We start from the raw sequence: 55,830 nt of genomic DNA, 5'->3' as shown, positions 1-55,830 counted from the left end.
CGCCTTGACGATGGATGACCTTGCCGAGCGCGCACACGTGGGCAAGGGGACGGTGTTCCGGCGCTTCGGCTCCCGTGCCGGCTTGATGCAGGCGCTTCTGGACCATGCCGAGCAGGGGTTCCGGACCGCCTACCTGTTCGGTCCGCCCCCGTTGGGGCCAGGGGTGCCGCCCAGGGACCGGCTGCTTGCCTTCGGCCGGGCACGGTTGGCATCGCTGGCCGTAACCGGCGAGCTGGCCCGGGCCGCCGACGTCGATCCCCGGACCCGCTACCAGCATCCGTCCCGGAGCCTTGCACGCCGGCACCTCGCCGGGCTGCTCCGGCTGACCGGCACGGTTCCGGACCCGGAACTCGCCGCCTACCAGTTGATGGCCTTCCTGGATGCAGGCCTGCTTCTCCACCTGCGCGGCGAGGAAGGCATGAGCCTGTCCCGCCTGGAGACGGGGTGGGAGGAGCTGGTGGGCGCGCTTGCCCGCCCCGCGGGTTCCTGAGCTCAGGGTTCCTTCTGCGTGCCGCCTTCGGGCTGCTCGAGCCGAAGCGAGGAGATGAGGGTGCGCAGCGCCTGCCGCAGTTCCTGGCTGTCCTCTGCGTCCAGGGTCGCTTCCGCCTGGGCCAGATTGGCGCACTCCATGACGTTGAGGCCTGCCTCCGTAACCGACCAGATCCCGGATCTGTCCCGGGCGGAGTATCCGGAGGACTGGAGCTGCAGGAGGTGGACTCTTATGGCCGTTGAGGACTGGCCGGCGGCCTTGGCCAGCTCAGCTTCCGTAGCCGGCGCTGAGGCAAGGCAGCCAAGCAGGTGAAAGCTGTCCCGGTTCAGGCCGAACCGGTCCAGTGCACTGTCTGAGGCGATGTGTTTTACATGGGCAGCTGCCGAGAGGAGCCGGGGGAAATAGCCCGGTGCCGCGGCGGGCTCGGAACCGGAGACGGTGTTCAGGCCGGGGGTGGGGCCCGAAGCTGGTTCTTCGCCGCGGGCCGGCGTCACGCTGCCGCCCACGATGTGCGGGAGCTGACGGACAAGCGCGTAACCGTGGTCTTAGGGGCGCTCAGGAAAAAGGTGTCGCGGGGGCAGACGTGGCGAAACGGCACTGGTTCCTCGGAGGTGATAAAGGTCGGGTGCGGCTGGCAAGCAGCCTGTGGCCACGTCTTGACCAATGGTCATCCTATTGTGAAGTATCCACGCCGGACAAGCGGGAACAGGCTGCGCCGCGGCCTGCTGAGCCGGTGCCGGGTCCGTAACGATTCCGATGTCGGGCGACACGGAATCTTTTTGTGACGTAGTTCTCAGTTAGCTTTGTTTGGTGCAAATTAAGGAACGGATCGAAGATTCGCGGATGAGCCCCCGGCAGGTGGCTATTATCGCCATCTGCACCACCCTTTATATGATCGACGGCTTCGATGTCCTGGTCATGGCCTTCAGCGCCAGCCATGTAGCCGAAGAGTGGGGATTGAACGGTGCACAGCTGGGCTACCTGCTCAGCGCCGCACTCGTGGGCATGGCCGTCGGATCCATCTTCGTCTCGACGGTCTCAGACATTATCGGGCGCCAGAAAACGCTGCTGATCGGTGTCTGCATTGTCGCCGCCGGCATGCTGGCCTCCTACTTCGCCCCGAACTATGGGGTGCTGCTGATTCTGCGCCTCCTGACGGGCGTGGCCATTGGAACGCTCCAGTCCACCATCAGCGTCTTTGCCTCTGAGTTCTCCAACGCCAAGCGCCGATCCACCGCCCTGTCCCTCGTCAGCATCGGACAGCCGATCGGCGGCGTCCTCGGCGGCCTGATCAGCGGCGTCTTGATCAGCCAATACGGCTGGCGTTCCGCGTTCCTGTTCGGCGCCGTCGTCACCCTCCTGATGATCCCGCTGGTGATGAAGGTATTCCCGGAATCCGTCGACTACCTGTTGACCCGCCGGCCGGCCGGCGCACTGGAACGGGTCAACCGCAGCCTGCGGGCCATCCGGCAGCCGGCCGTGGATGAGCTGCCGGAATCCGTCGCCGTCGAGCAGAACAAATCCCGTTTTGCGGACGTCCTAACCGGCTACAACGCCCGCCGGACCATCCTGCTGGCCATGGCCTACTTTGTCCTCATGGCGAGCTTCTACTTCGCGAACTCCTGGACCCCTCGACTGATTGCGGAAAGCGGGTTCACCGCCCAGGACGGCATCAACGCAGGAGTGCTTTTCAGCGTCGGCGCGATTGTCGGCGGCGTCCTGCTGGGCCTGCTGGGGGCGCGCTTCCCCATGCGCAGGGTCCTTGCCGTGTTCTTCGTGATTGGGGCAGCCACCTTCGTCGTGTTCGCCAACTCGACCAACGGTTCCCTTGGCTGGGCCCTGTTCGCGGCGGCGCTGGTAGGGTTCGGCTCCAATGCGCCCATCGCAGGCATGCTGGCGATCAGCCCCACCTACTACACGAGCGAGGTCCGCGGGACCGCCCTGGGACTGGTGATCGGCATGGGCCGCATCGGCGCCATCATCTCGCCGATCCTGGCCGGCACCCTGATGGACGGCGGCTGGACGCCCGGTGACCTGTACTTCCTGTTCGTTATCCCGATGGCACTGGGCGCCGTCATCATTTCCATGCTCGGCCAGCCGGTGCTTCGCGGCCCCAGCCCCAAGGCTGCCGCACCGGTTCACTGACTCCCGCCGTCCGATCCGCCGCCGTCCGATCCAAACGGCCGCGGACCGGACGCTCGCCGGTGGAACTGCTAGGAAGTCACCAGATCAGGCCACTCCGAGGCCAGCTCCAGCCCGTGGGCTGCAGAGACCGATGAGTGGGTGACGCGGCCGCCGGCGATGTTGAGCCCGTGCGCGAGGTCCGGGTGCTTCTCAAAGGCGCCGGCCACACCGAGGCTGGCCAGCGATACCGCGTACGGCAGCGTCACGTTGGTCAACGCGTAGGTGGACGTATTCGGAACCGCACCGGGCATGTTGGCCACGCAGTAGAACAGGGAGCCGTGCACCCGGAAAGTCGGATCTTCGTGCGTGGTGGGGTGGCTGTCTTCGAAGCAGCCGCCCTGGTCCACCGCGATGTCCACCAGTACGCTTCCCGGCTTCATCCGCGAAACCATCTCATTGGTGACCAGCTTCGGAGCCCGTGCCCCGGGGACCAGTACCGAGCCGATCACGAGGTCCGCATCCACTACGGCCCGCTCGATCTCGAAGGCGTTGGATGCCACCGTCTTGATCCGGCCGGCATACAGCTCATCGAGCTCCCGCAGCCGGTCGATATTGATGTCCAGGACCGTGACGTCCGCATGGGCGCCTACGGCCGCCGCCGCCGCGTTGGTTCCGGCCACGCCGGCCCCCAGCACCACGACCTTGGCCGACCGGACACCCGGAACGCCGCCCAGCAGCAGGCCGGGCCCGCCCGCCGGGGCCATCATGGACTGCGCACCTACCTGGACCGAAAGCCGCCCGGCTACTTCGGACATGGGTGCCAGCAGGGGGAGGGCCCGGCCGCGCTGCACGGTCTCATAGGCGATCGCGGTGACTCCGCGGTCCAGCAGGGCAGCCGTCAGTTCCGGCTCCGCGGCCAGATGCAGGTAAGTGAAGAGGATCAGGCCCGGCCGGAAATGCCGGTATTCGGAGGCAATGGGCTCCTTGACCTTGAGGATCATGGCTGCCTGGGCCCAGACGTCGTCGGCTGAGTCCAGGATCTGCGCCCCGGCGGCGGTGTATTCCGCGTCCGTAATGTTCGAGCCGGTGCCGGCACCGCTTTGTACCAGCACCTGGTGGCCATGGGAGCGCAGTTCGTGCACGCCCGAGGCGGTTATTGCTACACGGAATTCATTGTTCTTGATTTCCTTGGGGATACCGATGATCACAGTATTGCTCCGTCAGTAGGGTCAGCCGGCGGGGTGTCCGCCGACACATCCCCAGCATAGGTCCCCGCCACACGGCCGTGCAGTGGCACCGGGAGCCGGTTTTCCGCCGGCGGACTTCCGGTATCAGGTGCCGGCGGTGTCCACGCTGTTCCCGGTTGCTTCCCCGGCTGCTTTGGCTGCCCTCGCGGCCTGCTGCGAGTCGAGCCAGGCCTGGACGTCTTCCATCCGGATACGGCGGTGCGAGCCGCGGTATTGGACCGGGATAATCCCGGCATCCGTCAGGTTGCGCAGGTAGGTATGGGAGATGCCGGCAGCAGCGGCCGCCTGGGAAGTGGTCAGCAGCGGCACGGATCCGGCCGGAAGCGGTGGATCCACCGGCACCGCCGGCTCCGAGGACACGGTCACGGGGGCGCCCGCCGCGAGACGCGACAGCAGGTCCAGCACAGCGTCCCGGGCGGCGTCGGGCAGCCGCAGCGCCGTACCGTCCACGAAGACGGTGACATCGCCGGCAGCCAACGCGCGCTTCAGCGCAAGGGTGTCTTTGTCCGGCAGCGCCGGTACGGTCCTGGAACTCTCATTCATGGCCCTAATCTTGCCAGTGGAACGGCGGGCGGGCGGGCACCGGTGCCGTGTTGAGGCGGTTCGGGCAGCGGAAACAGCGGGACGGCCCGGGTTCTTCGTGGTGGAATAGTGCTGGCGTATCGCGAAAGGGACCGGAAGCCGGTTCGAAATCTACTCGAGGGAGAGTTCATGGGCACCGAGAGCACCCGGTCCATCCGCGGCGCGGTCCTGCAGACCATCGGCGCCCCGCGCCCCTACGCTCAGTCCCGGCCGGTGGTGGTCCAGGACCTCCAGCTGCAGCCGCCCGGGCCCGGGGAAATCATGGTGCGCATCGAGGCTGCGAGCCTGTGCCACTCGGACCTGTCGGTGGTAAACGGCAGCCGGGTGAGGCCGCTGCCCATGCTGCTCGGGCACGAGGCCGCGGGCAAGGTGGAGGAGCTGGGCGAGGGCGTGGACGACCTCGCCGTCGGACAGCGCGTGGTGATGGCCTTCCTGCCCCGCTGCGGTGAATGTGCGGGCTGCCGGACCGAGGGCAAGATGCCCTGCATCCCGGGATCCGCAGCGAATAATGCCGGCACGCTGCTCGACGGCGGGATGCGCCTGAGCGCCGCGGACGGCGGCGAAGTACGCCATCACCTCGGCGTCTCCGGCTTCGCCACGCATGCCGTGGTCAACCGGAAGTCAGTGGTACCCGTCGATGACGACATTCCGCCGCACGTGGCGGCCCTGCTGGGGTGCGCCGTCCTCACCGGTGGCGGCGCGGTGCTGAACCCGGCCCGTCCGGGCAAGGACGACGACGTCGCGATCGTCGGGCTCGGCGGCGTCGGCATGGCTGCGCTCCTGACGGCACTGTCCCTGGACGTGCACAGTGTGATCGGCATTGACTCATTGCCGGAGAAACTGGCACGCGCCCGGGAGCTCGGAGCCGACGCCGTGTATACGCCGCAGGAGGCGCTCGACGCCGGCATCCGGCCCGCGCTGGTGATCGAGGCTGCCGGCCATCCCCGCGCCTTCGAAACGGCCGTACGGATCACGGCCCCCGGGGGTACCACCGTCACGGTAGGGCTGCCGGCCCCGGACCAAACCTCCGAAATCACGCCGCTGACGCTGACCGCCGAAGCCCGGACCATCATCGGCAGCTACCTCGGTTCCGCCGTTCCTGCCCGGGACATCCCGGTTTACGCGCAGCTGTGGCGGGAGGGGAAACTACCCGTGGAGGAACTGGTCTCCTCCACCATTGCGCTGGAGGACATCAACTCGGCCATGGATACCCTGGCGGACGGCCTCGCCATCCGCCAGGTCATCCGCTTCGAGCCCGACGGCGCTTCTGCATGAGCAAACCGCGCCGGTGGGAACCGGACATCCTGGGCGAGGAATTCGACCAGCTGACCCTGGACCTGCCCGGCGGCAAGGTTGCCACCCTGGTCCGCTACACGCCGTCGGACCCGCCGTCCGACCCGCCCGCGTCCGGGCCGACGGCGGATGTCCTCTACGTGCACGGCTGGTCGGACTATTTCTTCCAGACCGAGCTGGCGCGCTACTGGGCCGGGCAGGGTGCGCGGTTCTTCGCCGTTGACCTGCACAACTACGGGCGCAGCCTGCGCCCGGGGGAGGAACCCGGCTATGTCCAGGACCTCCGCGACTATGACGCGGATGTGGGTGCAGCGCTGGAAGCCATGGGGCAGGACGCGGCCGACGCCCGACCGCTGATCCTGCTTGGGCACTCCACGGGCGGCCTGACGCTGGCGCTCTGGGCGCAGCGCCACCCCGGCCGGGCCGCAGCCCTGATCCTGAACAGTCCGTGGCTGGAATTCCAGGCCACGGAACTGGCCCGCCGGGTTATTTCACCGCTGGTCAGCCTGGAGGCGCAGCATCACCCGCGCCGCCCGTTGCCGCCGGTTGACCCCGGAATCTACACCCGGACGGTGTCTGCGGCGTTCGGCGGGGAATGGCAGTACGACACCGAGTGGCGTCCCGTGCGGGGGTTCCCGGTCGCGGTAGCTTTCCTGCATGCAGTGTTCTCCGCCCAGGCAACGGTCGCCGCGGGACTGCAGCTGCAGCTGCCTGTGCTGGTGCTGCTGTCAGACAACAGCTACCTGCATCCGCGCTGGTCGGAAGATGCGGCGCGCTCCGACGTCGTGCTGGACGTCAACGTGGTGGCTCACCGCTCGCTCTCCCTGGGCTCCACCGTGAACGTGGACCGGATCCCCAATGCGATGCACGACGTGTTCCTGTCCGCACCGGCGGTCCGGGCCCAGGCATACAACGCCATCACCCGCTGGGGGAGCGGCTACCTGCGGGCCCTGCCGCACTTCGGCAAGGCCCGCCCGCCCGAGGGCTAGTCGATCAGCTCGTACGCCGGCAGGGTCAGGAAGTCCGTGTAGTCCTTGGACAGACTGATCTCCCCGATGATCCGGCTGGCCGGCTCGAAGTACCCCGTGAACATTTCCTCCGACACCTCCCCGCGCAGCCGTTCCGTCTCTTCGGCCAGGATCCGGCTGACGAGCTCCTCGGTGACGGTCTCGCCGGTATCCTCAAGCACCACGTTGTTGCGGACCTGCTGCCAGACCTGGGAGCGGGAAATCTCCGCAGTGGCAGCGTCCTCCATCAGGTTCCGGATGGCGACGGCACCGTTGCCGGAGAGCCAGACGGCCACGTAGTTGACGGCCACATAGAGGTTGGACCGCAGCCCTGCTTCCGTGATGGAGCCTTCGGCGGTGCTGACATCGAGCAGGTCGGTGGCAGTGACGGACACGTCCTCGCGCTGGCGGTCCACCTGGTTCGGCTTGTCGCCCAGGACGTCATCGAAGACCTCCCGGCAGACGGGCACCAGATCAGGGTGGGCCACCCAGGAACCGTCAAAGCCGTCGCCGGCCTCACGGGTTTTGTCGGCCTTCACTTTAGCCAGGGCGGCGGCCGTCACCTCAGGCTCACGCCGGTTGGGGATGAAGGCCGCCATGCCGCCCATGGCAAAGGCGCCGCGCCGGTGGCAGGTCTTCACGAGCAGTTCGGTGTAGGCGCGCATGAAGGGTGCGGTCATGGAGACGTCGGCCCGGTCCGGCAGCAGGTAGTCCTTCCCGGCGTCGCGGAAGACCTTGATCATGCTGAAGAGGTAATCCCAGCGCCCGGCGTTCAGGCCGGAGGCGTGATCGCGCAGTTCGTAGAGGATCTCCTCCATTTCGAAGGCGGCAGGAATGGTCTCGATCAGGACGGTGGCCCGGACGGAGCCCTGCGGCACGCCCACGTACTCCTCGGCGAAGTTGAAGACGTCGTTCCAGAGCCGTGCCTCCAGATGGCTTTCCATCTTGGGCAGGTAGTAGTACGGTCCCTGTCCGTTGTCCAGCAGCTGCCGGGCATTGGAGAAAAAGTGGAGTCCGAAATCCACCAGGGCGCCAACGGCAGGTTCGCCGTCGATCAGCACATGTTTTTCGGGCAGGTGCCATCCGCGCGGGCGCATTACGACGACGGCGAGCGGGGCATCGGTGCGCAGTGCATACTCCTTGCCCTCGGGTGAGGTGAAGGAGAGGTCATTGCGTGCGGCACGGTAGAGGTTCACCTGCGAATCCACCACGTTGTGCCAGGTGGGGGTGCAGGCATCTTCAAGGTCGGCCAGCCAGACCTTGGCGCCGGAGTTCAGGGCGTTGATGGCCATTTTGGCGGGGGAAGCCGGGCCGGTCATTTCCACCCGGCGGTCCTGCAGCGCTGCGGGTGCCTCGGCCACCTTCCAGTCTCCGCTGCGGATGTCGGCGGTCTCGGGCAGGAAATCCAGCCGGCCGGTGGAGGCGGCTTCCTGGCGGCGGACGGCGCGGGCGGCAAGCCGCTCGTCGCGGGTGCTGCGGAAGCGGCGGTGGAGTTCCTCGATGAATTCCAGCGCTTCGCGGGTCAGGATGTTTTCCGATCCTTCGGCGGGCGAGGAGTCGGTTACTTCAATGGCCATAATGATTCTCCCTGTGGCAATGCCGGTGGACAGCAATAAAAGTGATGCCGGTTACTTCTTCCGTATCGTGGATATTATTGTCTGACAAGTGGAATTACAAGGGATTACCGCCACGGCGTCATGGCTGCTGACAGGTGTTCGCGGGCCCGCGACAACCGTCCGCGCACGGCCTGCGGGCTGATCCGCAGCGCAGCGCCGATCTCCGCATAGCTCTGTCCATGGACTTCACGCAGCAGCCAGCAGGCCCGCTGATCCGCAGGAAGCAGGGAGAGGGCCCGCCGCAGGGCATCCAATTCTGCCGCCACCTCCGCCGTGCGGTGCGGATCCGCTTCCCGGTCCGAGTCGCGGGCGGTGACGACCGCGGCGGCGTCGGCCAGCGGATCGGCGCCCGGCAGGTCCTGCGGGTGGGAGCTGCGGTGCCGCAGGACGTCCAGGCAGCGGTTGGTGGCCGTCCGGTAGACCCAGCCGCCGAAGGCTTCCTCCCGGTTCAAGGTCGGGAGCATCCGCCAGCCGGCCGTCAGCGTGTCCTGCACGACGTCCTCGGCATCACCGCGGTCCCGAAGCATGCGGTAGGCGAGGCGGAACAACCTGCGCTGGTAAATGGCCACAAGATACTCGAAGGCGGGCAGGTCTCCTCCGCGGGCCAGCGCGACCAGGGCCGCCTCGTCCGGGTACCGGTGCCCTGGCCCGGTGCGCGGGGATCTCCCGCCGTTATGCGCCGCCTGCGGCAGCTCGGATCCCGCCATGGTGTCCCTGTCCCGTCCGGCAGCGGCCGGACGTGGCTCGATTGTCCCAGAACGGCGGCCATCAAGGAATAACCGCAGGACGGACCGGGCGAAAGACGGTCGAAGTCCCGGTTCTGCCGTGACGATTCGGTCGTTCGCACGTCATTAACTCTGTAAGGGACGCGCGCGGTGCATCCGCAATGAACGCAGGAGATGATTCCCATGGCAGATCCATCAAAGACAGCGGGGGCAACGTCCGCTACGGCCAATCCGCAGGGTGCCCAGAGTATGCAGACCGGTTCACCTCAGGGGCAGGGCGGCTCCTCCGCGTCGCCGTCGGCTGACGCCGAGCGCCGGACCGGACCGCTGCACACACCCCGGGGCGACACCACCATCGAGGAAACCGTGGTGCAGAAGCTGGCCGGCATGGCCACCCGCGAGGTGCCGGGCGTGCATGCCATGGGCAATGCCGCCCGGCGTGCTTTCAGTTCCATGACCGAAAGGATCCCGGGCTCGCAGACCAACGTCAGCAACGGCGTCACGGTGGAAAAGGGCGAACGCCAGGCCGCGATCGACGTCAGCATCGTGGTGGAGTATGGCTTCTCCGTGGTGGAGGTGAGCCAGGGCATCCGGCGCAACGTCATCCGGTCCGTGGAAAACGCCACCGGCCTGGAAGTGCTGGAGGTGAACGTGAATGTCACCGATGTCCACCTGCCGGATGAGAACGAGGACCAGGACGACCAGCAGCCCTCCAGCCAGTCCAAGAGCCTGGAGTAAGGGCCGTACAACAACCAAAAGGAGGACTCCATGTCCGCAACGCGGTGGTGTCTGTTAATCGGGCTGGTGCTGGGAATCGTGCTGGCCTTCGGCGGTTGGCTGGCGTTCCTCATTACGCTGCTGTTCGGCCTGATCGGGCTGCTGGTGGGGTTGGTGGCGGATGGGAAGGTGGACGTGGCGGGAATGCTCGGTAAAGCGTCAAGCCGATGAGCATTCCCTCGGCTCCGCCGTCGCTGGTTTCGGGGCGGGATGCCGATGACCGCGGCGAAACCGTCCTGGCCCGGCGGGTGCTGGAAAAAACGGCCAGCCAGGTAGCCCGGGACGAAACGTTTGCAGGCGGAAGCTCCGGAGGATTCCTCGGTATCGGCAGCCGGGCGGATCTTTCCGCACGGCCGGATGCCAGCGTGGAGTTGGCCGGAAACGTCGCCAGCCTCAAGGTCACTGTGGGGTTGCCCTATCCGATGCCGCTGCGCCAGGCCACCGAGCAGCTCCGCCGCCGGATCACGGAGCGGGTCACCGAGCTGACCGGAGTCCAGGTGCGGCAGGTGGACATTACGGTTGCCTGGCTGAAGCCGCCGCAGCGGGATACGCGTGGTCGAAGGAAGCTGCAATGAACGCGAAGATCCCGCCGCCGGTGTCCATGCGGCGCAGGCCCAGCCGCTCCGTGCCCGCAGCAATTTCCGCCATCGTGATGCTGGCGCTCGGTGTAAGCCTGGTCTGGGCCGCCGTCGCCCGCCTCATTCAGGGGAGCTGGCCGGCCTTCGTGACGGAACCGCTGGGTTGGCTCTCCGAGACCGGGTGGGACAGCACCCGGGGCTGGACCGGTGCCGTAGTGCTGCTCCTGATCGGGCTGATCCTGCTGCTGTGCGGAATGGTCCCCGGGGACTTCTCCGCACTGCCGCTGCGGGCAAAGCCGGTGAATATGCCGGGGCTGCCCGGAGCGGGGGAAGCGGGCGGCGTTCCGTCGGTCCGGGGAGGGGAAACCGTGGTGATGAGCCGGCGTGCAGTTGCGCGGTTGGCGGCATCCACCTGCGACCACATTGACGGTGTGGCCTCCGCCTCCGCGACGGCGTCCTCGCGCAAGGTCCATCTGGATGTGCGGACGGCGCTGCACGGCACCACTGATCTGCAGCACTGGGTGGTGGACGGGGTGCGCTCCCGCCTGGCCGCCACCGGACTGGATCCGGTGCCGGAAGTCACGGCAACCATTCGGACGCGGGACTGACAGGCGGGACCAGGAGAGGAAGGCAGGGGCAATGCGGCACCATTCAGGTAGGGCCAACCGGACGTGGCTGATTATCCTCGGGGTCCTGTTCCTTGCGGCAGGAGTGCTGGCAGCACTTATTGCCAGCGGAACCCTGGACCGCCTCATCGGCGGCAGCCCGGGCCGTTCGGACCGGGTGCTGCCCGAATCCGACGGCCAGGGGTTCCTGGCCGGGGAGTACGTGCCCTGGGGCATGCTGCTGGCCGGGGTGATCCTGGGCATCCTGGGGCTGTGGTGGCTTCAAGCCCAGATTCCCCGGTCCCGGCCGGCGGGGACATTCCGGTTGCAGGAAGACCCGGCACACGGCGTCACCGTGTGTGATCCGCAGGTGCTCGCCTCCGCCGTCAGCAATGAGACGGAACAGCTGCCCGGCGTGGTGGGCTCAACCGTCCGCCTGCGCGGCACTGCGGACGAGCCGGACCTGGCCATGAAGGTGACGGTGAATTCCGACGCCGACGTGCAGGGCGTGATCGCCCGGATCCAGCAGGAAGTGGTGCCGCACCTGGTCTCGGCCCTGGAGGTGCCGCTGAATACCTTCGGACTGGAGATAGACGCCAGCAGCAAAGCCGGTGCCCCGGGAGGCGGCGCAACGGTCAGCTCCCGGGGAACGGTGGTGTACTAGGCGCCGCTTATGGCTTCGCAGCGGGGAGCGCAGCGCGCTCGCGGGCGACGTCGTCGTGGTGTGCAGCCACCCGCGCCTGATGCACGGGGGTCCGCCGCAGGACGGCATAGACAATGCCCAGCAGGACGAACCACGCGGGGGTCACGAGGAGCGCCTGCAGGGTGTCTGCCTGGGTGGTGAGCGTCCACAGGATAAACACGAAGAACGCCAGCACGAGGTAGGCCATCACGACGCCGCCGGGCATCGGAAACTTCGACGCCTCATGCAGCTGCGGCCGGCGCCTGCGGTACACCAGGTAGCTGATCAGGATGATGGACCAGACGAACATAAAGCACAGGGCCGAAATGGTGCTCACCAAGGTGAATGCCGCGCTGACGGATTCGCCCGCGTACAGCAGGGCGACGCCCGCCAGCAGGAAGGTGCAGGAGAAGAACAGCGCGTTCTGGGGGACCTTCCGCCGGGAGAGGCGGCCGAACTGACGGGGAGCATCACCCTCCTGCGCCAGGCCGAAAACCATACGCGAAGTGGAATATATCCCGGAATTCGCTGAAGATGCCGCGGATGTCAGCACTACGAAGTTCACGATGGCTGCGGCGGTGCCAAGCCCCGCCAAGGTGAACATACCCACGAACGGGCTTTCGTCGGCGCTGAATTCGTCCCACGGGATCACAGCCATCAGGACGGTCAGGGCGCCTACGTAGAAGAGCAGGATACGGATCGGAATGGAGTTCACGGCCCGGGGCAGGTTCTTTTCCGGATCCTTGGTTTCCGCCGCGGTGGTGCCCACCAGTTCAATGCCGACAAACGCGAACACCGCGATCTGGAAGCCGGCGACAAAGCCCATGGGGCCGGTGGGGAAGAAACCGCCGTGTTCCCAGAGGTTGCCGAAGCCGGCGGTAACCCCGTCGCCGTGCGTGAAGCCGGTCAGGATCATGACCAGTCCAACTACGATGAGCGTCAGGATGGCGACGATCTTGACCAGCGCAAACCAGAATTCGGTTTCGCCGAACGCCTTGACCGTCGGCAGGTTCAGGGCCAGCAGGACCAGGATGCAGGCCAGGGCCGGGATCCACAGGGGAGCGTTGCCCCACCAGAAGGTGACGTAGTGGGCAATCGCCACCACGTCGGCAATGCCGGTGACCACCCAGCAGAACCAGTAGGTCCAGCCCGTGAAGAAGCCTGCCCAGGGACCCAGCAGGTCCGCGGAGAAGTCGGTGAAGGACTTGTAACGAAGGTTGGAGAGCAGCAGCTCGCCCATGGCCCGCATAACGAAGAAGAGCATGAAGCCGATGATCGCGTAGACGAAGATCACTGACGGGCCGGCCGCGGAGATGGTCTTGCCTGACCCCATGAACAATCCCGTGCCGATGGCCCCGCCGATGGCCAGCAGCTGGATGTGCCGGCTGGACAGGGAACGGGCGAGGTGGGGTTCTTCCGCACTGTTTTGCGGCGCGGAAACAGTGCTGTCGCTTGGTGGGCGGGTTATGTGCTCAGACATTGAAATCTCTCTTTTAGGCACCCGCCGGCAGCTCATCCGCCGTAATCGCCTATGCCGCCCGATAAGGCAAACCTGGATGTTGGCGCTGCCGCCGACATTTCAGTTTGGAAGCCGTTAACAGGCCCCGTCAAATTCAGGCAGCTGTGACGTTGCAGGTCACACGGGGGTTCGGAAGGCTCCCCGGGCGGAAGCCGGCACCCGCGCCCGGGCGTGTCTGAGGGTTGAGGCGGTGCCGGGGGCAGGCTAAAGTTGGCCGTGTCACATCAGCAGTTCCAACTGAATATGCCTTTATCAGCCGTGGCGGGAGAGTCCCGCCGGATGCGCATCAGCATCGGCGGGCGCCGTAGGAGCAAACCCTCCCCGGGAATCTCTCAGGCCCCCGTACCGCCACAGCGAGGCAACTCTGGAAAGCAGTTCCCGGCCGTGCCGGAAACTCACCGACGGTGCAAGCGGAAGTACACCCGCGGAATCTCTCAGGTCCAATACAGATCGGGGAGGAGCCGTCGCCGTCGACGTACCCCCGTCTGCCTTTCCTGGAGCCTCACATGCCTGTAGAACCGTCCTCCTCTACTCTTGCCGCCGCGTTTGTGGACCGGCACATCGGTGCCCGCGCCGACGCCGTGGAAACCATGCTCAAAGCCGTCGGCTACGACTCCCTTGACGGTCTGGTGGACATGGCCGTCCCCGCCGCGATCCGGCAGAATTTCCCGTTGGTCCTGGATCCGGCGAAGAGCGAAGAGGAAACCCTCGCGGCCCTGCGGAGGATTGCCGGGAAGAACAAGACGGCCGTCCAGATGATCGGCCAGGGCTACTACGGCACCCACACCCCTCCGGTGATCCTGCGCAACGTGGTCGAGGACCCGGCCTGGTACACGGCCTACACCCCCTACCAGCCCGAAATCTCCCAGGGCCGGCTCGAAGCGCTCCTGAACTTCCAGACCATGGTCCAGGACCTCACCGCCCTGCCCATCGCCAACGCGTCCCTGCTGGACGAAGCCACTGCGGTGGCCGAGGCCGTGCTGCTGATGCGCCGGTCCAACAAGTCCCACAGCAACGGCGCCATCGTGCTGGACTCGGAGCTCTTCCCGCAGACCATCGCCGTGGTGAAGGGCCGGGCCAAGGCGCTCGGCTTCGACGTCATTGTTGCCGACCTTGCCGACGGCCTGCCCGAAGGCGAGCTGGCCGGCGTTGTGCTCCAGCAGCCCGGCGCCTCCGGCGTGGTGCGCGACTCCTCATCCCTGATCGCCGAGGCGAAGGACCGCGGGGCGCTCGTCACCGTGGCCGCGGATCTGCTGGCCCTGACCCTCATCACGCCTCCCGGTGAGCAGGGCGCGGACATTGCCGTCGGCTCCGTACAACGCTTCGGCGTTCCCCTGTTCTACGGCGGACCGCACGCCGCCTACATGGCCGTCCGCAAGGGCCTGGAGCGTTCCCTGCCCGGCCGCCTGGTGGGCGTCTCCAAGGATTCCGCCGGCACCCCCGCCTACCGCCTGGCGCTGCAGACCCGGGAGCAGCACATCCGCCGCGAAAAGGCGACCTCGAACATCTGCACCGCGCAGGCGCTGCTGGCCATCGTGGCCTCCATGTACGCCGTCTACCACGGCCCCGAAGGCCTCACCGCGATTGCCCGCCGCGCCCACGATTCCGCCCGGACGCTGGCTACCGCACTGAAGGCCGCCGGCGTCGAACTGCTGCACGAGTCCTTCTTCGATACCGTTACTGCCCGCGTTCCCGGCCGCGCTGCGGAGGTCATTGCCGCCGCGGAGGCGAAGGGCATCAACCTGCGCCGGATCGATGCGGACACCGTGGGCATCTCCGCCGACGAAACGACGACGCCGGCCGTGATCGCCGACGTCGCCGCAGCCTTCGGTGCCGCCTCCGTGGAAGCGGCGGACGGCTTCGACCTGCCGGCTGGGATCCTGCGTACCTCGGAGTTCATGACGCACCCGGTGTTCTCCTCCTACCGCTCCGAAACCCAGATGCTGCGCTACCTGCGCCGCCTCTCGGACCGCGACCTGGCCCTGGACCGCACCATGATCCCGCTGGGCTCCTGCACCATGAAGCTCAACGCCACCGCCGAAATGCAGGCCATGACCTGGCCGGAGTTCGCCTCCATCCACCCGTTCGCTCCGGATTCCCAGACCGAGGGCTGGCGCGAACTGATCGCGGACCTGGAAGAGAAGCTCGCGGTCATCACCGGGTATGACACGGTTTCCATCCAGCCCAACGCCGGTTCGCAGGGTGAACTGGCCGGGCTGCTTGCCATCCGCGGCTACCACCATTCGCGCGGCGACGAACAGCGCACTGTCTGCCTCATCCCCGCCTCGGCGCACGGCACCAACGCCGCCTCCGCTGTGCTGGCCGGCATGAAGGTGGTGGTGGTGGCCACCGCCGACGACGGCGCCATCGACCACGCGGACCTGCGCGCCAAGATCGATGCGAACCGCGAAAACCTCGCCGCCATCATGATCACCTACCCCTCCACCCACGGCGTGTTCGACGACGACGTCCGCGACGTCTGCGAAGCGGTCCACGAGGCCGGCGGCCAGGTCTACATTGACGGCGCCAACCTCAACGCGCTGGTCGGCCTGGCGCAGCCGGGTGAGTTCGGCGGCGACGTGTCCCACCTGAACCTGCACAAGACCTTCTGCATCCCGCACGGCGGCGGCGGTCCCGGCGTCGGCCCCGTGGCAGCCAAGGCGCACCTCGCGCCCTTCATGCCCGGCGATGCCGCCACCTGGACCGGCGGCGAGGACATTCCCGTGTCCGCGTCCCGCTTCGGCTCCGCCGGCGTGCTTCCCATCTCCTGGGCGTACGTCAGCCTGATGGGCGGTGAAGGCCTGACCAGCGCCACCAAGCACGCCCTGCTCGCGGCGAACTACGTGGCTGCCCGGCTGAACGAGTACTACCCCGTGCTCTACACGGGCAAGGGCGGGCTGGTGGCGCACGAGTGCATCCTGGACCTGCGGGAACTGACCGCCAAAACCGGCGTTACCGCCGAGGACGTGGCCAAGCGGCTGGTGGACTACGGGTTCCATGCCCCCACGCTGTCCTTCCCGGTGGCCGGCACCCTGATGGTGGAACCCACCGAGTCCGAGGACCTGGGCGAAATGGACCGCTTCATCGACGCGATGATCGCCATCCGTGCCGAAATCGACCAGGTGGCGGCCGGGGACTTCACCCTCGAAGGCAGCCCGCTGCGCAATGCCCCGCACACCGCCGTCGTCGTAGCAGCCAATGAATGGGACCGCGCCTACCCGCGCGAACAGGCCGCTTTCCCGCTGCGCAGCCTGCGCATGGACAAGTACTTCCCGCCGGTAGGCCGCATTGACGGCGCCGCAGGGGACCGGAACCTGATCTGCTCCTGCCCGCCCATCGAAGACTTCGAAAACTAGAAGGAACATTCCATGACTGAGAAGTACACGGCGCTCTACGAGGCGCACAAACAGCTGGGCGCTTCCTTCACCGACTTCGGCGGCTGGCAGATGCCCCTGAAATACAGCTCCGAGTTGGCCGAACATAAGGCCGTGCGCAGCGCAGCCGGGCTGTTCGACCTCTCCCACATGGGTGAAGTGGAGGTCTCCGGGCCCGACGCCGGGGCGTTCCTGGACTACGCCCTGGTCGGAAAACTTTCCGCAGTGAAGGTGGGACGCGCCAAGTATTCGCTGATCACCAATAACGACGGCGGGATCATCGATGACCTGATCAGCTACCGGCTCGCCGACGATGCCTATCTGGTGGTGCCCAACGCGGGCAACGCGGACACCGTGGCCGCCGAACTGGCGTCCCGCGCCGAGGGCTTCGACGTCGCCGTGAACAATGTCTCGGCGGAAACCTCGCTGGTTGCCGTCCAGGGGCCGGTGGCCGAAGCGATCCTGCTGGACCTGGTCCCCGCCGATCAGGCCGAGACCGTCACCGGGATGAAGTACTACGCCGCGGCCACGGTGGGCATCCGGGCGGGGGAGCGGACCTTGGACCTGCTCGTGGCCCGCACCGGGTACACCGGCGAAGACGGGTTCGAGATCTACGTCCCCAACGACGACGCCGCGGCCCTCTGGTCTGCGCTGCTGGCTGCGGGTGAGGACCGGGGGCTGATTCCGGCGGGTCTGGCCTGCCGCGATTCGCTCCGTCTCGAAGCCGGGATGCCGCTCTACGGCAACGAGCTCACGCTGGACACGGACCCGTACGCCGCCGGCCTGGGACCCGTCGTCGCCCTCTCCAAGGAGGGGAACTTCGTGGGGCGTGCCGCCCTCGAAGCCCGGAAGGCCGCCGGACCTGCCCGCCGCCTCGTGGGCCTCAAGGGCTCCGGCCGCCGTTCGGCGCGCAGCCACTATCCGGTCCACAGCAGCGACGGCGAAACGGTCATCGGCGAAGTCACCTCCGGTGCTCCCAGCCCGACCCTCGGCTTCCCTATCGCCCTCGCCTATGTGGATACGCCATTCACGGAGCCCGGCACGGCCCTCTCAGTGGACCTCCGTGGCAAGCCCGAACCCTTCACGGTTGTGGAACTTCCGTTCTATAAGCGCAGCAAGCAGTAACGCCAAAGACCAAAAAAGATTCTTGTGACGGCGGCGCGGGGTGACGCTGTGGGCAAGGCACAGACAGCGGCTCACGTGTGTAGGTGAGCACGTTTCTGACACCTTTGAACGGTGCGCGCGGCGCGGCGTTCGTGTAGCCCCGCATCGCCGAGCGAGGAACGAGCGAGGCAGTGAAAGATCCAGGGTCCCCTCTCCGAGCTTGCGAGGAGGAGGGCAGGATCTGGAACGCTAAGGGCGGCAGAATGCCGCGCTTCCGACGCCCCGGCCTAGACTTTGAACCAGACCCGAACGCACCCGACACAGCTTCGAAAGGCAAACAGATGAGCAAAGTAAACGCAGGACTCCGCTATTCCGCCGAACACGAGTGGGTAGACTCCTCGAGCCCCGTCCGCGTCGGCATTTCAGCTGTCGCCGCAGACGCCCTCGGCGATGTCGTCTATGTTGACCTTCCTGCCGTCGGCGACACCGTGACCGCCGGCGAAACCTGCGGCGAGGTTGAGTCCACCAAGTCCGTCTCGGATCTCTACGCGCCGGTGTCCGGCGAGATCGTGGAGATCAACCAGGAGGCCATCGACAATCCGGCCCTCCTGAACGAGGACCCGTACGGTGCCGGCTGGCTGTTCACCGTGAATGCCACGAGTGAAGGCGCACTGCTCAGCGCCGAGGAATACGCGGAAAAGAACGGCGGCGACCTGTGAGCGATTACCTCAACGACTCCCTCGCGGTAGTTGACCCCGAGGTCGCAGCGCAGATCGACAACGAGCTCCGCCGGCAGCAGCAGGGCCTGGAGATGATCGCCTCCGAGAACCACACCGCCGTTTCCGTCATGGAAGCCCAGGGATCGGTGCTGACCAACAAGTACGCCGAAGGCTACCCGGGACGGCGCTACTACGGCGGCTGCGAATTCGTGGACGTCATTGAGCAGCTGGCCATCGACCGCGCCAAGTCCCTGTTCGGTGCGGGCTTCGCCAACGTCCAGCCGCACTCCGGCGCGCAGGCCAACGCCTCCGTTATGCACGCCCTGATCCGGCCCGGAGACACCATCCTGGGCCTGTCCCTGGCGCACGGCGGGCACCTGACGCACGGCATGAAGATCAACTTCTCCGGCCGGCTCTACAACGTGGTCCCCTACAACGTGTCCGAAGAGGACCACCGCGTGGACATGGCTGAAGTAGAGGCCCTTGCCAAGGAACACCGGCCCAAGCTGATCGTGGCGGGCTGGTCCGCCTACGCCCGCCAGCTGGACTTCGCTGAATTCCGCCGCATCGCGGACGAGGTGGGTGCTTTCCTGATGGTGGATATGGCCCACTTCGCCGGTCTGGTGGCCGCGGGACTGCACCCCAGCCCCGTCCCCCACGCCCACGTGGTCACCACCACCACGCACAAGACCCTTGCCGGTCCCCGCGGCGGCATCATCCTGTCCAACGACGCCGACATTGCCAAGAAGATCAACTCTGCAGTGTTCCCGGGCCAGCAGGGCGGACCGCTGGAACACGTGATTGCCGGCAAGGCGACAGCCTTCAAGATTGCAGCCACTCCCGAGTTCAAAGAGCGGCAGGAGCGCACGCTCGCCGGCGCCCGGATCCTTGCCGAACGCCTGCTGGCCGACGACGTCGCTGCCGCCGGCATCTCGGTGGTCTCCGGCGGCACGGATGTGCACCTGGTGCTCGTGGACCTGCGCAATGCGGCCCTCAACGGCCAGGAAGCCGAAGACCGTCTCGCGCAGATCGACATCACCGTGAACCGCAACGCCGTGCCGTTCGATCCGCGGCCGCCCATGGTGACCTCGGGCCTGCGGATCGGCACCCCCGCCCTGGCCACCCGCGGCTTCGGTGAAGACGCATTCCGGGAAGTCGCGGACATCATTGCCCAGGCTCTCATCGCCGGTGAGGACACCGATCTGGCACCGCTGCGCGAACGAGTTACCGCTCTCGCGCAGGCCCATCCGCTGTACCCGGAGGTGGCGGATCTCGCTGCTGCCCCCGCTGCGGCAAACCGTTAGGAAGCACTACCTTGGCTGTCGGCGTTTTTGACCTGTTTACCGTGGGCATCGGCCCATCGAGCTCCCACACGGTGGGGCCGATGCGTGCCGCTGCCGTGTTCGCGGCGGAGCTGGTCGACGCCGGCAGCCTGGCCGACGTCGCCGGCCTGAGGGTGGACCTGTACGGTTCCCTCGCGGCGACCGGCCGGGGCCACGGCACCATGACTGCAGTGCTGCTGGGTCTGGAGGGCTTCGCCCCCGAACTCATCCTGCCCGAACAGGTGGAGCAGCGGCTGGCCGACATTGAGGCGACCCGGAAACTGCAGCTGTGCGCGCAGGTTCCCGGGGCAGTGGCCTGCCCGCTGGAGTACGGCGAGGCGGACATCGTGCTGCACCCGCTGACGGTGCTGCCGCGGCACACCAACGGCATGAAGTTCGCCGCCCTGGCCGCCGACGGCTCCGTGCTGCGGGACGCCACCTTCTTCTCCGTGGGCGGCGGCTTCATTGTCCGCGAGGGTGAAGAACGGGCGGATGCCCTGGAACTCGAGGCCAGCAAATCCGACCTGCCGTACCCCTTCCGCACCGCCGTCGAGCTGCTGCAGCACTGCACCGGCAGCGGACTGAGCATCAGCGAAGTGATGCTGGCCAACGAGCTGGCCTCCCGCACCGAAGCGGAGATCCGCTCCGGCCTGCTGCACATCCGCGACGTGATGGAGGAGTGCAAGAACTCCGCCATCCGCCGCACCGGCCTCCTGCCCGGCGGACTGAAGGTCCGCCGTCGTGCGCCGGCCTGGCACACCCGGCTGCGCGCCGAGGATCCGAACCGGGACCCGAAGTTCTGGCAGGAATGGGTGAACCTCGTGGCACTGGCCGTGAACGAGGAAAACGCCTCCGGCGGGCGCGTGGTCACCGCCCCCACCAACGGCGCGGCGGGCATCATCCCCGCAGTGATGTTCTACGCCACCCACTACGGCCCGGGCATGGAGAACGCCACACCCGAGCAGCGTGACGACGTCGTGGTCCGCTTCCTGCTTGCCGCCGCCGCCGTGGGGGTGCTCTACAAGGAGCAGGCCTCCATTTCCGGCGCCGAGGTGGGCTGCCAGGGCGAGGTGGGATCGGCGTCGTCCATGGCCGCCGCCGGTCTGGCCGAAATCCTGGGCGGCACCCCGGAACAGGTGGAAAACGCCGCCGAGATCGCCATGGAGCACAACCTCGGCCTGACCTGCGATCCGATCGGCGGACTGGTGCAGGTGCCCTGCATCGAACGGAACGCCATCGGCGCCGCGAAGGCTGTCAACGCCGCCAAAATGGCACTTTGGGGCGACGGCGAACACCGGGTCTCGCTGGATGAAGTCATTGTGACGATGCGGGAAACCGGCCGCGATATGAGCTCCAAGTACAAGGAAACCGCGCTCGGCGGGCTGGCCGTGAATGTGGTGGAGTGCTGACCGGCTGTCTCACGTACAGCATGTGATTTGTGCGATACCCCTGTGTTAAGCGAGGCTATGTTGTCGCATTCGACAGCACACTTACTTGAAACAGGGGTTCGAACCAAATGAACGCAGCTCGGGCAGTCTCCATGGCACCGGCATCTGAGGACGGTGGGTTGCTCGGCACCATCGACTCCGCGGTCAACTCCTTTTTCGAACCGATTACCACCGTGTTCTCCGGGATCGTGTTCTTCCCGGTCACCATCGGCGACTTCAGTTTCCCCGTAGTCGTCGCCTGGCTGATCCTCGCCGGCATCGTCTTCACTTTCTACTTCGGCTTCATCCAGTTCCGGGGACTGAAGGTGGCCACCCAGGTGGTCCGCGGCAAATTCTCCTCCAAGGATGATCCGGGGGAGGTGCCGCATTTCCAGGCCCTTACCTCCGCCCTGTCCGGCACAGTCGGCCTCGGCAACATCGCCGGCGTCGGTGCGGCCATGGCCCTGGGCGGTCCCGGCGCAACCTTCTGGATGATCCTGGCCGGCCTGCTGGGCATGGCCTCGAAGTTCGCGGAATGCACGCTCGGCGTGAAGTACCGCGAAGTCCATGAAGACGGCTCGATCAGCGGCGGTCCGTTCAAGTACCTGCCGGTGGCCTTCCGGCGCCTGGGCCGCTGGCCCGCGAAGATCCTCACTGGAATCTTTGCGGTAGCGATCCTGATCTTCGGCATTGCCGGCGGCAACATGTTCCAGGCCAACCAGACCTTCGCGCAGATCCAGAACGTCACCGGCGGCGAGGACGGTCTCCTCGGCAGCGCGGGCGCGGCCCTGATCTTCGGCCTGGTCCTGGCGGCCCTGGTGGCCGTGGTGATCCTCGGCGGCATCAAGTCCATCGGTGCCACCACCTCCAAGCTGGTGCCGGCCATGGGCGGCATCTACATTCTGGCCTGCCTGTTCGTCATCATCGTCAACTTCGAGAACGTGCCGGCAGCCTTCGGCGCCATCATCGAGGGGGCGTTCCGTCCCGAGGGCTTCGCTGGCGGCATCATCGGCGTTATGATCGTGGGCTTCCAGCGGGCGTCCTTCTCGAACGAGGCGGGCGTCGGCTCCGCAGCCATCGCTCACTCCGCGGTCAAGACCCGCCGGCCGGTCAGCGAAGGCTTCGTGGCGCTCTTCGAACCGCTGGTGGACACCGTGCTCATCTGCACCATGACCGCCCTGGCCATCATCATGGCCTCCACCCCCAGCCTGCAGGCAGGAATTGACCAGGTCCAGGCCGGAGGCGACGCGCCCGACGGCGTCATCCTCACCTCCGATGCGTTCGCCACCGTCCTGCCGTGGTTCCCGATCGTGCTCTCCATCGCCGTGGCGCTCTTCGCCTACTCCACCCTGATCACCTGGTCCTACTACGGCTTGAAGTCCTGGGAGTACCTCTTCGGCCGCGGCAAGCGCCGCGAGATCGCCTACAAGGTCATCTTCCTGCTCTTCACCGTGGCCGGCTGCGTCCTGTCCTTCAGCCAGGTCATCAGCTTCGCCGACGCCGCGCTCTTTGTCTGCGCGTTCGTGAACCTGCTCGGCGTGTACCTGCTGCTGCCCGTGATCAAGAAGGAAATGAAGCAGTACCTGGCAGACCGCAAGAGCGGAAAGCTGGAGATGCTGGGCATTGACAACGACGACATCGAGGCCGCCGCCGCCACCGCGTAACCCGTGCGTCGGGCACGCGCCCCTGCCGCCAAACTCCTCCGCCGCTTCCGGGTATCGCCCGGAAGCGGCGGAGGAGTTTTTGGTTGAGCCCGTGCCGCGCAGGGTGGTAGACCGTAAGGGAGATCTACGGACAGGGATGACAATGCCTAAGACCGGCAGGAACGACCGCGCAGTGAAGAGCGAATTGCCTTCGACCCTGCAGCGCTCGGATTCCAAGGCACAGGACACGTTCGCCAAAACCTACGATTCCGCAGTGGAGGAATACGGCGACGGCGAGCGGGCAGCCCGGACGGCGTACGCCTCCCTCAAGCACACCCACGAAAAAGTGGGCGACCACTGGGAGGAAAAGGAGCAGAAAGGACCCTCCGATGCCCGTGCTGCCGAAGGGCGCACTTCGTCCAAGGACACGGCCGGAGGAGTGGACGCCAACGCCTCCAAGGCGCACTTGAACGAGCTCGCGTCCCGGCTGGACATTCCCGGCCGCTCGAAGATGACCAAGGACGAGCTGGTGGAGGCGCTGCAGAAGGCCAGCGAAAAGCAGACCCGGAAGGCCCGGGAAAGCTAGCGGCGGGGCCCTAGCCGCGGCCGCCGAAAGGCATCCCGGCCGCGGTAACCAGCAGTGAGCGGACATTGGCCGACGCCGGGGCGGAGGCCATAAACAGCACGGCGGCAGCGGCCTCCTCCGCGGGGAACGAGGGTTCCTCGGCCCGGGTGCCGTTGGCCTGCAGCGCCCCCTGCCCGCCGCCGATCCCCGCAAGCAGGTCCGTGGCGGCGTTGCCGATGTCGATCTGCCCGCAGGTGATGCCGAAGGGGCGCCCGTCCAGGTCTATGGCCTTGGTCAAGCCTGTGACCGCGTGCTTCGTCGCGGTATACGCCGCCGACAGCGGACGGGGCGTGTGCGCAGAGACCGAGCCGTTGTTGATGATCCGGCCGCCCTGCGGGGACTGGGCCTTCATGTGCCGCACCGCCGCAGCGGCACACAGCATGGTGCCGGTGACGTTGACCGCCAGGGTCCGGTTCCAGTCCTCGATGCTCAGCTCGTCGATGCTGCCCGTGGGGCCGAACGTCCCGGCATTGTTGAACAACACGTCTATCCGCCCGAATGCGCCGACGGCCGCGGCGAAAAGCCGCTCGACGTCGTCGGGCACCGTTATGTCCGCGGGCACCACGAGTGCCGCTTCGGAGCCGGCGGCGGTTTCCTGCAGTTCCGCCTCCCGGCGGCCGGCCAAGACCACCCGGAAACCGGCGGACAGGAAAGCCCGGGCCGTGGCACGGCCGATCCCCGAACCCGCCCCGGTAATAACGGCGGTCAGGGGCGGAGGTGTTTCGGTCGAACGGGTCTGGTTGTCCATCATTGCATTGTGCCTTGCCCTTCCTCCGGGCGGCACCGGTTCCGGAACGGGCCTGCCGCATCGCGTGCCGCTGCCTGCGGATTCCCGCAGGGGTCTGGCGGGCCGTCCGCCGCCGCCATACGATACCAAGCACAGTCTCGGATGTTCCTGGCAGGGCAGTACCCTTCGGCGGATCGGGATAGTTCCATGTCGACAGTGAAATACACCGCGGAACCGGACGGAACGTTTGTAGCGCCCCGGGTGGTGCCGGTGTCCAGGGGACGGATCGTCGTCAACTGGATCACCTCCACGGACCACAAGACCATCGGCTATATGTACCTGATCACGTCCTTCGTCTTTTTCTCGCTGGCCGGTGTGATGGCACTGATTATCCGTGCCGAGCTGTTTGAACCGGGGATGCAGATCCTGCAGACGCGGGAGCAGTACAACCAGCTCTTCACGATGCACGGCACCGCCATGCTGCTGATGTTTGCCACTCCGCTTTTCGCCGGCTTCGCGAACGTGATCATGCCGCTGCAGATCGGGGCGCCCGACGTCGCGTTCCCGCGCCTGAACGCCTTGGCATTCTGGTTCTTCCTGTTTGGCTCGCTGATTGCACTGTCCGGGTTTATCACCCCGCAGGGCACCGCGTCCTTCGGCTGGACAGCCTATACGCCGCTGTCCAACGTCGCGTTCAGCCCCGGCCTCGGAGGTGACCTGTGGGTCTTCGGACTGGCGTTATCCGGCTTCGGCACCATCCTGGGCTCGGTCAACTTTGTCACCACCATCATCTGCCTGCGCGCGCCCGGCATGACCATGTGGCGGATGCCGATCTTCACCTGGAACACCCTCGTGACGGCGATTCTGGTCCTAATGGCGTTCCCGCCCCTGGCCGCAGCACTGTTCGCCCTGGGCGCGGACCGGCGCTTCGGGGCGGACATCTTCAACCCGGAACGCGGCGGCTCCATCCTCTGGCAGCACCTGTTCTGGTTCTTCGGCCATCCCGAGGTCTACATCATCGCGCTGCCGTTCTTCGGCATCGTCTCCGAAATCCTCCCGGTGTTCAGCCGGAAATCCATTTTCGGCTACAAGGGCCTGGTGTTCGCCACGATTGCCATCGCCGCCCTGTCGATGACCGTTTGGGCGCACCACATGTACGTGACCGGCGCCGTTATGCTGCCCTTCTTCTCCTTCATGACCATGCTGATCGCAGTGCCCACGGGGGTGAAGTTCTTCAACTGGATCGGCACCATGTGGCGGGGGTCCATTACCTTCGAAACCCCCATGCTCTGGAGCATCGGCTTCCTGATCACGTTCCTCTTCGGCGGCCTGACCGGCATCATCCTGTCCTCCCCGCCGCTGGACTTCCACGTCTCGGACACGTACTTCGTGGTGGCGCACTTCCACTACGTGGTGTTCGGGACCGTGGTCTTTGCAATGTTCGCGGGATTCTATTTCTGGTGGCCCAAATTCACCGGGAAAATGCTGAACGAACGGCTCGGCAAGATCCACTTCTGGCTGCTTTTCCTGGGTTTCCACACCACGTTCCTGATCCAGCATTGGCTGGGCGTGCTGGGGATGCCCCGGCGGTACGCCGACTACCTGGTGGAGGACAACTTCGCCGGAATGAACCAGCTCTCCACCATCGGATCGGGCATTCTGGCGCTGTCCATGATTCCCTTCTTCTGGAATGTCTACAGCACCTGGCGGCACGGCAAGAAGGTCGAGGTGGATGACCCGTGGGGCTTCGGCGGATCGCTGGAATGGGCCACTTCCTGCCCGCCGCCGCGGCACAACTTCACCTCGCTGCCGAAGATCCGCTCGGAACGGCCCGCGCTGGACCTCCACCATCCCGAACTGATGGCGCGCGCGAACTCCGACACGAATTCGCCGGCGGAAAAACTGTTCGGTGCTGCGGATATGGGCAGCGAGCAGCCGCGCAATCCCGATCCGCGGCAATAGGTAACCACTGCAGCCGCCGCCGCGGTTCCCGGGCCGTCACCGGCAGGGAACCGCGGCGGCGATTGTGTTTACGGCGCTGCGGTTTGGCTGAGCCGATTTTGTTCCGGGTGGTCACCAACCGTTGACCCTGCCAAGGGGCGGGCCTAGGGTCAACGCATCATCACCGTGGATGTGGAAACAAAAACAAAGGAGTTTTTGTGACGACTGCTGCTGCGTTCCAACAGCCCCTCGACCCGATTGCCGGTTCCCTGGCCCTGTCCGCCATCCTGGCCGCGCTGCCGCTGCTGATTCTGTTTGTCCTGCTGGGCGTGTTCCGGATGAAGGCCTACCAGGCGGCACTGATCAGCCTGGCACTGTCCATCATCCTTGCCGTCGTGGGCTGGAAGATGCCGGTGGGGCAGGTCCTTTCAGCCACGGGGCTCGGCGCCTTCTATGCCATCTTCCCCATCCTCTGGATCCTGATCAACGCCCTGTGGATCTACAAGCTGACCGTGGCAACGCCGTGGTTTGAGGTCCTGGGGCGCACCATCCGCTCCATCTCGGACGATCTGCGCATCCTGTCCATCCTGATCGCCTTCTGCTTCGGCGCCCTGCTGGAATCCCTGGCCGGCTTCGGAGCGCCCGTAGCCATCGCGGCTGCCATGCTGATGGCCGCAGGCATGAAGCCGCTGAAATCCGCCATGGTCGCCCTGCTGGCGAACACGGCGCCGGTGGCCTTCGGCGCCATGGCGGCACCGATCATCGCGCTGAACGGGGTCACGGGCATCCCGCTGCAGGAACTGTCCTCCATGACCGGACGGCAGACACCCTTCATTGCGCTGGTGGTCCCGCTGATCCTGGTCTTCCTGGTGGACGGTAAACGCGGTCTGCGGCAGACGTGGCCGGTTGCACTGGTCGCCGGAGCGGCCTTCGGGCTGGCACAGTTCGCGGCCTCGAACTTCTTCATTGTGGAACTGACCGACGTCGTTGCCGCCGTCGTGACAGTGGTGGCAGTACTCCTGATGCTCAGGGTCTGGCAGCCGTCCGAGATCATCGGCATGACCGGTGAAACCCGCGAGGCCGAGAAGGCAGGGGAAACCGCGGCGGTGTCGGAAACGGAATCCGTCGGAACGGACACCCTCACCGGAGCGGGCCGCGGTTCCGCACCAGGGGCCGGAACCAGTGCCGGAACCAGTGCCGCAAGCGGAGGGGCTGCCGGGGGAGCAACCGCCGTGGGCGCGGGAGCCGACGGCGGGGAGGGAGACGGAGCTGCCAGCGGCACCACCTCGTCCACCGGACGGCCCTCCGGACACGATGTCTGGATGGCCATCGCACCTTATCTGGTGATCATCGTGGTGTTCTCCATTGCCCAGGTTCCCGTGGTCAAGACCTGGCTGACCAGCATCGGCAGCACCACGTTCCTGTGGCCGGGACTCGACGTCACCGGAAACAACGGCAAACCGGCGGCTGCCCAGACACTGCGTTTTGACCACATCCGGGCCACCGGCACCCTGCTGCTTTTCTCCGGCATCATCACCATGGTGCTGTACCGGATCGCGGCGGGCCGCGGAGTACGCGTCTACGGAGAAACGCTGAAGCAGCTGCGCTGGACCATCCTGACCGTCTGCTCCGTGCTGGCCCTGTCCTTCGTAATGAACCTTTCCGGCCAGACCACCACCCTCGGGGTCGCCCTGGCCTCCGCGGGAAGCTTCTTCGCACTGCTTTCCCCGCTGCTGGGGTGGATCGGCGTGGCCCTTACGGGTTCCGACACCTCCTCGAACTCCCTGTTCGGCGCCCTGCAGGTAGCCGCGGCCAACGAAACCGGGCTGTCGCCCACGCTCATGGCCGCAGCCAACTCCTCCGCAGGCGTTATGGGCAAGATGCTTTCGCTGCAGAACCTGGCCATCGCCTCCGCCGCTGTGGGCCTGGAAGGGGCGGAAGGAACCCTGCTGCGCAAACTCATCGGCTGGAGCCTTGGCCTGCTGGCGTTCATCACCGTGCTGATCTGGCTGCAGTCCACGTCGATTCTTGGCTGGATGGTCCCCTAATCCCTGCCCGAACCACCTCCCCGAACTACAAGGAGTAAACCCGTGAGCACGCACTCCCTCAACCCGGTTCCCGCTAACACTGCCGGCTCCGGCAGCACCGTCCTAAGCGGCTTCCCTTCCGTTTCCTTCCTGGAAGCGGACCGGCAACGGGTGAGCACCGACAGGTCCGGCTTCGTTCCGGAATCGCTGCCGGACGGCGTGGTGCTCGCCCGCACCGCCGACGACGTCGTCGCCACCCTCAAGTTGGCCACCGAACACCGCATACCCGTGGTTCCGCGGGGAGCCGGCACCGGGCTCGCCGCGGCGTCGTCCTCCCGGGCCGGGGAACTGGTGCTCGATGTTTCGGGCATGAACCGGATCCTGCGCATCGACCCCGTGGAGCAGTTGGCCGTGGTGGAGCCCGGAGTGCTCAACGCCGACCTCAATGCGGCCGCGGCGGAGTATGGGCTCTTCTATGCACCGGATCCGGCAAGCACCGCCATCTGCAGCATCGGCGGCAACATCGCCACGAACGCCGGCGGCATGCGCTGCGCCAAGTACGGCGTCACCCGGGAATCGGTGCTGGCCCTGCGGGTGATCCTGGCGGACGGACGGGAACTGCGGACCGGCCGCGAAACCATCAAGGGTGTCAGCGGCTATGACCTCAACGCCCTGATGATCGGTTCGGAGGGGACACTGGGGGTGGTGGTCGAAGCCACGCTGCGGCTGCGCCCGCTACCGGTGCATACCGCCACAGTGGCTGCCTTCTTCCCGGACGTCACCGCCGCTGCCCAGGCCGCGTCCGCCGTCGTAGCCGCCCGGATCCAGCCGTCCGTGATGGAGCTGATGGACGGACAAACGCTGGAAGCGGTGGATATGGCCATGGGGACGGATTACCGCTCAAAGGGCGGAGCGTTCCTGCTGGTGCAGACGGACGGGTACGGTGCGTTCCTTGAGCAGGACGTGGTGATGGACGTCCTGACGACGCTGGGCAGCTGCGAAAGGGCCGTCGACGACGAGCACGCCGCCGCGCTGATCACTGCGCGCCGGGAAGCCATCCCCTCACTGGAGAAGCTGGGCCGGGTGTCGATCGGCGATATCGGCGTTCCCCGGGGACGGCTGGCGGAAGTGGTGACTGGGCTCGAAGAAATCTCCGCGCGCACCGGGGTCCGCATCTTCACCATCGCGCATGCCTCCGACGGGAACCTGCATCCCATGATCGTGCTGGATCCGGAGGACTCGGTCACCACCGGTCCGGCGAAAGCGGCCCTGGGGGAGATGTTCCACCTTGCCCATGGACTGGGCGGCACCCTCACCGGCGAACACGGCATCGGGCTGCTCAAGCGGGATTGGCTGGCAGAGGAGCTGGGCGAGGTATCCCTCGAGGTCATGCACACCATCCGCACCGCCCTGGACCCGCTGGGCATCCTCAACCCGGGAAAGGCGCTCTAGGCCGGGCCGGCCCCCGGGACCGGCGCAACAGTAGCCGGGGGCGCCGCGGTGCCGGGGTTTCGGTGGCGCACGCCCCAGACGGGGCCTACCCTGTGCAGTCCACCAGCTGTTTATCCCCGTGAGGAGGGGCCATGCGCCGACTGCCCTTGGTTACTGTTGCCGACAAACTGGAAAACGCGGGCTGGCTGGACCCTGCAGCCGGCTGGATGGCGAAGACCGTGAAGTCGGTGCTGCCCTGGCCTGCCGTCCGGGACGTCCTGCACGGCGTCCCCTTGGGACATCCCCTGCACCCGCTGATGATCGTGGTGCCGCTGGGAGCGTGGGTTTCCGCTGCCGTGCTGGACGTGCTGCCCGGTAACGAGCGGGCCGCCCGGACCCTGGTTGGCGTGGGCGTAGCAGCGGCTGGTCCCACGGCGCTCGCGGGCGCCGCGGACTTCTCCCAGCTGGATACCGAACAGCGGCGCACCGGAATTGTGCACCAGGGCGCCAACGCACTCGCCGTCGGCCTCTATTCCGCCTCCTGGCTGGTGCGGGGGCGGGGCCGGACGGGCCTGGGCCGGGTCCTGGCCTTCACCGGCCTTGCGGTCACCGGTGCCGGCGGCTTCCTGGGCGGACACCTGTCCTACCGGCAGGGGGCGGGAGTCAACCGCAATGGGGACTTCGCCGAGAAGGTGCCGGAAGGCTGGCACTCGCTGGGGCCTGCGGCGTCGTTCGCTTCGGGCGTTCCGCAGACGGCCCGGCTCGGAACGGTGAACCTCATGGTGCTTAACCGGACCGACGGCGCCGCGGACGGTGCGGTTTCCGTCCTGGCGGACACGTGCAGCCATCTCGGCGGACCCCTGCACGAAGGTGAGCTCCGCCAAGTGAAAAACGAGCTGTGCATTGTCTGTCCCTGGCACGGCAGCACGTTCTCCGTGCAGTCGGGCGAAGTGGGGCACGGTCCGGCTACCTCCCCGCAGCCGGTTTTTTCCACCCGGATCCGGGACGGTCTGCTGGAAGTGAGCGTTAAGCCTTAAACCTGTCCGCTGCACTACGCAAGGAGCCTGCAATGCGTACAACTTCACTGGGAGCCAATGGTCCAGAGGTCGGCGTCATCGGCCTGGGCTGCATGGGCATGAGCTACGCCTACGACATGAATGCGGAACGTGACGACGAAACCTCCATCTCGGTAATCCGCGGAGCGATCGAACTCGGGACCACCCTGATTGACACCGCCGACGTGTACGGCCCCTACACCAACGAGGAACTCGTGGGCCGGGCGTTGAAGGACGGCTACCGGGAGCGGGTGGTGCTGTCTACCAAGGTAGGGCTGGAGGTCAGCAACGAGGCCCCGGCCGCCGGAACCATGCCCGGGCTGAAGAAGGACGGCCGCCCCGAGCACATCCGCGCATCCATCGATGCGAGCCTGCGCCGGCTCGGCACCGATCACGTGGACTTATACATCCTGCACCGGGTGGATCCGCAGGTGCCGCTGGAGGAATCCTGGGGGGCCATGGCCCAGGTGGTCCGTGACGGCAAGGCCCGGGCCATCGGCCTGTCCGAGGCCAGTGTGGAACAGATCCGGCTGGCGCAGACGGTGCATCCGGTGACCGCCGTGCAGTCCGAACTCTCGCTCTGGACCCGGGACCGGCTGGCCGACGTCGTGCCCTACTGCGAGGAGCAGGGTATGGCGTTCCTGCCCTTCTCGCCGCTGGGCCGCGGTTTCCTCACCGGCCGCTTCACCTCCTTCGACGACCTGCCCGCTGATGACATGCGCCGCAGGCTTCCGCGCTTCCAGCAGGAGAACCTCAAGGCAAACCTCGCCATTGTGCAACGGGTGCACGACGTCGCGGCACGGGTGGGGGCCACGCCCGCCCAGGTGGCGCTGGCGTGGACGGTGGCCCAGGGCCGGCGGGTAATTCCGATTCCCGGCACCAAGACCCCCAAATACCTGCGCGAAAACGTGGGTGCCGGGGACCTGGTGCTCAGTGGCGAGGACCTGGCATTGCTCAATGACGCACCGCAGCCGGAGGGCGCCCGGTACTGATCAGGCGGATCGCGTCAGGCCCCGCCCACTGCCGCCGGATCCGCGCGGACCTGCTCGGGTATCGACGCCTTCCGGAATCGTTTGCACCGAGTGCAATGATGCACGTAGTGTAGAAACGTGCTGACCACCCTCCCGGTTGAAGACCGCCGCAAAGCGCTGAAAAGCCGCCACCGGCAGGACATTGTTGCTGCCGCGGCCGCGCTGATGGACGAGCGCCAGGCCACGGACTTCACCGTGGACGAGTTGGCGCAGCGCGCAGACGTTTCGCGCCGCACGGTGTTCAACCACTTTGCCTCCATCAATGACATTGTTTCGGAGGTCTGCAGCGACGTACTCAGCGCCGCCGTCGCCAGCCTGACCGCCGTTCCGGCGTCCGACGGCCCGGCCGCGCTGGACGAAATTGCCGAGGCCTTCCGCAACGCGGACCTGGTGGCGCCCATGGCCTACCTGAACCGCGTGCTCGGCGACGGCGGGCCGGCAGTGACGGCACATCCCATGGCCCTGCGGGCCTTCACCGAGCTCAGCGAACGGCTGTCAGCCGTGATGCTCAGCCGCCACCCCGAGGCCGACAAGCTCAGCGTGCACCTTCTGGTGGGCGCCCTGACCAGCGGGCTTGGGGTGCTGTACCACCACTGGCATTGCGCCACCGGCGCTGTCGACACCCCGGAGTCCCGGCGCAGCTGGGCGCGGATGCTGGACCAGCTCCTCGAAACCGTCCGTACCGGCCATGCCGCCGGACCGGCCGGCCAGGCCGGCCAACCCTGCCCTAGTTCCGTAGTTTCCTCCAACCATCCCTCTAAAGGACAGACTCTCAATGGCTGAATTCCTCTACCGCCTCGGAGCAGCTGCAGCCCGCCGTGCACGCACTGTGCTGGCGGCGTGGTTCGCAGTGCTCGTGGTGGCCGGCGTGGCCTTCACGCTCTTCAGCGGTACCCTCACCACCGCGTTCTCCATTCCCGACACGCCCACCACCCAGGTCACCGAACGCCTGCAGGAAAAGCTTCCGCAGGCATCGGGCGGCTCCGGCTCCGTGATGGTCCAGACGGAGGACGGCTCCCGCTTCACCGACGCCCAGCAGCAGGAAATCACCGCTCTGGTCAACAAGGCCGCTGAGATCGACGGCGTGGAAAACGTCATCGATCCGTTCGCCACCGAGGCGGACCGCGCCAAGCAGGGGCAGGAGCTCGAGGCAGGCCTGGCACAGGTTGAGGCGGGCCGCGCCCAGATCGAGGACGGCCGCGCCCAGCTGGAGGCCGGGCAGGCCCAGCTCGACACCGCACGGCAGCAGGCCGAAGCAGCCGGCGCCCCCGCCGAAATGATGGCGGCGCTGGACGCGCAGCAGGCCGAACTGGATGCCAAGCGCGCGGAACTGGACGCCGGCAGTGAAGAGCTCGAAGCCGGAGCCGTGCAGGCCGAAGAGGGTGCAGCCCTGCTGGAAATGGCCGAGGAGATCCGCATGGTTTCCGAGGACGGCAGCGCCGCCATCCTGAACGTGACCTTCACGGATACGCAGATGGAAGTGACGGAGGAAACCAAGGACGCCCTGGTGGCCGTCTTTGAAGACGAGCCTATCGACGGGGTGAAAGTGGATTACTCCGCCGAGATCTCCGCCGCGGTGCCTGCACTCTTCGGCATCGGTGAAGTAGTTGGCCTCGTCATCGCAGGAGTCGTCCTGTTTGTGATGCTGGGGACCCTGATCGGCGCCGGCCTGCCGCTGCTGACCGCCCTGATCGGTGTGGGCATCGGCGCCCTGGGCGCGCTGGCCTTCTCCGGCGTCGTCGAAATGGCGTCGGTAACCCCCGTACTCGGCCTGATGCTTGGCCTGGCAGTGGGCATTGACTACGCACTGTTCATCGTCAACCGGCATCGCCGGCAGCTCAAGACCGGCCTCTCCCTGCAGGAATCCATTGCGCTGGCCAACGGCACCTCCGGCAACGCCGTGGTGTTCGCCGGTGCCACCGTGTTCATCGCCCTGCTCGCCCTGAACATCACGGGCATCCCGTTCCTGGGCCTCATGGGAACCGTGGGGGCAGCCTGTGTTGCCATCGCTGTCCTGGTTGCGGTCACCCTGACTCCGGCACTGCTGAAGCTTGTAGGCATGCGCATCCTCAGCCGCAAGGAACGCGCTGCCATCACCCCGGCCGAGGGCGCCGACTCCAAGGAAGGCCGCCCGCAGCTCGCCGAGGCCAAGCCCATGTCGACCGGCCGTGCAGTGATCACGGTTGTTGCCTCCATTGCCGCGCTGCTGCTGCTGGCGGTGCCTTCCATGGACCTCCGGCTGAACCTTCCCGACGGTTCTTCCGAATCCCACGACACCACCCAGTACCGGGCTTACGCTGCAGTCTCTGAGAAGTTCGGGGAAGGCCAGAACGGCCCGCTGCTGCTGGTGGCCGAGCTGCCCGGCGAGCCCAGCGAAGAGGAAGCACTGGTAGCCCAGAACGAGATTGCCAGCGCCATCTTCGACCAGGACGATGTGGCGGCAGTGGCCCCCATCGGTACCTCCGAGGACCGCAGCGTGGCCGCCTTCCAGGTGATCCCGGAAGAAGGCCCCACGAGCGAATCCACCGAGGCCCTGGTGAACTCGCTGCGCGGCATGTCCCCGATTGAGGGTGAGAACGGCGACTACGAGATCGGCGTGGCCGGCTCCGCCAGCGGCAACATCGACATCTCCGAGAAGCTGGGCGAAGCCCTGCCGCTCTACCTCGGCGTGGTGGTGGGACTGTCCCTGCTGATCCTGATCCTGGTGTTCCGGTCCATCTTTGTTCCGATCATCGCCACGCTCGGCTTCATCCTGTCCTACTTCGCCGCCCTCGGCGGCGTGGTGGCCATCTACCAGTGGGGCTGGCTGTCCGGCATCTTCGGGGTGGAAACCCCCGGCCCGATCCTGAGCTTCCTGCCGACCATCCTGGCGGGCATCCTCTTCGGACTCGCCATGGACTACATGCTCTTCCTCGGTTCGGGCATGCGGGAGGCCTACGTCCACGGAGCCCCTGCACGCCTCGCCGTGGCGCAGGGCTTCCGCGCCGGCCGCTCCGTGGTCGCCGCGGCAGCCATCATCATGGCGTCCGTGTTCGGCGGGTTCATCTTCTCGCACAGCACGATGATCCGGCCGATCGGTTTCGCCCTGGCCTTCGGTGTCCTGGTTGATGCCTTCGTGGTCCGGATGCTGCTGATCCCGGCCCTGATGCACCTTGCCGGCGACAAGGCCTGGTGGCTGCCGAAGTGGGTGGACAAGATCCTGCCGGACGTCGACGTCGAGGGCGCGTCCCTGGAACGCCGCCATCCGCACGTCGATGAGAAGCACTCAGAGGTGGAGGAACCGGTCCGGAGCTAGTTTCCGCCCGTTTCCTGAGAACAAAAGGTGCCGCCCTTCCTTCGGGAAGGGCGGCACCTTTTTGGTTCCGGGAATGGGAGCCAGGGAAGAGCGTGCCTAGACGGCTGCGGCCTCTTCGGCCGGAGCTTCCACGGACGCACGCGTGAGCAGCAGGAAGGACGCGGCGGCCAGGACCAGGAAGCCGAGCATGGCGACGCCCATCGGCACGCCGGTCTCTTCGCCCCACAGGCCAACCAGCGGGGACACGAGGGCTGCCAGCAGGAACTGCAGGGAGCCCAGGAAAGCGGAGCCGGTGCCGGCGTGGTGCCCGGCCTCTTCGAGCGCCAGCGCCGTGGCGTTGCCGAAGATCAGGCCCAGGGAACCCTGGAAGACGGCGAACAGCACCAGGGTGGGGACTGTCGGGGTGCCGTTGGACACCGAAATGAGCATGCCGGCAGCCGCCAGGACGGCGACGGACAGGCCAACGGCGATCATCAGGCGGTACGGTGCCTTGCCCGCCAGGGCGGCAGCTACGGCACTGACGATGGTGATGGCGACGGCGTTCATGGCGAACACGAGTGAGAACCGGGTTTCGGACATGCCGAGGATGTTCTGGATGACGAACGGGGAGGCGGCGATGTACGCAAAGAGGCCGGCGAAGGAGAAGCAGAAGGTCAGCAGGTAGCCGGTGTAGTTGCGGTTGCGGAGTACTTCTCCCGCCACGCGGAAGGTGGTCTTGAGACCGCCGCGGTTGCGGTCGGCGTCGGGCAGGGTTTCCTTCACTCCGAACAGTGCGCCCAGGAACATCATCAGGACCAGGACCGCGAGGACCCAGAACACCATCCGCCAGCCGCCGGCGGCAATGATGCCGCCGCCGGCCAGCGGGCCGATCACGGGGGCAATGACGCTGATCATGGTCAGCACACCCAGCAGCTTGGCGGCTGCCGCGCCGCGGGAGGTGTCGGAGACAATGGCGCGGGCCAGCACAATGCCGGCGGCGCCGCCGAGGCCCTGCAGGAAGCGGGCGGTGGCCAGGATTTCAACGTTCGGGGCAACGGCGCAGAGCACGGTGGCCAGCAAGGCAACGAAGGAGCCGACCAGCAGCGGCTTGCGGCGGCCGACGCCGTCGGAGAGCGGGCCGATGACCAGCTGACCGAGGGCCAGGCCCACCAGGAACGCCGTCATGGTGAGCTGGATGCCGGTGGCGCTGGTGTTCAGGTCATCCGCCATGTGCGGGAAGGCCGGCAGGTACATGTCGATGGACAGCGGGGCCACTGCGGTGAGCAGGGCCAGGATGCCCGTCAGCATGCCGGCGGTGGGCCGCTTGGAGGGCGGTGCGGGGAGCGTGGTGCTCGTCATGGAAATCCTTCTTCTAAACCGTGTAAGTGCCGAGCGAGCATAGCATATGCAGACATATATATCCTAAGATATGCGCTAGGATCGGTGGCATGACGAACGACGGCGCATCGGCGGCAACGCGCGAAATTGCGGACCTGCTGCGCGATCTTTCCTGGAACATCCACCGGAAGGCGCCCGAGATCACCGGGATCGAACCGCTGCCCAACACAGAGCTGGCCGTGCTCAAGCATGTGCTGGACAACCCGGGCCTGACGGTCACGGAACTCGCCCGGCTGATGGGGCTGAAGCAGAGCAATGCCAGCGCCGCCGTCCGTACGCTGGCCGACCGCGGGCTGGTGACGCGGTCTAGCAGCCCGACGGACCGGCGGGTCAGCCTCCTGCTGCCGACGGAAGAGGCGCGGGCGCAGAACGAGGTCATTGCCCACGCCTGGGCGGGGCCGATCCGTGCCGGGATCGAGCGGCTGAATGCCGACCAGCGGGAAGCGTTGGCGGCGGCATCGGGGGCGCTGGTTGCCCTGAACCGCACCATGCAGGCCCGGGGCTGAACGCCTGCTGCCGGTTCACACCGGCAGCAGAAAGGTAAACCGGCAGCCGAAATTCCCGTGACAGCCGGCGGTATGGGGTCCTAAGCTTCCGGCCATGGCTATCGCACGCGTTCCCAACACTGTTATCGACTGCCCGGATCCCGAGGCACTCGCCACCTTCTACGGCACCCTCCTGGACTGGAAGGTGGGTGTGGACGACGACGGCTGGGCGGACATCACCGACGTCACCGGCCAGCGCTTCGCCTTCCAGCGGGTGGAGGACTACACGCCGCCGGCCTGGCCCGGCCAGGATGTTCCCCAGCAGATGCATATCGACGTCGATGTGGACGACCTGGATGAGGCGGAAGCCGCTGTCCTCGCCCTTGGCGCCACCAAGCACGAGTACCAGCCGGGGGAGACCTTCCGGGTGTTCCTTGACCCGGCCGGCCATCCGTTCTGCCTCTGCGTCGGCTAGCAGGATGACTGAAGCCCGGCGCCCGCCCGGCATCGGGTGGGCAGAAATTCCGTGACAGCCGGCGGCAGGGTGCTCTAAGGTTCCAGCCATGGCTATTGCACGAGTACCCAGCACGGTTATCGACTGCCCGGACCCCGAGGCACTCGCCCTCTTCTACGGCGCCCTCCTGGACTGGAAGGTGGACCTGGACGGGTACGACGGCGACTGGACCGAAATCTCCGACGTCACCGGCCAGCGCTTCGCTTTCCAGCGGGTGGAAAACTACACGCCGCCGGCCTGGCCGGGCCAGGATGTTCCCCAGCAGATGCATATCGATGTCGATGTGGACGATCTGGACGAAGGGGAAGCGGCGGTCCTCGCGCTTGGAGCAACTAAACATGAGCGCCAGCTGGGCAGGACCTTCCGCGTGTTCCTGGATCCGGCGGGTCACCCGTTCTGCCTCTGCCAGGCTTAGCCCGCCGCGGCAGCCGGAGCCCCGCAGATTAGCGGGCGAGGTTGTCCTCCAATGTGGCGGTGTGCGCGGCAAGCCGGGCGAACGCACCGTCGGCTGCCCGCAGCTCGGCCGGAGTGCCCGCTTCGATGACCCGGCCGGCGTCGAGCACCACCACCTGATCCGCGTTCTCCACGGTGGAGAGCCGGTGCGCGATGGTCAGCGTGGTGCGCCCGGCGGACAGCCGCTCGAGGGCCAGCTGCACCTGCGCTTCGGTGGTGTTGTCCAGCGCCGAGGTGGCCTCGTCCAAGACCAGCACCGGCGGATTGCGCAGGATGGTGCGGGCAATGGCGAGCCGCTGCTGCTCCCCGCCGGAGAAACGGTGGCCGCGCGCACCCACCAGGGTGTCCAGGCCGTCCGGCAGGGCGCCGACGGTGTCGGCCATCTGCGCGGCGGCAAGCGCGGACCAGAGCTGGTCGTCGGTGGCGTCCGCCTCGGCCAGCAGCAGATTCTCGCGGATGGAGGCGTGGATCAGGTAGGTCTCCTGCGAGACGACGCCGACAATCCGGGCGAGGTCCTCGGGGGCCAGGTCGCGCACGTCCACGCCGTCGATGGTGACGCGGCCGGAACCGGTGTCGTTGAGCCGCGGCAGCAGGGACGCCAGGGTGCTCTTGCCGGAGCCGGTGGGGCCGACGACGGCGGTGGTGGTCCCGGCGGGCAGCGTCAGGTCGATGCCGTGCAGGACTTCCGTGCCGTCGTCGTACGCAAAGTGCACGTCCTCGAACCGCACGTCGCCGCGCACGGTTGCCGGGTCCAGCCGGACCGGATTTTCGGCCGGCCGGATCTGCGGCTCGAGGTCCAGGTACTCGAAGATCCGGCTGAAGAACGCCAGTGCGGTCACCCACTGCACGCCGATGTTCAGCAGCCCCATGACCGGCCGGAAGATGCCGGCCTGCAGTCCGGTGAACGCCACCAGGGTGCCGATGGTCATGCCGCCGCTGGTGGCGGGGAAGCCGGCGGCGAGGTAGATGACGGCCGGAATGGCGGCGAAGACAATCTGCATGGTGGCCATCCGCCAGCGCCCGGCGAGCTGGCTGCGCAGTTCCAGTCCCACCAGGGTTTCGGAGCGGGCGCGGAACCGGTCGGCGTCGCGCGGAACGGTGCCCAGCGTTTTGGCCAGCCGGACGCCCGAGACCGAGAGGCCCTCCTCCACCTGGGTGTGCAGGGCGGCGAGCTCGCGCTGGCGTTCGTCGGTGACGTCGCGGCGGATCATCGCCACGCGGCGGGAGAGCCAGATGGCCGGCGGGAGCACCACCAGCGAAATCAGGCTCAGCCCGGGGGAGAGTGCCACCATCGCCACGGCGGTGGCGACCGCCGTCGTGAGGTTGGATGCCACGCCCGTGGCGGTGGTGGTGACCACGGACTGCATGCCGGAGATATCGTGCGTGAGCCGGGACTGCACCTCCCCGCCGCGGGTGCGGGTGAAGAAGCCGAGCGACTGGGCCTGCAGATGGGTGAAGAGATCCACGCGCAGGGTGTGCATAACGCGCTGGCCCATGCTGGTGGCCAGCCAGGTCTGGACGACGCCGATGGCGGCGGTCAGGGCTGCCACGCCCACCATGGATGCGGTCAGGAACAGCAGCAGCCGGGTGTTGCCGTGCGGCAGTGCGTCATCAATCACCGCGCGGACCAGGAACGGCTGTGCCAGGCCGACCACCGACGAGGCGGTGATCAGCAGGACGACGACGGCGATGGTCCCCTTGTGCGGGGCGAATAGTGCGGCGATGCGCCGCAGGTGAACCGGATGCCGGTTCAGTTGCTTTTGGTCGGCGGGATTCAGCTTTGCGGGGCCGCGGCCGCCGCCTGGTCCCCTGCCGCTTCCGGGGCCTTCGGGGGCCGCTTCGGGAATAGCCATGGTTCCTCCTGTCGCTGCCGGAAGATGCGATTCGGCAGCTAATGCAGAGGTTACCTCATTATGTGGTTACCGCGAAATGGGTAGACTGTTTTCATGACTGATGCTTCTGCCGATCCGGCCGCCCTGGGGGAACTGATGCATACGGCGTTCCGCGGACTGCGGAAGCGCTGGATGCAGCAGCTGGCCCCGTATGACCTGACGCCGCACCAGTTCCGGGCGCTGAGCGCCGTGGCACGGGCAGCGGCGCACGGGGCGGCACCGGACACGGCCGGGGTCGGCTGCGAGCCGGGGCTGCGGCTGAAGGAACTGGCGGAGCGGCTGCGCATTGCCCCGCGCTCGGCCACGGAGGTGGTGGACCAGTTGACTGCCAAGGGGCTGGTGGAGCGCCGGGCGCATCCGACCGACCGTCGGGCTACCCTGCTGACGCTGACGCAGGCAGGGGAGCGGCTGCGGGAAACGGTGCTGGCAGACCGGAAGCGCGAGGCGGACGAGTTCTTTTCCGTCCTGGAGCCGGGTGACCGGGCGGAGCTGGCGCGGATCCTGGGGGAACTTGGCGGAGGCAGGGACGGGTCCCGGCAAAACATGATCGAAAGCTAAGCAGCCTGATTTTCTCCTGTGGCGGTCGCTCTGTTAGATTTCGAACGGGAATTCCACGCATTGCTGCGTGCCTTCCTTGGCAGCAATTTGCCGGTGATTGAAAAAAGTCTCGATATAAGGTCTCTATTTCATGTGTAAAACGAGCGGTAAGTCCCTCACCCGGGCTGGTTTCGCAGCCCCGGCACGGCCCGCACTAAGTTCATCGCCGCCCCCGAATCCTGCCCGCGCCTTGTAGGGCACCGGCGCAGGACGGCCAGCGTACACAGCAGCTGCCGCAGCCGCCCCACGGGATGCCCGTCCCTTTCTCGCTCTTTTCCATCCGCTGAACCGCCCCGCTCACGCTTCGAACAAATCAACCGAAAGCAGGTGCAGGATGAATGCCCAGGCAGTAATCCAGCGCAACAACGTCCGAGTGCTTGGACGCCCCGATGGCCCTGTGCTGCTGCTGGTCCAGGGCTTTGGCTGCGACCAGGTGATCTGGGACCCGATCCTGCCGTTCTTCACGGACGCCTACAAAGTGGTGCTGTTTGATCATGTAGGAACCGGGGAGGCCGATCCGGAGGCTTACAACGCAGCAAAATACGCTGATCTGGAAGGTTATCTGGGCGACCTCATCGAGGTGCTGGATGCCCTGGATGTGCAGGACGCCACCATCGTGGGGCACAGCATTGCCGGCACCATGGCGCTGGCCGCCTCAGCGCGCACCCCTCGGATTGCACGCCTCATCCTGCTCTGCACCTCGCCCTGCTACGTCAACGACGAGGGCTATTCGGGTGGATTCGCCCCCGGCGACATCCAGAAGGTTATTGATGCGGTGGAGGCCAACTACCCCCTCTGGGCGAGGACGATGAGCGCGGGCATAGCGGGAGCGGACGCAGGCCCGGAGATCAATGACATATTGGCGGACCGGCTGTGCCGGTTGCATCCGGAGTACGTGCGGGACTTCCTGCGAATGAGCTTTGCCACGGACATCCGGCACCTGCTGCCCCTGGTATCTGTTCCGACCCTGGTGCTGCAGTCGCGGGCCGACCCGCTGACCCCGGAAACGGCGTCGTTGTACCTGCACCGGCATCTCCCCGGCAGCACGCTTGTGGAACTGGAAACGCGCGGCAACATGCCGCACATCATCAACCCCCGAGAGACGGCCGAGGCCATCCTCCAGTACCTGCCGACGGTTCAGGCATGACCGGCGCGACCAGCGCAGCGGCGGATGGTCCGAAGGCCGGCGACGGCGTGTACGAGGAGCACTTCCACGCGGCGGCTTCCGGGTACCTCGTCCTCACCACGGACGGAACGATCCTGGATGCCAACCGGACGCTGGCCTCCTGGACCGGGCATTCCCGGGAGGGGCTGCTCGGAGGCAACATCATTGACCTGATGCCGTTGGCAGACCAGGTGGTCTTCACCTCCTACGCCGTACCGCAGCTGGCCGTGGCGGGATGCTTCAACGAAATGGCGGCGGAGCTGGTATCCGCAGACGGGGACCTGATTCCGGTTCTCCTCTCCGGCGTGCGCTCGGAGGAAAAAGACGCCCGAGACGGGGCCGGCGTGGACCGGATCGCCGTCTTTAACGCCTCCGAACGCAGGCTCTACGAGCGGGAGCTGGTGGCTGCCCTGCGCAAAGCCGAGGCGGCTGAAGCAGCGCGGGCCGCAGCGGAAGAAGAAACCCGGGAAAAGCAGAAGGCACTGGAGGAGAAAGACCGCGTCCTGCAGGCGAATCTGGCGAAGAGCAGGGAGCGCGAAGCCTTACTGGACACGGTGCTCAACACGATCGACGTCGGCCTGCTTGTGGTGGATGCGCAGGGCAGGACCATGCTGACAAACGCCCACCTCCAGTCCGCCTGGAACAGGGTGCAAACGGATGTCACCCCGGGCGGGGACCGGCCGATTTTCGGTCCGGACCGCGTCACGCCCCTGTCCGATGTCGAGAGTCCGGTGAGGCGGGCCGTCGCGGGTGAGTCCTTCTCGAACCGGTTGGTATGGTTCGGGTCCTTGGACCGTGGAAACCAGATGGCCCTCAATGTCTCCGCCCGGCCCATCAGGGCGGAAGGAGCGGTTTCCGGATCGGTGATCGTCTACAGCGATGTCAGCCGGTTGGTCCATGCCGTCGCGGCCCAGGAGGAATTCGTGGCGAGTGTGTCCCACGAACTGCGGACCCCGCTGACGTCGATCATGGGTTACCTTGACCTCGCACTGGACGAGGAGGGACTGTCCCCGGTGGTGACCTCAGCGCTGAATGTTGCGCTGCGCAACTCGGAACGACTGTTGGCGCTGGTGTCCGATCTGCTGTCCGTAGCGTCCGGAGCCACCAAAATGGACCGCCGGCCGGTGGACCTGGCCGAAATCGTGCGGGCAGGCGTGGTGTCGGTATCCCCGAAGGCAACTGCGGGACGGGTGGACCTGGTGTCGGAGATTCCGGCCTCGCTGACGGCTGATGCGGATCCGCAGCGCCTGGCCCAGGTGGTCGATAATCTGCTGTCCAACGCCGTGAAGTACTCCCCGGACGGGGGAACGGTGACAATCCGCCTCGGGCAGGACGACCACGCGGTCCGCCTTTCCGTGGCAGACACCGGGATCGGAATGAGCGAAGCAGAACAGGAAAAGGTATTCACCAAGTTCTTCCGGTCCCGCCGTGCTGTCGCCTCGGCGGTGCCCGGGGTCGGGCTGGGCCTGGTGATCACCAAGAACATTGTGGAATCGCACGGAGGAAAGCTGAGCTTCGTCAGCAGTCCGGGGCAGGGAAGCGAGTTCACGGTGTCCCTGCCCCTGCCCCTGGCCGCGGAAACCGCGGCCGGAATCAGTCCCGCTCGTTAAGCTTCTTCAGCAGGTCGGTAAGGTTCTGCAGCTCGGACGAAGTCCAGCTCCCGAGCCGGTCCCGCAGGAGGGCCCGCTTCGCCGAGTGGGCATTCTCGAAACGGGCCCGGCCTTCCGGCGTCAGGTCCAGCAGCTGGACCCGCCCGTCGGAAGGGTTCGCCCGGCGGACCACCAGGCCCAGGGTTTCCAGCTGTGACACGGTCCGGCTGAGCAGGGCCTTGTCCACCTGAAGGGCCTCGGCCACGCTGCCCTGCGGACATTCGCCGCCGCGGTACAGGGTCATCAGCACCGTGAACCCCAGCGGCTGCACGCCCGGATGAACCGCTGAGGCGGCGTCCTTGAACGTCCCCCGAGCGGCGGCAAGCATCACCGAAAACTCGCGCTCCACTTCCAGGACGGCGGACTCGAAGGTGATGTTGTCAGCGTCCCCGGCTGCCGACGTCGTCACCCTATGCGTTGTTCTTCCCGGCCGGAACATCCTTTCCGGGCGCTACGTCCGGATCCTGCCCGGCTGCCTCTTCGGACACGGCGGCTACCGTTTCTGCAGTGGTCCCGGAGTCCTTCGCGGACTTATCCCCGGAGTCCTTGCCGGACGCCGCAGCAGCTTCTTCGGCCTGCATCTTCTCGTGCCGGGTCAGGCTGCCCAGCGGCAGGTTCGGCAGGAAGAGCACCGCCAGCAGGGTCAGGATCCCCAGCGGGGCGGCGATCATGAAGATGTGCGCCACCGAGGAGCCGTACACGGATTCCACAATGAGGCGCACGGATTCGGGCAGCGCTTTCACATTCGGGATGCTGCCGGAGGCCAGCGACGCGGCGACCGCCTTGCCCTCCTCGCCCAGCGCGCCGATGGCGGCCATCAGCTCGCCCTGCTTCTCGGCCAGACGGTCCGTCACCTGGGTGGCCAGCACCGCGCCCAGCGCGGAAACTCCGACGGTGCCGCCGATGGTGCGGAAGAAGTTGATGCTGGAGCTGGCGACGCCGAGATCCCGGGTGGAAACGTCGTTCTGCACCACAAGCACCAGGTTCTGCATCACCATGCCCACGCCGGCGCCGAGCAGGAACATGTACAGGGAAACCAGCCCGAAGTTCGTGTCATATTCGATGGTGCCCATGAGGACCAGGCCCGCCGTCAGCAGCACGGAACCGACCACCACGTAGGCCTTCCATTTGCCGCTCTTGGTGATCATCCGGCCCACGATGGTGGAGATGATCAGCAGGCCTGCCATCATCGGGATGGTCATCAGCCCGGACATGGTCGCGGATGCGCCGCGGGCCAGCTGCATGTACTGGGATAGGAACACGGTGGTGCCGAACATGGCGACGCCGACGGCGAGGGAGCCGATCACTGCGAAGGTGAAGGTCCGGTTGCGGAACAGGGTCAGCGGGATCAGCGGCTCCGGGGCCTTCAGTTCCACGGCCACGAACGCCGCCAGGCCCAGCAGTGAACCGCCGACCATCCATGCGGTGGCCGCACTGGCCCAGCCGAAGTCGGTGCCGACCAGGGAAACCCAGATGAGCAGGCAGGACACGGATGCCGAAAGCAGCACGATGCCGGCGTAGTCGATCTGCACCTTGCGCTTCTTCAGCGGCGGCAGGTGCAGGGTCTTCTGGATCATCACCAGGGCGACGGCGGCAAGCGGCACGGCGACGTAGAAGTTCCAACGCCAGTTGACGGTGTCCGTGATGACGCCGCCGATCAGCGGCCCGCCCACCGTGGACAGGGCCATCACGGCGCCGAACAGGCCCATGTACCGGCCGCGTTCGCGCGGCGAAACAATGTCCGCCATGACAATCTGGGTCAGCGCGCCGAGGCCGCCGGCGCCGATGCCCTGCACCACGCGCATGGCGATCAGCCAGTCGGTGTTATGCGCGAAACCTGCCGCGGCGCTGGCGACAATGAAGATGATCAGGGCCAGCTGGACCAGGACCTTGCGGTTGAGCAGGTCTGCGAGCTTGCCCCAGATCGGGGTCGAAACCGCGGTGGCCAGCAGGGTGGCGGTGACCACCCAGGTGAAGGCGGCCTGGTCGCCGTCGAGGTCCGAGATGATCACCGGCAGCGAGGTGCTCACCACCGTATTCGCCAGCATCGAGACGAACATGCCCAGCAGCAGGCCGGTCAGGGCCTGGAGAACGGCACGGTGCTTGCGTTTTGCTTCAGCCCGCACCTCGGCTCGGGTTGTGGGTGCGGCGCCCTGCGGGGCAGGGGAAACGGACATGGGGTACTCCAAAAAGCCGAACGACGGTTAAAGGTTGATTTAAATCAACGGTACGTCCGGGGTTTTTGCTGCCCTGACCAGATGCGCCCCTCGGTGACTGATCTCATGGGGGAAGGTGACGAGGTCGTCTTCCGGCTGTGGGATCGGAGCGCGCAGCGGTGAAGCCGGGCACAATGAAGGGTGGCCGAGATTCCGCTTTCCAAGGGGCACCGATGAGCAATACCGTGCATGGTTCGTCCACCTTCCCGCCGCACCACCCGGGCCTGGAGCCGCGCTTCCGGGTGTCCCGGGAGGCGCTGCGTGCCTCCCTCTGGTTTTGGCCCACCTGCGCCTCGCTTGCAGCGGTGCTGCTGACCCTGCTGCTGCTGCAGGTCCGCCCGGGCGACGACGTCGCGTGGGCACGCTGGATCTGGCCGGCCGGCGTCGATGCCGCGAGCAGCCTGCTGCAGACCGTGGCCACCAGCGTGATGACGGCCGCGACCGTGACGTTCTCCCTGACCGTGGTGGCACTGCAGCTGGCCTCGCAGCAGTTTTCGCCCCGGCTGCTGCGCGACTTTGCCCGGGATGCCCGGACCCAGACCATCCTGGGCGTGCTGATGGGAACGTTTATGGCGTCCGTCACCGGCCTCTACGGGATGGAGGTGGACCGCTCCGTCCCGGTGCTGGTGGTGGGCCTGGTCTACGTGCTGGGGATTGCCAGCGGCGTGGTGCTGCTCCTGTTCATCGGGCACATCACCCGGTCGCTGCGGGTGGACACCATGATGCTCAACGCGCATCAGGGCTGCCTGGCGGTGCTGCGCGAAACCTATCCCGCATCCGATACCGGCGAGGTGCAGGACTTTCCCCGGCCCGACGGCGGCACTCCCGTGCCGGTCGGCCGCAGCGGCATCGTGCAGGCAGTGCACGCGAAGCCCCTGGTCCAGATGCTGCACGAACACGGGCTGACTATGCGGATGGAGGTGCAGCCAGGCGACCACGTCACCATCGGCACGCCGGTGGCCCGGGTCTGGAGCGACGACGGCGGCCCGGTCCCGCTGGGTGCCGTGCGCGAGTCTCTGGCGGGTGCGCTGGAGATCGGCTATGAACGGACACCGGAGCAGGACGCCGCGCTGGGGCTGCGCCAGCTGACCGACATTGCGGTCAAGGCCATTTCCCCGAGCATCAATGATCCGATCACCGCCGCCCACGCGCTGGGCTACTGTGCGGATCTGTTGGTGGACATCTCGCGCCGGCGGCTCGGCCCCGAGGGGCAGGAAGATCGCGACGGGGTGCTGCGCCTGGTCACTGTGGGCCGTGACTACCGGTACTTCTTGGACCTCGTCTGCGGGCCGGTCCGCCGCTTCGCGGATTCCGAACCGATTGTGCTCACCGCCGTGCAGCGCCTGCTGCGTGACTGCGCGGCCACTGCCGTCAATGAGAACCAGCGCGAAGAGATCCGCCGGCAGTCCTCGCTGGTGCTCGAGAACACCTCGCGGAACCTGGCGGTGGCTGACGGGCAGGAGGTCCGCGACATGGCCCGCCGGGTGGAGGAGGCCCTGGCCGGGGACTTGGAAGCCGCCTTCGGGGACCGGGCGGGGGAGACCCGCTCGGTTTAGGCCAGCAGTTCCATGGCCAGGACGAAAATGCCCATGGCCAGGACGAAGATTCCGAAGCCCCGCCGCAGGGCGGCCTCGGGAATGCGCCCGACCAGCCGGGCACCGATGAGCGATCCGACGATGGCCGCAGCGGTGACACCGCCCACCAGCGCCCAGTCGAGGGACACGGTGGTGAGGTAGCCGGCGAGGCCGGCGAAGGACTTCAGGGAAATGACCACCAGCGAAGTTCCCACCGCCACGGGCATGGAAAGCCCGCCCAGTAGGGCCAGTGCCGGGACTACCAGGAAGCCGCCGCCGGCGCCCACCAGGCCGGTCACCAAACCCACCACCAGGCCTTCGGCAATGACCTTCCCCACCGGGAGTTCCTTGCTATGGGATTCCACGGCCCCGCCCTGGCGCCCGCGGATCATCGCCGCCGAGGTGGCGATCATCATCAGGGCGAAGGCGACCATCAGCACCGCTCCGGGTATCCGCCCGCCGAGCAGGCCGCCTGCAAACGCCCCAGCCATCCCGGCCGCGCCGAAGAGCAGCCCGGTGCGCCACTTCACCCGGCCCTTGCGGGCGTGTCCGACGGCGCTGAAGGCCGAGGTGGCGCCAACAACGAACAGGGAGGAGGCAATGGCTTCGCGGGGGCTCATGCCGGCCACGTAGGTCAGGATCGGGACGGTGAGGATGGACCCGCCGCCGCCGAGCAGGCCGAGCGAGAGCCCGATCAGCACGGAAAGCAGGAGGGTCGCGGCGAGGGGAACGGTCATGGGTGGTGTCCTTGAAAGTGGGGCAGTGGTGGTGGATGCGGGCCGGGTCAGCGCTTTGCGGGCAACGCGCTAATTGCCGACTCCGCCGTGGGCTCGGATGCCGCCTTGTTCCACGGCATCTTCGACAGGGCCTGGCCCATGGCGCAGGTATTGGTCGCAGCGGAGAACGTCAGTCCGGCACCGATTCCCCCGGCCAGCAGCCGCACCTTGGGGGAGACGAACCGGCCGCCGGCGAGGCCGGCGATCACCAGGGAGCCTGCGGCCATACGGACCTGGCGCTCCAGGGACCAGCGCTGGGCCCCTCGGACGACGTCGCCGCCGGCTGCGGCGAACGCGGGAACTCCTCCGGTGAGGACCTGGGCGGTGTTGATGCCGGTGCCGCTGAGCCGCCCGCGGGCCTGTTCGGCGCGGACACCGGACTGGCAGACCAGCACCACGCGGTCGCCCAGGCGTGTGGCCAGTTCATCGGTGTGCTCGGACAGCAGCGGCAGCGGCACGTTGTAGGAGCCCCGGATGTGCATGCTTTCAAACTCGGCAGCGGAACGGACGTCGAGGATCACGAGGTCCTCGTGCCGGCCCATCCAGTTCTGCAGGGTGGCGGCGTCGAGCTCGGTCACGGGGGAGGCGGAGGAGGCCATGGGGCCCTCATTTCTGTAGGTAGGTAGGTCTGCGGGGAACGCTGGAGCGAAACCCCTGGGGGTATACTTCCGGTAGGAAAACCACCACCGGAGGAGAAATCCATGCAGCTGGACAGCAACGAACTCGCACCCGTCATCAACCGGTTGAAGCGGGCTCAGGGGCAGTTGGCCGCCGTCACCCGCATGCTCGAGGAGGGGCGGGACTGCAAGGACATCGTCACGCAGCTGGCTGCTGTGTCGAAGGCCCTGGACAAGGCAGGATTCGCAGTCATCGCGGCCGGCCTGGAGCAGTGCCTGCTCAAGGAGGACGGCTCGATGGACAAGAAGGACCTCGAAAAGCTCTTCCTCTCCCTGGCCTAGGCGGCAGGGGCGGCGGTTCGCCTGCCGCCCTGCCAGCGGAAATCAGCTGTTGTTGCGGGCCTGCATGCCGGTCCATCCGGCGTAGCTGCCGTCCAGTTCGACGACGTCGTACCCGGCCCGGCGCAGGGCGCTGGCGGCCACGGAATTGCGCACGCCGCTCTGGCAGTACGTCACGATGGTCCCCTCGTCCGGCAGCTGGTCCAGGTTCCAGAGCACCCGGCCGGCACTGAGCTGCTTGGATCCGGGGATATGGCCCGCGGCGTGCTCGGTGCGGTTACGGACATCAAGGACCAGGGCAGCGTCGAAGCCGTCCAGCTCCTCCGGCTGGATCAGGCGCGGCAGAGCCTGCGGCAGGCCGTCCAGGGTGGTGGTGAATCCGGCCACCCGGTCAATGCCGACCCGGACCAGGTGGTCCCACATCTCCTGCGCAGAGCCCTGATCGGCGGCGAGCAGCACCAGCGGGCGCTGGTCGGTTTCGGGGTCGACGGCCCAGGCGCCGAAGCTGGCGGTCTTGGTGCCTGCGGGGATGTTGACCGATCCGGAGACGGTTCCCTTGTGGACCTGGCCGTTCGGACGGGTGTCCACGAAGGTGAGGGTGTCCTGCGCCAGCCCGCGGGCGACGTCGTCCGTAGATAGTTCCTGCAGCGGTGCGCGTTCGCCCATCACGGCCGGACCCTGCCGGTTTTCACGCTTCATCCGGCCGAAGTAGGCGTGCGCATCGGGCTGCCCGTCGAGCAGTTCATCCACGAAGCCCTGCTCGTCATTGGCGGCAAGGTACTTGCCCCACCATGCGTAGAGGCGTTCGTAGCCCACGGTGGTGGAGGGGAGTGCGCCGAGCGCCTTGCCGCAGGCGCTGCCCGAGCCGTGGCCGGGGTAGACCTGGATGTGGTCGGGCAGGGTCAGGAACTTCTCCTGCAGGCTGCGGAAAATCTGCCGCGCGCCTTCGAAGCGGGTGTCCACGCCGCCGGCGGCTTCATCCAGAAGGTCGGGGCGGCCCAGGTCTCCCGAGAAGACGAAGTCACCGGAGAGCAGGTAGCCGGGTTCGCTGCTGAAGGCGCCGTCGGTGACCAGGAAGGAGAGGTGTTCCGGCGTGTGGCCCGGGGTATGCAGGGCCTGGAGGGTGATGTTTCCGAGGGAAACGGTGTCGCCGTCGTGCAGTCGGGCTGCCTCGAACCGGTACTGCCAGTCGGTGCCGCCCTCGCCGGAAACGTACATTTCGGCGCCGGTGGCGGCCGCGAGCTCGCGGGTGCCGGAGAGGTAATCGGCATGGATGTGGGTTTCGGTGACTGCGACAATGCGCATGCCGTTGGCGGCGGCGAGCTCCAGGTAGGTGTTGATGTCGCGGCGGGCGTCCACCACCACGGCCTCGCCCTGGCGCTGGCAGCCGATGAAGTAGCTTGCCTGGGCCAGGTCCTCGTCATAGATGCGTTCAAGCAACATGGAATCTCCTTTTGGGGGTTTTGGACACCCCCTGGGGTATCCGTCTGCTTTGACGGTAATACCTCCGGGGGTATGCAGGCAAACCGGAGGAGCATGCTTTTGCATACCCTAGGGGGTATCTGCCACGATGGTGGAGGGGCACCAAGTCCGGTAGGAAATCGAGCCAAGGAACAAGCAAAATGTGCAGAGCAGTAAAGTGCGGCAAATGCGGCAAGACCACGTGGGCCGGATGCGGAAACCACGTTGACCAGGTGATGCGCGGGGTGCCGAAGACGGACCGCTGCAGCTGCGGCGCGGAAGCGAAAGCTACAGTCGGCGCGCAGCCGTCCGGCGGATGGCTGGGGAAACTGTTCGGGCGGAAGTAAGGCAGGCCGTCCGGGGCAGGCCGCGCCTCCGGCCTCGGCAGGTGCGGCTGTGGCAGGCTGTCGGCATGGAAACCAGCACCGGCATGCCAGCCTGGCCGTCCGTCGATCCGCAGCACGGCAACGTGCGCCTGCGGCCCTTCCGGGATGAGGACGCGGCCACGGTCATGGAGATGTCCCGGGACGAGTATTTCCCCGCTATTGGCACTCTTGCCGGGAACGCCAGTGTGGAGCAGGCGATGGAGTGGGTGGAGCGGCAGCGGAACCGGTACGCGGAGGGCGCCGGCTTTTCTTTTGCGGTGGCTGACGCCGGCACCGACCGCTGCGTGGGTCAGCTGGGGCTGTGGCTCCGGGAGCTGGCGACGGGCCGCGCCCAGGCCGGCTACGGGATAACTCCGTCGGCCCGCGGCCACCGGTTTGCCGCCTCGGCGCTTCTCGCCGCGTTGGAGTTCGCTTGGACCATTCCGGAACTGCACCGCGTGGAGCTGTACATCGAGCCCTGGAATACCGCCTCCATCCGCACGGCCGAACTCGCGGGTTTTGCGCGCGAAGGACTATTGCGCAGCTACATGGAGATTTCCGGGCAGCGGCGGGACCTGCTGGTCTATGGAGCGGTCAGGGGATACGAGGGGTAGCTGGCGCCGGGACGGTGCACCCGCAATCATCCGCTCCGGCACACACGCGGCCCTCGTCCGTTGACGCCCCGCCCCGCGGAAGCGGACAGTTGAGGAATGCCAGGCATCGCCGCACCCCTCTGGGACAGGCTGACCGAGACCGTCCAATCGGGCTGGTGCCCGGGACTGGTGGCAGGGGTCCGGATCAACGGGCAGACCGAAGTCTTCGCCACCGGGTCACTGGGACTCGACCAGTCCGAGCCGATGGCCGAGGACACTCCGTTCCGCATCTCCTCGCTGAGCAAGCTGATCGGCGGCGCCCTGGCCATGAGCCTGGTGGCCGACGGCGCGCTGGGATTGAATGACGAGGCCGGCCGGTGGCTGCCGGGGCTCGCAAACCTGCGGGTGCTTCCCACGCCGGATGCCCCTTTGACGCTGACGGTCCCGGCCCGCGGCCCCGTCACGGTGCGCCACCTGCTGACCTTCACCGCCGGCCTCGGCGTCGACTTCGATCCGACCCCGTACGTGGCGGCCACCCAGGACTTCCTCTGGGGACCCAACCCGCCGGACATGACCCCCGAGGAGTATCTGGCCCGGCTCGGCAGCCTGCCGCTGGCCTACCAGCCGGGGGAGCGCTGGATGTACCACGCCAGCGCGGACGTGCTCTCGGTCCTGCTCGCGGCAGCCACTGTCACACCCCTGGACCAGCTGGTGCAGGAGCGGATCAGCGAACCGTTCGGGCTGACTGGCACCGGCTTCCCGACGGGCACCGAACATTTCCCGGTGGTGTACGCGGTTAACGACGACGGCGCGTTGTTCGAGGCGGTGTCCTACCGGGATGCCATGGCGGGACCGCCGAAGTTCGCGTCCCTGGGCGGCGGCATGGTCTCCACCGTGCCGGACTTCATGCGCTTTCTCACCGGGCTCGCGGATGACACGGTGCTGCCGGCCGAGCTGCGGCACCAGATGACCGCGGACCAGCTGACCTCCCCGCAGCAGGTCGGCGTGGCTGAAGTGGCAGGTCCGGACGAGTCCTGGGGGTTCATGACCGCCGTGCAGACCGGGCGCGGGGCGCCTTGGTCGGAGCCGGGCATGTGGGGCTGGGCCGGCGGATCCGGCACCAGCGCCGCCGTTTATCCCGACGGGGACATCGGCGTTGTGTTCACCCAGCGGTTCATGGGTAGCCCGCAGGAGCATTTCGATTTCTTCTGGGAACCGTTCGGGGAGCTGCGGGAGAGTATTCGGAATACCGCTACCTAGTTGGCCGCGGCCAGGAGGTTTTCCTACGCGAAGTGGGTTGCTACCTTGGCAGCGGTCACCGACTCGACCAGCCGTTCAGCCAGCTCGCGCAGCTTGATGTTCTGGTGGCTGGACGCCCGCCGGAGGATGCCAAAGGCTTCCTCCTGGCTGCAGCGGTTCTGTCCGGCAACGATACCGACGGCAATGTCGATGGCGGTGCGGGATTCCATGGCTTTGCGCAGATCGTCGCTGTCGTCTTTGTGGTTGGCGATTTGAACGGCAACCTGCAGCGTCACGGCAGCTTCCGCCGCATAGTCCTCCACGGCATGCACGAAATCATCGGTGAAAATACCGGTGCTCTTGCCGTACAGGTTGAGGGCCGCGCCGCCGTCGTCACCAATGAGCAGGGGGACGGCGAGCATGGAATAGCAGCCCAGGCCATGGATAGCCTCGAAGTACTCAATCCAGCGGGAACCGGTGCGGGTATCCGGCACCAGCGTCAGCTCTCCGCTCTCCGCCGCGTACAGGCACGGACCGTCGCCGTACCCGTACTGGAGTTCATCGAGCTTGTTGGCCTCGGTGCTGCTGCTGGCCACGGTCTGGGCGCGTTTGTCCCGCTTCAGGGTGATGCTGCAGAAGAGCTGGTCCGGGTCGCTGAAGAGTTCCGCAGCTTGTCCGGCGAAGGCTTCAAGAAAAAGCTCCATGCCCGGGTTGTCCAGAATGAGTTGCTGCAGCTGCGCCGCAACTGAGGTTCCGCGAGTAAGGGCTGTCATTGCAACAGCTTACCCAACGTGCTTCTCCGCGAGACGGTTGGGAAATGGTCCACGGACGACGGCGCGCGGCCGGCGGCAACGCGGCCTGAACTTACGCGTTACGCTCCGGATGGGACCGACGAGCTCTAGGATAAACGCAGTCCCGAAGCGCAGCAGAAACACAGCACCGTAGAAACGAGGCCCCGTGTCCACGCCCCACCCTGATCCGCAGAACGACCACTACCCCTACCCAACAACAGCGGAATCGGGGGATCGTCCCCCGGCGTCGGCTCAATTCCCGTCCTACCCGGCGTCTGCCCAGCTGCCCGGCGGGCGTGCAGCGGGGGAGGGCTTTAAGAACCAGTCGCTGCTCTTCGGTGTGCTCGGCCTGTTTGTCGCTGGATTCGTCCTCGGTCCCATGGCCATTTACTACGCCCAGAAAGCCGAGGCGCTGAATGTCCCTGCAACTGCGGGCAAGGTGCTCGGCTGGGTCAACGTGGTTATGTGCGCCATCACCGTGGCTATCTTCCAGACGCTGATTTACTTCCTGGTGTTCGCCGCGGTTACCGGGTTTGGGGGCCGCGCCATCTAAGTGCTTGACCCTGACACAGTGGCAGGCAGGAGAACTGAGACATGCTATCCATCGGAGCCTTCGCGCAGATCGGCCAGGTGACCCACCGCATGCTGCGGCACTGGGACACCGCCGGGCTGCTCGTCCCGGCCCACGTGAACGAGTTCAGCGGCTACCGCTCCTACGATCCCTCGCAGCTGGAACGGCTGCACCGGATCGTCGCCCTCCGCCAGCTCGGCTTCGGCCTGGAGGAAGTTGCCTCCATCCTCGATGCCGGCGTCGACGCCGACCGGATCGCCCGGATGCTCCGCATCCGGCGGGCCGAGGTGGAGAGCGAACAGCGGACAGCGGCCGCGAGGCTCCTCGACGTGGAACGACGGCTCCATCTCATTGAAAAGGAAAATGCCATGTCCCAGATCGAAATTGTGCAGAAGTCCCTGCCCGCGGTCCGTTTGGCCGCCCGCACCGCCGTCGTCTCCGAACAGCACGAGGTGGCCGCCGTCGTCGGGCCGTTGTTCGACGCCGTGGCGAAGGCCCTGGCACCCACCGGCGCATCCCTGGATAGGCCGATCGCCCAGTACGAGACGAGCGAAAACGGCATGCACATCATGGCCGGGTATGCCGTCTCCACTGCAGGTCCCGACGGCGTGGAGCTGGTGGATCTGCCGTCCGTCCCGACGGCCATCTGCGGTGTCCACCTCGGCGCCATGGACCGCATAGGGGAAAGCTGGCAGGCCGTGCATACAGAGACCATTGCCCGCGGCTTTGTTCTCTCGGGTCCGTGCCGCGAGGTGTATATCCGTGCGGCCTCCGATGACCAGTCGGACTGGGTCACGGAGCTGCAGCAGCCCGTCCAGCCGGCGTAAGGAAACCTGCCCGAGGACAAGCACCGCGGACCGGCGCCGGGTGCGCCGGTCCGCGGATCTCCGCCGCTTTAGACGTTGTAGATCTTCCCGGCGGTGATCCCGCCGTCCACCACGAACTCCGCGCCCGTGGAGAAGCTGGACTCGTCGCTGGCCAGGAAGACGACCACACTGGTGACCTCTTCCGGAGCCGCCGGCCGGGTGAGGGTGGTTTCGGTGAAGTCGATCGGCTTCTGCCTGCCCATCACGGCGGTCATCGGGGTCTGGATGGACCCGGGGTGCACCGAGTTGACCCGCACGTGGGACGCGGCGAGTTCCAGTGCGGTGGACTTCGTCAGTCCGCGCAGGCCGAACTTCGACGCCGTGTAGCCGTGCATTCCGGCAATGCCCTCCAGCCCGGCGGTGGAGGAAATGTTGATGACCGACGACGGCGCGGACGCCTTGAGCGCCTCGACTGCTGCGGACATGCCGAGGAAGGGTCCGGTCAGGTTGATGTCCAGTGCCCGCTGCCAGCGCTCCGCCGGGTATTGGCCGAGCGGGCCGCCGTCGAGGATGCCGGCGTTGTTCACCAGGATGTTGAGCCCGCCGAAGGTGTCCAGCGTGGCTGCCACGGCGGCCGCCCAGTCCTCGGCGCTGGTGACATTCAGATGCACGTAGCGGGCGGCGTCGCCCAGTTCCGCGGCCAGGGCGGCACCGGCGTCGTCGTTGATGTCGGCGATCATCACCTTGGCGCCTTCACGCACGAAAGCGCGCGCATGGGAAGCGCCCATACCGCTGGCTGCGCCGGTAATCAGGGCTACTTTGTCTTTGAGTCGTTCGCTCACGGTTGGATCCTCCTGGTTGGATTGCCGGTTTCCACGGCACGTTCGGCGCTGGGGTGGGGCGGGGCCCTTTTTCGATCGTACGGCGGCGGAATCGGGCAATATCCGGCGGAGGGGCCCCGTTGTGGGCAGTGTCATATCCGCAGGAATCCCTTTAGGCTCCTCCTCATGGCATCCCTGATCTCCCACACCTCCTTCGACAGCCTCGACGCCTACGGGCAGTCCGTGTTTTGGCGGCGGATCCTCGGCTTCCGGGAAGACCCGGAGGACCCGAACCGGCCCGGCGAGGAGGAATGCATGATCTTCTCCCAGGACGGCACCCAGCGGCTGCTGTTCATCGAGGTTCCGGACGCCAAGCAGATTAAGAACCGCGTCCATCTGGACCTGAAGCCCGCCGAAGGTACCCGCGACCAGGAACTCGAGCGCCTGCGAGGGCTGGGCGCCCGCGAAGTGGACGACCGGCGCAACGCGGACGGCACCGGGTGGGTGGTGCTCGCCGATCCGGAGGGCAACGAATTCTGCATCCTGCGCAGCGACGAGGAGCG

The 55,830-nt window shown here is 66.8% G+C and carries 52 protein-coding genes and 1 riboswitch (2 of these 53 only partly in view); of the genes, 36 read left to right on the top strand and 16 right to left on the bottom strand.

What is annotated here, in order from left to right; translation table 11 throughout:
* On the top strand, positions 1-490 hold the 3' portion of the coding sequence (locus NNX35_RS04845) for a TetR/AcrR family transcriptional regulator (RefSeq protein ID WP_255867144.1). Its footprint begins 107 nt before the window's first position; 490 of the gene's 597 nt are visible here — the last part of the coding sequence; the start codon falls outside the window, past its left edge; the stop codon is at positions 488-490.
* Positions 491-492: 2 nt separating this feature from the next.
* On the opposite strand, the gene NNX35_RS04840 is transcribed toward NNX35_RS04845, so the two are convergent.
* Positions 493-984, bottom strand: a complete 492-nt coding sequence (locus NNX35_RS04840; RefSeq protein WP_255867143.1) for a MarR family winged helix-turn-helix transcriptional regulator — start codon at positions 982-984, stop codon at positions 493-495.
* 316 nt (positions 985-1,300) lie between these two features.
* On the opposite strand from NNX35_RS04840, the gene NNX35_RS04835 reads away from it, so the two are divergent.
* Positions 1,301-2,635, top strand: coding sequence for an MFS transporter (locus NNX35_RS04835; protein ID WP_255765386.1), 1,335 nt, complete (start codon positions 1,301-1,303; stop codon positions 2,633-2,635).
* Positions 2,636-2,703: 68 nt separating this feature from the next.
* Here NNX35_RS04835 and ald read toward each other — a convergent pair whose 3' ends face one another.
* A complete protein-coding gene (ald, locus tag NNX35_RS04830) occupies positions 2,704-3,822 on the bottom strand; it encodes an alanine dehydrogenase (protein ID WP_255765385.1) in 1,119 nt (372 codons plus the stop codon).
* Positions 3,823-3,945: 123 nt separating this feature from the next.
* Positions 3,946-4,404, bottom strand: coding sequence for a helix-turn-helix domain-containing protein (locus NNX35_RS04825; RefSeq protein WP_255867142.1), 459 nt, complete (start codon positions 4,402-4,404; stop codon positions 3,946-3,948).
* Between the two features lie 168 nt (positions 4,405-4,572).
* Between NNX35_RS04825 and NNX35_RS04820 the strand changes: the two genes are divergently transcribed.
* Both NNX35_RS04820 and NNX35_RS04815 read left to right on the top strand, forming a co-directional pair.
* On the top strand, positions 4,573-5,718 hold the full coding sequence (locus NNX35_RS04820) for an alcohol dehydrogenase catalytic domain-containing protein (protein ID WP_255867141.1): 1,146 nt from the start codon (positions 4,573-4,575) through the stop codon (positions 5,716-5,718).
* On the top strand, positions 5,715-6,725 hold the full coding sequence (locus NNX35_RS04815) for an alpha/beta hydrolase (RefSeq protein WP_255867140.1): 1,011 nt from the start codon (positions 5,715-5,717) through the stop codon (positions 6,723-6,725). Before NNX35_RS04820 ends, NNX35_RS04815 begins: the two co-directional genes overlap by 4 nt.
* Here the strand turns inward: NNX35_RS04815 and aceB are convergent.
* Positions 6,722-8,320 carry a malate synthase A gene (gene aceB / locus NNX35_RS04810; RefSeq protein WP_255867138.1) on the bottom strand — a complete coding sequence of 533 codons (1,599 nt, stop codon included), beginning with the start codon at positions 8,318-8,320 and terminating at the stop codon, positions 6,722-6,724. The two genes, NNX35_RS04815 and aceB, sit on opposite strands and share 4 nt — an antisense overlap.
* Before the next feature lie 104 nt (positions 8,321-8,424).
* A complete protein-coding gene (locus NNX35_RS04805; protein ID WP_255867136.1) occupies positions 8,425-9,066 on the bottom strand; it encodes an RNA polymerase sigma factor in 642 nt (213 codons plus the stop codon).
* 201 nt (positions 9,067-9,267) lie between these two features.
* Between NNX35_RS04805 and NNX35_RS04800 the strand changes: the two genes are divergently transcribed.
* The 5 genes from NNX35_RS04800 to NNX35_RS04780 are packed head-to-tail and all read left to right on the top strand — an operon-like array spanning position 9,268 to position 11,708.
* On the top strand, positions 9,268-9,822 hold the full coding sequence (locus NNX35_RS04800) for an Asp23/Gls24 family envelope stress response protein (RefSeq protein ID WP_255867135.1): 555 nt from the start codon (positions 9,268-9,270) through the stop codon (positions 9,820-9,822).
* Between the two features lie 30 nt (positions 9,823-9,852).
* On the top strand, positions 9,853-10,032 hold the full coding sequence (locus NNX35_RS04795) for a hypothetical protein (protein ID WP_227919989.1): 180 nt from the start codon (positions 9,853-9,855) through the stop codon (positions 10,030-10,032).
* Positions 10,029-10,436 carry an alkaline shock response membrane anchor protein AmaP gene (locus NNX35_RS04790; protein WP_255765378.1) on the top strand — a complete coding sequence of 136 codons (408 nt, stop codon included), beginning with the start codon at positions 10,029-10,031 and terminating at the stop codon, positions 10,434-10,436. The genes NNX35_RS04795 and NNX35_RS04790 overlap by 4 nt, the downstream gene beginning before the upstream one ends.
* On the top strand, positions 10,433-11,047 hold the full coding sequence (locus NNX35_RS04785) for a DUF6286 domain-containing protein (RefSeq protein ID WP_255765377.1): 615 nt from the start codon (positions 10,433-10,435) through the stop codon (positions 11,045-11,047). The genes NNX35_RS04790 and NNX35_RS04785 overlap by 4 nt, the downstream gene beginning before the upstream one ends.
* 31 nt (positions 11,048-11,078) lie before the next feature.
* Positions 11,079-11,708, top strand: a complete 630-nt coding sequence (locus tag NNX35_RS04780; RefSeq protein ID WP_255867134.1) for an alkaline shock response membrane anchor protein AmaP — start codon at positions 11,079-11,081, stop codon at positions 11,706-11,708.
* Between the two features lie 7 nt (positions 11,709-11,715).
* Here the strand turns inward: NNX35_RS04780 and cycA are convergent, their stop codons facing one another.
* On the bottom strand, positions 11,716-13,206 hold the full coding sequence (cycA, locus tag NNX35_RS04775) for a D-serine/D-alanine/glycine transporter (RefSeq protein ID WP_255867132.1): 1,491 nt from the start codon (positions 13,204-13,206) through the stop codon (positions 11,716-11,718).
* Positions 13,207-13,497: 291 nt separating this feature from the next.
* Positions 13,498-13,603, top strand: a riboswitch (glycine riboswitch).
* Positions 13,604-13,751: 148 nt separating this feature from the next.
* Here cycA and gcvP point away from each other — a divergent pair.
* The 7 genes from gcvP (at position 13,752) to NNX35_RS04740 (ending at position 23,420) form a co-directional block, all read left to right on the top strand.
* On the top strand, positions 13,752-16,601 hold the full coding sequence (gene gcvP / locus NNX35_RS04770) for an aminomethyl-transferring glycine dehydrogenase (protein WP_255867131.1): 2,850 nt from the start codon (positions 13,752-13,754) through the stop codon (positions 16,599-16,601).
* A gap of 12 nt (positions 16,602-16,613) precedes the next feature.
* Positions 16,614-17,744: a glycine cleavage system aminomethyltransferase GcvT gene (gene gcvT, locus NNX35_RS04765; protein ID WP_255867130.1), complete on the top strand. Its 1,131-nt coding sequence runs from the start codon at positions 16,614-16,616 to the stop codon at positions 17,742-17,744.
* Positions 17,745-18,064: 320 nt separating this feature from the next.
* The gene (gene gcvH, locus NNX35_RS04760; protein ID WP_227919961.1) at positions 18,065-18,442 is read left to right on the top strand and encodes a glycine cleavage system protein GcvH; all 378 of its coding nucleotides are present in this window, start codon (positions 18,065-18,067) and stop codon (positions 18,440-18,442) included.
* Positions 18,439-19,746 (top strand): serine hydroxymethyltransferase, encoded by a 1,308-nt coding sequence (gene glyA / locus NNX35_RS04755; RefSeq protein WP_255765371.1) that lies wholly within the window; start codon positions 18,439-18,441, stop codon positions 19,744-19,746. The genes gcvH and glyA overlap by 4 nt, the downstream gene beginning before the upstream one ends.
* An 11-nt stretch (positions 19,747-19,757) precedes the next feature.
* Positions 19,758-21,173 carry an L-serine ammonia-lyase gene (locus tag NNX35_RS04750; RefSeq protein WP_255765370.1) on the top strand — a complete coding sequence of 472 codons (1,416 nt, stop codon included), beginning with the start codon at positions 19,758-19,760 and terminating at the stop codon, positions 21,171-21,173.
* Between the two features lie 131 nt (positions 21,174-21,304).
* On the top strand, positions 21,305-22,855 hold the full coding sequence (locus tag NNX35_RS04745) for a sodium:alanine symporter family protein (protein WP_255867129.1): 1,551 nt from the start codon (positions 21,305-21,307) through the stop codon (positions 22,853-22,855).
* 142 nt (positions 22,856-22,997) lie between these two features.
* Positions 22,998-23,420, top strand: coding sequence for a ChaB family protein (locus NNX35_RS04740; protein ID WP_255867128.1), 423 nt, complete (start codon positions 22,998-23,000; stop codon positions 23,418-23,420).
* A 10-nt stretch (positions 23,421-23,430) separates the two neighbouring features.
* On the opposite strand, the gene NNX35_RS04735 is transcribed toward NNX35_RS04740, so the two are convergent.
* The gene (locus NNX35_RS04735) at positions 23,431-24,207 is read right to left on the bottom strand and encodes an SDR family oxidoreductase (RefSeq protein WP_255765368.1); all 777 of its coding nucleotides are present in this window, start codon (positions 24,205-24,207) and stop codon (positions 23,431-23,433) included.
* Between the two features lie 186 nt (positions 24,208-24,393).
* Here NNX35_RS04735 and ctaD point away from each other — a divergent pair, with 186 nt between their 5' ends.
* From ctaD to NNX35_RS04700, 7 genes are all read left to right on the top strand, one after another.
* On the top strand, positions 24,394-26,148 hold the full coding sequence (gene ctaD, locus NNX35_RS04730; protein ID WP_255765367.1) for a cytochrome c oxidase subunit I: 1,755 nt from the start codon (positions 24,394-24,396) through the stop codon (positions 26,146-26,148).
* 197 nt (positions 26,149-26,345) lie between these two features.
* Positions 26,346-28,175 carry an L-lactate permease gene (locus NNX35_RS04725; protein ID WP_255867127.1) on the top strand — a complete coding sequence of 610 codons (1,830 nt, stop codon included), beginning with the start codon at positions 26,346-26,348 and terminating at the stop codon, positions 28,173-28,175.
* 42 nt (positions 28,176-28,217) lie between these two features.
* A complete protein-coding gene (locus NNX35_RS04720) occupies positions 28,218-29,606 on the top strand; it encodes an FAD-binding oxidoreductase (protein WP_255765365.1) in 1,389 nt (462 codons plus the stop codon).
* Between the two features lie 131 nt (positions 29,607-29,737).
* Positions 29,738-30,622 (top strand): Rieske 2Fe-2S domain-containing protein, encoded by an 885-nt coding sequence (locus NNX35_RS04715; RefSeq protein ID WP_255867126.1) that lies wholly within the window; start codon positions 29,738-29,740, stop codon positions 30,620-30,622.
* 32 nt (positions 30,623-30,654) lie between these two features.
* On the top strand, positions 30,655-31,632 hold the full coding sequence (locus NNX35_RS04710) for an aldo/keto reductase (RefSeq protein ID WP_255867125.1): 978 nt from the start codon (positions 30,655-30,657) through the stop codon (positions 31,630-31,632).
* A 117-nt stretch (positions 31,633-31,749) separates the two neighbouring features.
* The gene (locus NNX35_RS04705) at positions 31,750-32,454 is read left to right on the top strand and encodes a TetR/AcrR family transcriptional regulator (protein WP_255867124.1); all 705 of its coding nucleotides are present in this window, start codon (positions 31,750-31,752) and stop codon (positions 32,452-32,454) included.
* On the top strand, positions 32,447-34,966 hold the full coding sequence (locus NNX35_RS04700) for an MMPL family transporter (RefSeq protein WP_255867123.1): 2,520 nt from the start codon (positions 32,447-32,449) through the stop codon (positions 34,964-34,966). The genes NNX35_RS04705 and NNX35_RS04700 overlap by 8 nt, the downstream gene beginning before the upstream one ends.
* Positions 34,967-35,062: 96 nt before the next feature.
* Here the strand turns inward: NNX35_RS04700 and NNX35_RS04695 are convergent, their stop codons facing one another.
* On the bottom strand, positions 35,063-36,304 hold the full coding sequence (locus tag NNX35_RS04695) for a multidrug effflux MFS transporter (protein ID WP_255867122.1): 1,242 nt from the start codon (positions 36,302-36,304) through the stop codon (positions 35,063-35,065).
* Positions 36,305-36,393: 89 nt separating this feature from the next.
* Between NNX35_RS04695 and NNX35_RS04690 the strand changes: the two genes are divergently transcribed.
* The 3 genes from NNX35_RS04690 (at position 36,394) to NNX35_RS04680 (ending at position 37,757) form a co-directional block, all read left to right on the top strand.
* Positions 36,394-36,849: a MarR family winged helix-turn-helix transcriptional regulator gene (locus NNX35_RS04690; protein ID WP_255765359.1), complete on the top strand. Its 456-nt coding sequence runs from the start codon at positions 36,394-36,396 to the stop codon at positions 36,847-36,849.
* A 94-nt stretch (positions 36,850-36,943) separates the two neighbouring features.
* Positions 36,944-37,303: a VOC family protein gene (locus NNX35_RS04685; RefSeq protein ID WP_255765358.1), complete on the top strand. Its 360-nt coding sequence runs from the start codon at positions 36,944-36,946 to the stop codon at positions 37,301-37,303.
* 88 nt (positions 37,304-37,391) lie between these two features.
* Positions 37,392-37,757 carry a VOC family protein gene (locus NNX35_RS04680; RefSeq protein WP_255867121.1) on the top strand — a complete coding sequence of 122 codons (366 nt, stop codon included), beginning with the start codon at positions 37,392-37,394 and terminating at the stop codon, positions 37,755-37,757.
* Between the two features lie 28 nt (positions 37,758-37,785).
* On the opposite strand, the gene NNX35_RS04675 is transcribed toward NNX35_RS04680, so the two are convergent.
* Positions 37,786-39,648 (bottom strand): ABC transporter ATP-binding protein, encoded by a 1,863-nt coding sequence (locus tag NNX35_RS04675; RefSeq protein WP_255867119.1) that lies wholly within the window; start codon positions 39,646-39,648, stop codon positions 37,786-37,788.
* A gap of 93 nt (positions 39,649-39,741) precedes the next feature.
* Between NNX35_RS04675 and NNX35_RS04670 the strand changes: the two genes are divergently transcribed.
* The 3 genes from NNX35_RS04670 to NNX35_RS04660 all read left to right on the top strand — a co-directional run bounded on the left by NNX35_RS04670 (position 39,742) and on the right by NNX35_RS04660 (position 43,059).
* Positions 39,742-40,245 carry a MarR family winged helix-turn-helix transcriptional regulator gene (locus NNX35_RS04670; RefSeq protein ID WP_255867118.1) on the top strand — a complete coding sequence of 168 codons (504 nt, stop codon included), beginning with the start codon at positions 39,742-39,744 and terminating at the stop codon, positions 40,243-40,245.
* Positions 40,246-40,618: 373 nt separating this feature from the next.
* Positions 40,619-41,431, top strand: a complete 813-nt coding sequence (locus NNX35_RS04665; protein WP_255765354.1) for an alpha/beta fold hydrolase — start codon at positions 40,619-40,621, stop codon at positions 41,429-41,431.
* Positions 41,428-43,059: a PAS domain-containing sensor histidine kinase gene (locus NNX35_RS04660; protein WP_255867117.1), complete on the top strand. Its 1,632-nt coding sequence runs from the start codon at positions 41,428-41,430 to the stop codon at positions 43,057-43,059. Before NNX35_RS04665 ends, NNX35_RS04660 begins: the two co-directional genes overlap by 4 nt.
* On the opposite strand, the gene NNX35_RS04655 is transcribed toward NNX35_RS04660, so the two are convergent.
* Together NNX35_RS04655 and NNX35_RS04650 are read right to left on the bottom strand one after the other, a co-directional pair.
* Positions 43,043-43,507 carry a MarR family winged helix-turn-helix transcriptional regulator gene (locus NNX35_RS04655; protein ID WP_255862318.1) on the bottom strand — a complete coding sequence of 155 codons (465 nt, stop codon included), beginning with the start codon at positions 43,505-43,507 and terminating at the stop codon, positions 43,043-43,045. The genes NNX35_RS04660 and NNX35_RS04655 overlap by 17 nt on opposite strands.
* 1 nt (position 43,508) lies before the next feature.
* The gene (locus NNX35_RS04650) at positions 43,509-45,275 is read right to left on the bottom strand and encodes an MDR family MFS transporter (protein ID WP_255862319.1); all 1,767 of its coding nucleotides are present in this window, start codon (positions 45,273-45,275) and stop codon (positions 43,509-43,511) included.
* A gap of 212 nt (positions 45,276-45,487) precedes the next feature.
* Here NNX35_RS04650 and NNX35_RS04645 point away from each other — a divergent pair, with 212 nt between their 5' ends.
* Positions 45,488-46,870, top strand: a complete 1,383-nt coding sequence (locus NNX35_RS04645) for a DUF2254 domain-containing protein (RefSeq protein ID WP_255862320.1) — start codon at positions 45,488-45,490, stop codon at positions 46,868-46,870.
* Here the strand turns inward: NNX35_RS04645 and NNX35_RS04640 are convergent.
* Both NNX35_RS04640 and NNX35_RS04635 read right to left on the bottom strand, forming a co-directional pair.
* On the bottom strand, positions 46,867-47,625 hold the full coding sequence (locus tag NNX35_RS04640) for a sulfite exporter TauE/SafE family protein (RefSeq protein ID WP_255867116.1): 759 nt from the start codon (positions 47,623-47,625) through the stop codon (positions 46,867-46,869). The genes NNX35_RS04645 and NNX35_RS04640 overlap by 4 nt on opposite strands.
* A 47-nt stretch (positions 47,626-47,672) precedes the next feature.
* The gene (locus NNX35_RS04635) at positions 47,673-48,263 is read right to left on the bottom strand and encodes a rhodanese-like domain-containing protein (protein ID WP_255765348.1); all 591 of its coding nucleotides are present in this window, start codon (positions 48,261-48,263) and stop codon (positions 47,673-47,675) included.
* Between the two features lie 102 nt (positions 48,264-48,365).
* Here NNX35_RS04635 and NNX35_RS04630 point away from each other — a divergent pair, with 102 nt between their 5' ends.
* Positions 48,366-48,623, top strand: a complete 258-nt coding sequence (locus NNX35_RS04630; protein WP_255765347.1) for a metal-sensitive transcriptional regulator — start codon at positions 48,366-48,368, stop codon at positions 48,621-48,623.
* Between the two features lie 42 nt (positions 48,624-48,665).
* Here NNX35_RS04630 and NNX35_RS04625 read toward each other — a convergent pair whose 3' ends face one another.
* Positions 48,666-50,063, bottom strand: a complete 1,398-nt coding sequence (locus tag NNX35_RS04625; RefSeq protein WP_255867115.1) for a rhodanese-like domain-containing protein — start codon at positions 50,061-50,063, stop codon at positions 48,666-48,668.
* Positions 50,064-50,493: 430 nt separating this feature from the next.
* Between NNX35_RS04625 and NNX35_RS04615 the strand changes: the two genes are divergently transcribed.
* Together NNX35_RS04615 and NNX35_RS04610 are read left to right on the top strand one after the other, a co-directional pair.
* Complete coding sequence (locus NNX35_RS04615; protein ID WP_255867113.1) at positions 50,494-51,060, top strand: GNAT family N-acetyltransferase; 567 nt, start codon at positions 50,494-50,496, stop codon at positions 51,058-51,060.
* A gap of 96 nt (positions 51,061-51,156) precedes the next feature.
* On the top strand, positions 51,157-52,299 hold the full coding sequence (locus NNX35_RS04610; protein WP_255765343.1) for a serine hydrolase: 1,143 nt from the start codon (positions 51,157-51,159) through the stop codon (positions 52,297-52,299).
* A 23-nt stretch (positions 52,300-52,322) separates the two neighbouring features.
* On the opposite strand, the gene NNX35_RS04605 is transcribed toward NNX35_RS04610, so the two are convergent.
* Positions 52,323-53,051: a GAF and ANTAR domain-containing protein gene (locus tag NNX35_RS04605; protein WP_255862327.1), complete on the bottom strand. Its 729-nt coding sequence runs from the start codon at positions 53,049-53,051 to the stop codon at positions 52,323-52,325.
* A 184-nt stretch (positions 53,052-53,235) separates the two neighbouring features.
* Here NNX35_RS04605 and NNX35_RS04600 point away from each other — a divergent pair, with 184 nt between their 5' ends.
* Both NNX35_RS04600 and NNX35_RS04595 read left to right on the top strand, forming a co-directional pair.
* Positions 53,236-53,622, top strand: a complete 387-nt coding sequence (locus NNX35_RS04600) for a hypothetical protein (protein WP_255765341.1) — start codon at positions 53,236-53,238, stop codon at positions 53,620-53,622.
* A 41-nt stretch (positions 53,623-53,663) separates the two neighbouring features.
* Positions 53,664-54,467 (top strand): MerR family transcriptional regulator, encoded by an 804-nt coding sequence (locus NNX35_RS04595; RefSeq protein ID WP_255765340.1) that lies wholly within the window; start codon positions 53,664-53,666, stop codon positions 54,465-54,467.
* 68 nt (positions 54,468-54,535) lie between these two features.
* Here NNX35_RS04595 and NNX35_RS04590 read toward each other — a convergent pair whose 3' ends face one another.
* Entirely contained in the window at positions 54,536-55,288 is a 753-nt protein-coding gene (locus NNX35_RS04590) for a glucose 1-dehydrogenase (protein ID WP_255765339.1), read from the bottom strand.
* Between the two features lie 165 nt (positions 55,289-55,453).
* On the opposite strand from NNX35_RS04590, the gene NNX35_RS04585 reads away from it, so the two are divergent.
* Positions 55,454-55,830, top strand: partial view of a VOC family protein gene (locus NNX35_RS04585; RefSeq protein ID WP_255867112.1) — the 5' portion only. It continues 25 nt past the right edge of the window; the window shows 377 of its 402 coding nt (coding positions 1-377); the start codon lies at positions 55,454-55,456; its stop codon lies beyond the right edge, outside the window.

The organism is Arthrobacter sp. zg-Y844 (assembly GCF_024385465.1).
Taxonomy (GTDB): domain Bacteria; phylum Actinomycetota; class Actinomycetes; order Actinomycetales; family Micrococcaceae; genus Arthrobacter_B.
This window is presented reverse-complemented; position numbering and strand designations above follow the sequence as displayed.

Excerpts from the sequence above, each read along its gene's own strand:
- NNX35_RS04625 (WP_255867115.1), bottom strand. The coding sequence starts at position 50,063 with ATGTTGCTTGAACGCATCTATGACGAGGACCTGGCCCAGGCAAGCTAC.
- NNX35_RS04665 (WP_255765354.1), top strand. The coding sequence starts at position 40,619 with ATGAATGCCCAGGCAGTAATCCAGCGCAACAACGTCCGAGTGCTTGGA.
- NNX35_RS04605 (WP_255862327.1), bottom strand. The coding sequence starts at position 53,051 with ATGACAGCCCTTACTCGCGGAACCTCAGTTGCGGCGCAGCTGCAGCAA.
- aceB (WP_255867138.1), bottom strand. The coding sequence starts at position 8,320 with ATGGCCATTGAAGTAACCGACTCCTCGCCCGCCGAAGGATCGGAAAAC.
- NNX35_RS04780 (WP_255867134.1), top strand. The coding sequence starts at position 11,079 with ATGCGGCACCATTCAGGTAGGGCCAACCGGACGTGGCTGATTATCCTC.
- NNX35_RS04805 (WP_255867136.1), bottom strand. The coding sequence starts at position 9,066 with ATGGCGGGATCCGAGCTGCCGCAGGCGGCGCATAACGGCGGGAGATCC.
- gcvP (WP_255867131.1), top strand. The coding sequence starts at position 13,752 with ATGCCTGTAGAACCGTCCTCCTCTACTCTTGCCGCCGCGTTTGTGGAC.
- NNX35_RS04595 (WP_255765340.1), top strand. The coding sequence starts at position 53,664 with ATGCTATCCATCGGAGCCTTCGCGCAGATCGGCCAGGTGACCCACCGC.
- NNX35_RS04660 (WP_255867117.1), top strand. The coding sequence starts at position 41,428 with ATGACCGGCGCGACCAGCGCAGCGGCGGATGGTCCGAAGGCCGGCGAC.
- NNX35_RS04790 (WP_255765378.1), top strand. The coding sequence starts at position 10,029 with ATGAGCATTCCCTCGGCTCCGCCGTCGCTGGTTTCGGGGCGGGATGCC.
- NNX35_RS04740 (WP_255867128.1), top strand. The coding sequence starts at position 22,998 with ATGCCTAAGACCGGCAGGAACGACCGCGCAGTGAAGAGCGAATTGCCT.
- NNX35_RS04690 (WP_255765359.1), top strand. The coding sequence starts at position 36,394 with ATGACGAACGACGGCGCATCGGCGGCAACGCGCGAAATTGCGGACCTG.
- NNX35_RS04610 (WP_255765343.1), top strand. The coding sequence starts at position 51,157 with ATGCCAGGCATCGCCGCACCCCTCTGGGACAGGCTGACCGAGACCGTC.
- NNX35_RS04710 (WP_255867125.1), top strand. The coding sequence starts at position 30,655 with ATGCGTACAACTTCACTGGGAGCCAATGGTCCAGAGGTCGGCGTCATC.
- cycA (WP_255867132.1), bottom strand. The coding sequence starts at position 13,206 with ATGTCTGAGCACATAACCCGCCCACCAAGCGACAGCACTGTTTCCGCG.
- NNX35_RS04650 (WP_255862319.1), bottom strand. The coding sequence starts at position 45,275 with ATGTCCGTTTCCCCTGCCCCGCAGGGCGCCGCACCCACAACCCGAGCC.
- NNX35_RS04820 (WP_255867141.1), top strand. The coding sequence starts at position 4,573 with ATGGGCACCGAGAGCACCCGGTCCATCCGCGGCGCGGTCCTGCAGACC.
- NNX35_RS04640 (WP_255867116.1), bottom strand. The coding sequence starts at position 47,625 with ATGACCGTTCCCCTCGCCGCGACCCTCCTGCTTTCCGTGCTGATCGGG.
- NNX35_RS04680 (WP_255867121.1), top strand. The coding sequence starts at position 37,392 with ATGGCTATTGCACGAGTACCCAGCACGGTTATCGACTGCCCGGACCCC.
- NNX35_RS04825 (WP_255867142.1), bottom strand. The coding sequence starts at position 4,404 with ATGAATGAGAGTTCCAGGACCGTACCGGCGCTGCCGGACAAAGACACC.
- NNX35_RS04800 (WP_255867135.1), top strand. The coding sequence starts at position 9,268 with ATGGCAGATCCATCAAAGACAGCGGGGGCAACGTCCGCTACGGCCAAT.
- NNX35_RS04675 (WP_255867119.1), bottom strand. The coding sequence starts at position 39,648 with ATGGCTATTCCCGAAGCGGCCCCCGAAGGCCCCGGAAGCGGCAGGGGA.
- NNX35_RS04700 (WP_255867123.1), top strand. The coding sequence starts at position 32,447 with ATGGCTGAATTCCTCTACCGCCTCGGAGCAGCTGCAGCCCGCCGTGCA.
- NNX35_RS04815 (WP_255867140.1), top strand. The coding sequence starts at position 5,715 with ATGAGCAAACCGCGCCGGTGGGAACCGGACATCCTGGGCGAGGAATTC.
- gcvT (WP_255867130.1), top strand. The coding sequence starts at position 16,614 with ATGACTGAGAAGTACACGGCGCTCTACGAGGCGCACAAACAGCTGGGC.
- NNX35_RS04785 (WP_255765377.1), top strand. The coding sequence starts at position 10,433 with ATGAACGCGAAGATCCCGCCGCCGGTGTCCATGCGGCGCAGGCCCAGC.
- NNX35_RS04735 (WP_255765368.1), bottom strand. The coding sequence starts at position 24,207 with ATGGACAACCAGACCCGTTCGACCGAAACACCTCCGCCCCTGACCGCC.
- NNX35_RS04685 (WP_255765358.1), top strand. The coding sequence starts at position 36,944 with ATGGCTATCGCACGCGTTCCCAACACTGTTATCGACTGCCCGGATCCC.
- ctaD (WP_255765367.1), top strand. The coding sequence starts at position 24,394 with ATGTCGACAGTGAAATACACCGCGGAACCGGACGGAACGTTTGTAGCG.
- NNX35_RS04630 (WP_255765347.1), top strand. The coding sequence starts at position 48,366 with ATGCAGCTGGACAGCAACGAACTCGCACCCGTCATCAACCGGTTGAAG.
- NNX35_RS04615 (WP_255867113.1), top strand. The coding sequence starts at position 50,494 with ATGGAAACCAGCACCGGCATGCCAGCCTGGCCGTCCGTCGATCCGCAG.
- NNX35_RS04695 (WP_255867122.1), bottom strand. The coding sequence starts at position 36,304 with ATGACGAGCACCACGCTCCCCGCACCGCCCTCCAAGCGGCCCACCGCC.
- NNX35_RS04670 (WP_255867118.1), top strand. The coding sequence starts at position 39,742 with ATGACTGATGCTTCTGCCGATCCGGCCGCCCTGGGGGAACTGATGCAT.
- NNX35_RS04645 (WP_255862320.1), top strand. The coding sequence starts at position 45,488 with ATGAGCAATACCGTGCATGGTTCGTCCACCTTCCCGCCGCACCACCCG.
- NNX35_RS04795 (WP_227919989.1), top strand. The coding sequence starts at position 9,853 with ATGTCCGCAACGCGGTGGTGTCTGTTAATCGGGCTGGTGCTGGGAATC.
- NNX35_RS04635 (WP_255765348.1), bottom strand. The coding sequence starts at position 48,263 with ATGGCCTCCTCCGCCTCCCCCGTGACCGAGCTCGACGCCGCCACCCTG.
- gcvH (WP_227919961.1), top strand. The coding sequence starts at position 18,065 with ATGAGCAAAGTAAACGCAGGACTCCGCTATTCCGCCGAACACGAGTGG.
- NNX35_RS04745 (WP_255867129.1), top strand. The coding sequence starts at position 21,305 with ATGGCACCGGCATCTGAGGACGGTGGGTTGCTCGGCACCATCGACTCC.
- NNX35_RS04715 (WP_255867126.1), top strand. The coding sequence starts at position 29,738 with ATGCGCCGACTGCCCTTGGTTACTGTTGCCGACAAACTGGAAAACGCG.